This is a genomic window from Vibrio jasicida CAIM 1864 = LMG 25398, assembly GCF_000400365.1.
In the GTDB taxonomy this organism is placed as follows: domain Bacteria; phylum Pseudomonadota; class Gammaproteobacteria; order Enterobacterales; family Vibrionaceae; genus Vibrio; species Vibrio jasicida.
Genome location: NZ_BAOG01000044.1, coordinates 1 through 57,671, shown reverse-complemented (window position 1 = coordinate 57,671; position 57,671 = coordinate 1). Strand labels below are relative to the sequence as shown.

48 protein-coding genes are annotated in these 57,671 nt (G+C 42.8%); 37 read left to right on the top strand and 11 right to left on the bottom strand.

All coding sequences use genetic code 11. The features are described 5' to 3' along the window. Positions 1-60: 60 nt before the first annotated feature. On the bottom strand, positions 61-960 hold the full coding sequence (locus VJL_RS13040; RefSeq protein WP_038878501.1) for a DMT family transporter: 900 nt from the start codon (positions 958-960) through the stop codon (positions 61-63). 150 nt (positions 961-1,110) lie between these two features. Between VJL_RS13040 and VJL_RS13035 the strand changes: the two genes are divergently transcribed. From VJL_RS13035 to VJL_RS13020, 4 genes are all read left to right on the top strand, one after another. Continuing rightward, on the top strand, positions 1,111-1,563 hold the full coding sequence (locus tag VJL_RS13035; RefSeq protein WP_038878499.1) for an NUDIX hydrolase: 453 nt from the start codon (positions 1,111-1,113) through the stop codon (positions 1,561-1,563). A gap of 18 nt (positions 1,564-1,581) precedes the next feature. Then, the gene (locus tag VJL_RS13030; RefSeq protein WP_038878489.1) at positions 1,582-2,142 is read left to right on the top strand and encodes a GNAT family N-acetyltransferase; all 561 of its coding nucleotides are present in this window, start codon (positions 1,582-1,584) and stop codon (positions 2,140-2,142) included. A gap of 65 nt (positions 2,143-2,207) precedes the next feature. Further along, a complete protein-coding gene (locus tag VJL_RS13025) occupies positions 2,208-2,618 on the top strand; it encodes a GNAT family N-acetyltransferase (RefSeq protein ID WP_038867749.1) in 411 nt (136 codons plus the stop codon). A gap of 127 nt (positions 2,619-2,745) precedes the next feature. Further along, entirely contained in the window at positions 2,746-4,158 is a 1,413-nt protein-coding gene (locus VJL_RS13020) for a coniferyl aldehyde dehydrogenase (RefSeq protein WP_038878487.1), read from the top strand. Between the two features lie 138 nt (positions 4,159-4,296). Here VJL_RS13020 and VJL_RS13015 read toward each other — a convergent pair whose 3' ends face one another. Together VJL_RS13015 and VJL_RS13010 are read right to left on the bottom strand one after the other, a co-directional pair. Then, positions 4,297-7,014 carry an SO2930 family diheme c-type cytochrome gene (locus tag VJL_RS13015; RefSeq protein ID WP_038878485.1) on the bottom strand — a complete coding sequence of 906 codons (2,718 nt, stop codon included), beginning with the start codon at positions 7,012-7,014 and terminating at the stop codon, positions 4,297-4,299. Positions 7,015-7,059: 45 nt separating this feature from the next. Beyond that, positions 7,060-8,346: an outer membrane protein transport protein gene (locus tag VJL_RS13010; RefSeq protein WP_038878483.1), complete on the bottom strand. Its 1,287-nt coding sequence runs from the start codon at positions 8,344-8,346 to the stop codon at positions 7,060-7,062. Positions 8,347-9,106: 760 nt separating this feature from the next. On the opposite strand from VJL_RS13010, the gene VJL_RS13005 reads away from it, so the two are divergent. Further along, positions 9,107-9,559: an Xre family toxin-antitoxin system antitoxin gene (locus VJL_RS13005; protein ID WP_038867740.1), complete on the top strand. Its 453-nt coding sequence runs from the start codon at positions 9,107-9,109 to the stop codon at positions 9,557-9,559. 1 nt (position 9,560) lies between these two features. Continuing rightward, positions 9,561-10,031, top strand: a complete 471-nt coding sequence (locus tag VJL_RS13000; protein WP_038867737.1) for an RES family NAD+ phosphorylase — start codon at positions 9,561-9,563, stop codon at positions 10,029-10,031. 83 nt (positions 10,032-10,114) lie between these two features. On the opposite strand, the gene VJL_RS12995 is transcribed toward VJL_RS13000, so the two are convergent. Together VJL_RS12995 and VJL_RS12990 are read right to left on the bottom strand one after the other, a co-directional pair. Beyond that, positions 10,115-11,962, bottom strand: a complete 1,848-nt coding sequence (locus VJL_RS12995; protein ID WP_038878481.1) for an acyltransferase family protein — start codon at positions 11,960-11,962, stop codon at positions 10,115-10,117. A 60-nt stretch (positions 11,963-12,022) separates the two neighbouring features. Then, a complete protein-coding gene (locus VJL_RS12990; RefSeq protein WP_038878592.1) occupies positions 12,023-13,168 on the bottom strand; it encodes a glycosyltransferase family 4 protein in 1,146 nt (381 codons plus the stop codon). Between the two features lie 286 nt (positions 13,169-13,454). Here VJL_RS12990 and VJL_RS12985 point away from each other — a divergent pair, with 286 nt between their 5' ends. Continuing rightward, a complete protein-coding gene (locus VJL_RS12985) occupies positions 13,455-14,399 on the top strand; it encodes a glycosyltransferase family 2 protein (RefSeq protein WP_038878479.1) in 945 nt (314 codons plus the stop codon). A 119-nt stretch (positions 14,400-14,518) separates the two neighbouring features. Beyond that, positions 14,519-14,794 (top strand): hypothetical protein, encoded by a 276-nt coding sequence (locus tag VJL_RS12980; RefSeq protein ID WP_038878476.1) that lies wholly within the window; start codon positions 14,519-14,521, stop codon positions 14,792-14,794. Between the two features lie 103 nt (positions 14,795-14,897). Here the strand turns inward: VJL_RS12980 and VJL_RS12975 are convergent, their stop codons facing one another. Then, a complete protein-coding gene (locus VJL_RS12975; protein WP_038878474.1) occupies positions 14,898-15,998 on the bottom strand; it encodes an alkene reductase in 1,101 nt (366 codons plus the stop codon). 11 nt (positions 15,999-16,009) lie between these two features. Then, positions 16,010-16,396: a lactoylglutathione lyase gene (gene gloA / locus VJL_RS12970; RefSeq protein ID WP_038878471.1), complete on the bottom strand. Its 387-nt coding sequence runs from the start codon at positions 16,394-16,396 to the stop codon at positions 16,010-16,012. Positions 16,397-16,687: 291 nt separating this feature from the next. On the opposite strand from gloA, the gene VJL_RS12965 reads away from it, so the two are divergent. The 3 genes from VJL_RS12965 (at position 16,688) to VJL_RS12955 (ending at position 18,229) form a co-directional block, all read left to right on the top strand. Beyond that, on the top strand, positions 16,688-17,176 hold the full coding sequence (locus VJL_RS12965) for a hypothetical protein (protein WP_038878468.1): 489 nt from the start codon (positions 16,688-16,690) through the stop codon (positions 17,174-17,176). Positions 17,177-17,186: 10 nt separating this feature from the next. Continuing rightward, positions 17,187-17,576 carry a MazG nucleotide pyrophosphohydrolase domain-containing protein gene (locus VJL_RS12960; RefSeq protein WP_038878465.1) on the top strand — a complete coding sequence of 130 codons (390 nt, stop codon included), beginning with the start codon at positions 17,187-17,189 and terminating at the stop codon, positions 17,574-17,576. A 206-nt stretch (positions 17,577-17,782) separates the two neighbouring features. Continuing rightward, a complete protein-coding gene (locus VJL_RS12955) occupies positions 17,783-18,229 on the top strand; it encodes a GNAT family N-acetyltransferase (RefSeq protein ID WP_038867721.1) in 447 nt (148 codons plus the stop codon). Between the two features lie 144 nt (positions 18,230-18,373). Here the strand turns inward: VJL_RS12955 and VJL_RS12950 are convergent, their stop codons facing one another. From VJL_RS12950 to VJL_RS12935, 4 genes are all read right to left on the bottom strand, one after another. Then, positions 18,374-18,562 (bottom strand): hypothetical protein, encoded by a 189-nt coding sequence (locus tag VJL_RS12950; protein ID WP_038878462.1) that lies wholly within the window; start codon positions 18,560-18,562, stop codon positions 18,374-18,376. 44 nt (positions 18,563-18,606) lie between these two features. Further along, positions 18,607-18,942, bottom strand: coding sequence for an Hpt domain-containing protein (locus tag VJL_RS12945; protein ID WP_038867718.1), 336 nt, complete (start codon positions 18,940-18,942; stop codon positions 18,607-18,609). Between the two features lie 3 nt (positions 18,943-18,945). Further along, positions 18,946-20,490: a response regulator gene (locus VJL_RS12940; protein WP_038878459.1), complete on the bottom strand. Its 1,545-nt coding sequence runs from the start codon at positions 20,488-20,490 to the stop codon at positions 18,946-18,948. A gap of 122 nt (positions 20,491-20,612) precedes the next feature. Next, positions 20,613-22,757, bottom strand: a complete 2,145-nt coding sequence (locus VJL_RS12935; RefSeq protein ID WP_038878456.1) for a serine/threonine-protein kinase — start codon at positions 22,755-22,757, stop codon at positions 20,613-20,615. Positions 22,758-23,076: 319 nt separating this feature from the next. Between VJL_RS12935 and tagH the strand changes: the two genes are divergently transcribed. The 26 genes from tagH to VJL_RS12805 all read left to right on the top strand — a co-directional run bounded on the left by tagH (position 23,077) and on the right by VJL_RS12805 (position 57,560). Further along, positions 23,077-24,252 (top strand): type VI secretion system-associated FHA domain protein TagH, encoded by a 1,176-nt coding sequence (gene tagH / locus VJL_RS12930; protein WP_038878454.1) that lies wholly within the window; start codon positions 23,077-23,079, stop codon positions 24,250-24,252. Between the two features lie 9 nt (positions 24,253-24,261). After that, positions 24,262-24,717 (top strand): type VI secretion system lipoprotein TssJ, encoded by a 456-nt coding sequence (gene tssJ / locus VJL_RS12925; protein WP_038867710.1) that lies wholly within the window; start codon positions 24,262-24,264, stop codon positions 24,715-24,717. A 16-nt stretch (positions 24,718-24,733) separates the two neighbouring features. Next, complete coding sequence (gene tssK, locus VJL_RS12920) at positions 24,734-26,059, top strand: type VI secretion system baseplate subunit TssK (RefSeq protein ID WP_081634958.1); 1,326 nt, start codon at positions 24,734-24,736, stop codon at positions 26,057-26,059. Positions 26,060-26,073: 14 nt separating this feature from the next. Continuing rightward, on the top strand, positions 26,074-27,363 hold the full coding sequence (gene tssL, locus VJL_RS12915; protein WP_038867707.1) for a type VI secretion system protein TssL, long form: 1,290 nt from the start codon (positions 26,074-26,076) through the stop codon (positions 27,361-27,363). Between the two features lie 14 nt (positions 27,364-27,377). Next, positions 27,378-30,896 (top strand): type VI secretion system membrane subunit TssM, encoded by a 3,519-nt coding sequence (tssM, locus tag VJL_RS12910; protein WP_038878448.1) that lies wholly within the window; start codon positions 27,378-27,380, stop codon positions 30,894-30,896. Then, positions 30,878-31,573, top strand: coding sequence for a type VI secretion system-associated protein TagF (tagF, locus tag VJL_RS12905; protein WP_038867703.1), 696 nt, complete (start codon positions 30,878-30,880; stop codon positions 31,571-31,573). The genes tssM and tagF overlap by 19 nt, the downstream gene beginning before the upstream one ends. A gap of 8 nt (positions 31,574-31,581) precedes the next feature. Beyond that, a complete protein-coding gene (locus VJL_RS12900; protein WP_038878445.1) occupies positions 31,582-32,376 on the top strand; it encodes a PP2C family protein-serine/threonine phosphatase in 795 nt (264 codons plus the stop codon). Beyond that, positions 32,369-33,481: a type VI secretion system protein TssA gene (gene tssA, locus VJL_RS12895; RefSeq protein ID WP_038867699.1), complete on the top strand. Its 1,113-nt coding sequence runs from the start codon at positions 32,369-32,371 to the stop codon at positions 33,479-33,481. The genes VJL_RS12900 and tssA overlap by 8 nt, the downstream gene beginning before the upstream one ends. A gap of 15 nt (positions 33,482-33,496) precedes the next feature. Continuing rightward, the gene (gene tssB, locus VJL_RS12890) at positions 33,497-34,027 is read left to right on the top strand and encodes a type VI secretion system contractile sheath small subunit (RefSeq protein ID WP_038878444.1); all 531 of its coding nucleotides are present in this window, start codon (positions 33,497-33,499) and stop codon (positions 34,025-34,027) included. Then, on the top strand, positions 34,027-35,520 hold the full coding sequence (tssC, locus tag VJL_RS12885) for a type VI secretion system contractile sheath large subunit (protein ID WP_038867695.1): 1,494 nt from the start codon (positions 34,027-34,029) through the stop codon (positions 35,518-35,520). The genes tssB and tssC (VJL_RS12885) overlap by 1 nt, the downstream gene beginning before the upstream one ends. A gap of 54 nt (positions 35,521-35,574) precedes the next feature. Next, entirely contained in the window at positions 35,575-37,086 is a 1,512-nt protein-coding gene (gene tssC / locus VJL_RS12880) for a type VI secretion system contractile sheath large subunit (RefSeq protein ID WP_038878441.1), read from the top strand. 9 nt (positions 37,087-37,095) lie between these two features. After that, positions 37,096-37,893: a type VI secretion system accessory protein TagJ gene (locus VJL_RS12875; protein ID WP_038878436.1), complete on the top strand. Its 798-nt coding sequence runs from the start codon at positions 37,096-37,098 to the stop codon at positions 37,891-37,893. An 8-nt stretch (positions 37,894-37,901) separates the two neighbouring features. After that, complete coding sequence (gene tssE / locus VJL_RS12870; protein ID WP_038867691.1) at positions 37,902-38,366, top strand: type VI secretion system baseplate subunit TssE; 465 nt, start codon at positions 37,902-37,904, stop codon at positions 38,364-38,366. Beyond that, positions 38,363-40,186, top strand: coding sequence for a type VI secretion system baseplate subunit TssF (gene tssF / locus VJL_RS12865; RefSeq protein WP_038878433.1), 1,824 nt, complete (start codon positions 38,363-38,365; stop codon positions 40,184-40,186). Before tssE ends, tssF begins: the two co-directional genes overlap by 4 nt. Next, positions 40,183-41,148: a type VI secretion system baseplate subunit TssG gene (gene tssG / locus VJL_RS12860; RefSeq protein ID WP_038878430.1), complete on the top strand. Its 966-nt coding sequence runs from the start codon at positions 40,183-40,185 to the stop codon at positions 41,146-41,148. Before tssF ends, tssG begins: the two co-directional genes overlap by 4 nt. A gap of 10 nt (positions 41,149-41,158) precedes the next feature. Beyond that, positions 41,159-43,735: a type VI secretion system ATPase TssH gene (tssH, locus tag VJL_RS12855; protein ID WP_038867687.1), complete on the top strand. Its 2,577-nt coding sequence runs from the start codon at positions 41,159-41,161 to the stop codon at positions 43,733-43,735. Positions 43,736-43,943: 208 nt separating this feature from the next. Beyond that, positions 43,944-44,423, top strand: coding sequence for an Hcp family type VI secretion system effector (locus VJL_RS12850; RefSeq protein WP_038867685.1), 480 nt, complete (start codon positions 43,944-43,946; stop codon positions 44,421-44,423). Between the two features lie 45 nt (positions 44,424-44,468). Next, complete coding sequence (tssI, locus tag VJL_RS12845; protein ID WP_038878428.1) at positions 44,469-46,304, top strand: type VI secretion system tip protein TssI/VgrG; 1,836 nt, start codon at positions 44,469-44,471, stop codon at positions 46,302-46,304. 11 nt (positions 46,305-46,315) lie between these two features. Continuing rightward, entirely contained in the window at positions 46,316-46,606 is a 291-nt protein-coding gene (locus VJL_RS12840) for a PAAR domain-containing protein (RefSeq protein ID WP_038867681.1), read from the top strand. Next, positions 46,607-47,452 (top strand): hypothetical protein, encoded by an 846-nt coding sequence (locus VJL_RS12835; protein ID WP_038878425.1) that lies wholly within the window; start codon positions 46,607-46,609, stop codon positions 47,450-47,452. 9 nt (positions 47,453-47,461) lie between these two features. Next, the gene (locus VJL_RS12830) at positions 47,462-51,751 is read left to right on the top strand and encodes a polymorphic toxin type 15 domain-containing protein (protein ID WP_050568841.1); all 4,290 of its coding nucleotides are present in this window, start codon (positions 47,462-47,464) and stop codon (positions 51,749-51,751) included. A gap of 1 nt (position 51,752) precedes the next feature. Next, positions 51,753-52,424, top strand: a complete 672-nt coding sequence (locus VJL_RS12825) for a GAD-like domain-containing protein (RefSeq protein ID WP_038878423.1) — start codon at positions 51,753-51,755, stop codon at positions 52,422-52,424. A gap of 87 nt (positions 52,425-52,511) precedes the next feature. Then, positions 52,512-52,886: a UCP019853 family protein gene (locus tag VJL_RS12820; protein ID WP_038878421.1), complete on the top strand. Its 375-nt coding sequence runs from the start codon at positions 52,512-52,514 to the stop codon at positions 52,884-52,886. 82 nt (positions 52,887-52,968) lie between these two features. Then, positions 52,969-53,217 (top strand): hypothetical protein, encoded by a 249-nt coding sequence (locus VJL_RS12815; protein ID WP_038878419.1) that lies wholly within the window; start codon positions 52,969-52,971, stop codon positions 53,215-53,217. 137 nt (positions 53,218-53,354) lie between these two features. Then, positions 53,355-54,491, top strand: a complete 1,137-nt coding sequence (locus tag VJL_RS12810) for an exonuclease SbcCD subunit D (RefSeq protein WP_038878417.1) — start codon at positions 53,355-53,357, stop codon at positions 54,489-54,491. A gap of 12 nt (positions 54,492-54,503) precedes the next feature. Further along, the gene (locus tag VJL_RS12805) at positions 54,504-57,560 is read left to right on the top strand and encodes an AAA family ATPase (RefSeq protein ID WP_038878415.1); all 3,057 of its coding nucleotides are present in this window, start codon (positions 54,504-54,506) and stop codon (positions 57,558-57,560) included. Positions 57,561-57,671 lie beyond the last annotated feature (111 nt).

Here is a 57,671-nt window from a genome sequence, read left to right as displayed (position 1 = left end):
ATAAGTAAAAGCCAGAGTCAGACTCTGGCTTTTCGCATTTTAAAGCAGGTTCTTGCCTTGTTAGCGTTTCATAAATGGCAACTTTAAGTGTTGTCCAAATACGTTGATAAGCGCGCCCGTAACAATCAGTGCTCCTCCTAAGTAAGTCCAAGCGGACGGTAACTCACCAAAGAACACGATCCCCAGCAGTACTGAGAATATGATTTGGACATAAGAGTAGGCGGAGGCTTTACCGGCTTCCTGAGTTTGCATGGCTTTGGTTAAACCAAGTTGGCCAATTTGGGTAAATACACCAACGAGAACGAGCATCAAGGTCAAGTGCAAATCCGGCATCACGAACTGATCTCCGATGAGCAGGATAGATGCTGGAAGTGCAACCAATGGAAAATAGAAAATAATAACGGAGCTGTCTTCTGTCTGACTGAGTTTCCGAACAATCACGTACGCAATCGAACTACCAAATGCACCTAATATCGCGATCATAACACTAAACATCGGAAGGGCATGTTCAGCATTAGGGCCCGTTTCCGAACTGACCATGACATAGACACCCAATAAACACAGCACAATACAAATTAGAGTCGAAAACTGAATGCGCTCCTTAAGGAAGAAGACCGCGAGCAGTGCAGTAAATACAGGATGTATGTACTGAAAAATGGTCGCTTCTGCTAAGGGTAGCGTCGTAACGGAATAGTACACACACATGAGCGCCATCGTGCCAACCGCGCCTCGCGCAAACAACAAGGGTTTGTTATTGCCCCAAACTGATATGCCTTTGCGTTTTACATCTAGGTAACTGATCACGAGTGAAACTAAAGCCCTCGCTGCGACAATTTCAAATACAGGTATGCCATGTAAGCTGACATGCTTAACAGTGGCTGACATGAGAGCGAAACCAAAGGCAGAGAGCACCATAAAGCGCACACCAATGGGAATCATCGAATTGATTGAATTAGGCATCTTACGGCTCGTTTATTGAGGGAGATCGCACTTTAGCATACTAGACTGACAAAAAGATCAGCACCTTGTGATTAAGGCTCCGGATCTTATTGAAGCAAGGTAGACTGTCTCGTTCAGATATAGAAATAATAAATACATAAGGAGAAAGGGATGATTCCTATTCAAGCAACGCATGTATCTGGTGTTGTGATTTCCGAATTCGACGGCATAAAGAAAATGTTGTTATTAGAGCGAGTCAAAGGTGGTTATTGGTGTCATGTAGCTGGTGGGATCGAAGAAGAGGAAACTGGTTGGCAAACGATCGTTCGAGAGCTCAAGGAAGAAACACAAATTGAAGACGTCGAGCTTCACAGTGCGGATTTTCTTGAGCAGTTTTATGAAGCCCACAAGAACCGAATCATGGTCATCCCTTGCTTTGTTATGTTTTGTAAACCCAACCAAGAAGTGGTATTGAACCACGAACATACCGATTATCGTTGGTGTTCGTTAGAAGAGGCAAAGCAACTTGCTCCTTTTGCTAACCAGCATCAACTCTATGATCATGTGTGGCAAAATTATGTAGATAAAGCACCAACACCATTTACTCTTATTAAACAGAGCTAGATTCAAACAGGAAAAACGATGTACGAAGGGTATGAAACGAGCCAACCGCTGCAAATTTCTGAACGTATTACGATAGAGCCATTAATGACCAAGCACGCCAATACGTTACTTGAAGTTGTCAATAAAAGTCGCGACAGCCTGTCTCGTTATCTGCCATGGACAGAGTTCGTAAAGAATCGACGCGAAGCCGTGCGTTACATTTCTCAACGTATCAACAGTCGTGTAAGCGAAGCACACTGGTTTGCGCTTTTACTGGATAATCAATTTGTCGGCGTTCTCGGTATTAAAGGTGTGAACGAAGAGACACGCGTAACCGAGGTGGGGTATTGGCTTGCAGAAAGTGGGCGTGGTCATCGTGTCGTCAATCAAGTGCTCTCTGTCATCATTCCGTTAGTGAAGGGAAGAGGGCACGCGAGCTTGATTCAGTTTCACTGTATGGAAGATAACATCGCGAGTATTAAAGTAGCGGAACGAGCGGGAGCCTCTTTGAAAGAATACGTTGATCATGATTTTGAAACGTTGGATCCGTCTCAACGATTAGGCATTTATGAACTGAAACTAGCTGAAATTAATGCTTGATAAACATAGCCTAAAAGTAAATGTGGCGATATAAAAGAAAGAACAAATAGCAAAGGAATAGAGCGATGGAAATAAGCATTCGTCCCATTACTTGGCAAGAAGCAATGCCTATTCGCCATAAGGTATTGTGGCCCCAGAAGGCTATCGAGCATTGCATAGTAGAAGGTGATGAAGACGCTGAACACTTTGGGGCGTTTGTGAATGATGTTTTGGTTGGGATTGCCTCAATCTATCTTGATGACAACAAAGCAAGACTGCGCAAATTTGCGGTGTTACCGGAGTTTCAAAGATTAAGCATTGGCTCTTCCCTGATTCGATATATTTTAGCGAATTTACAGTTGTCACCCGTTGAATATTTTTGGTGTGATGCGAGGGAATCTGCGCTGGTTTTCTATGGAAAGTTTGGGATGCAAGTTGAGGGTGAACGCTTCTACAAATCTGAAATTCCTTACTACAAAATGAAGCTTGCGCTTTAAGCAAAATAATCTGAGTTTGAACTCTAACTTCCTTATTGCGTTAATAGTCAGAATGTTGCCCTTGTGTTAACGTTGAGCTGTACATAAGTGCGACATTGCCCGTTATCGGGTGCACAAGGAGATAAACATGAACGCGATCGTCGACGTCGAAGTGGGTCAATTACTACAGCAGAAGTTGGATAAAGTCAGAGCGGCGTATAACGCAGAACCATTCCCGAGCTTAGACGCCAGAAAGCAAAAGCTTAATCTTCTCAAGCAGACTATCTTGGATAACCAACAAGATTTAGTTGAAGCGTTGAGTGAAGATTTTGGCTACCGCTCTGAGTTTGATACGGCAATGACAGATGTACTACCGACCGTTGCTCAAATCAACTACACCCTAAAGCGCCTCAACAAATGGTGTAAACCAAGCCGTCGTCATGCTGGTTTATTGCTTGCTCCCTCAAAAGTTACGGTGGAGTACCAACCTGTTGGTGTTGTTGGCATTATTTCTCCTTGGAATTTCCCGGTCATTCTTAGCTTGTCCCCTTTGGTAACGGCTCTTGCAGCCGGAAACCGAGTCATGATTAAGCTGAGTGAATTTACGCCACTGACAAATAAAGTGATCACTGAGATATGTCGAGCATTGCCCGATGATGTCATTGTTGTCGAAGGGGAAGCAGAGGTTGCTCAAGCATTCAGCAAGTTACCGTTTGATCACTTGCTGTTTACTGGATCAACTAATGTTGGTCGTGCAGTGGCTCGTGCCGCCGCAGAGAACTTAACACCAATTACATTGGAGCTTGGCGGAAAGTCTCCGGTTATCGTGGCGGAAGACGCCAACTTAAATAAAGCGGTCGATGCTATTTTGTTCGGTAAGTGTATTAATGCGGGGCAAATTTGTGTTGCTCCAGATTATGCTTTTGTACCGGAGGGAAGAGTCAATGAGTTTGTTGCGCTCTTCTTGCAACGTTTTGATGCGCTTTACTTAAAAGGTCAAAACGACCAAGGCTTTACTCATATCATCAATCAACGCCAGTACGACCGTTTAAAGGCTGTGTTGGAAGATGCTAAAGCCAAGGGTGCAGAAGTACATACCGTGCCCGAGACGAGTTCAGAAGGCCGACGATTATACCCGCATCTGGTCACCAACGTTTCAGAAGAGATGACTATTATGCAGGAGGAGATTTTTGGTCCCCTTATGCCAATTAAGCCTTACCGTGATATGCAAGATGTCATCAGCTATATCAACCAGAATCAACGCCCACTTGCGCTCTACATCATGTCGGATGACAAACGCACGATTGAACATATTACCCGTAATACCCACAGTGGTGGTGTCGGGGTGAATGACACCATCTTGCACGTTGGCGCAGAAGACGCGCCATTTGGTGGTATTGGTGAATCTGGTATCGGTCACTACCATGGCGAGGAAGGCTTTAGAACTTTTAGTCATGCCAAAACGATCTTAACTACGCCAACTTGGCTTCCTCGTGTCGCTATGCTGATGGAGCGACGCGCTACGGCAATCAAAGCACTACAAAAGTTCTTTATGCGTTAACGTTGTTGATGTTTGAACGCTTAGGAATAAGAAAACCGCCTCGTGAGGCGGTTTTTGTTTGGGGCTAGAATATACGGTCGTGCAGCTTAAACTATGTAACTTAATGGCCACCTAAACATTCGGTAGCCTTTGATAGCTCTACTCTACACAGCTCCAGCCTGTGGTATCAATCGAGTTAATCCAATCGGCAATCAACTGAACTCCTTCATCATGGACAACGTGTCTACCTAGCTCTGGCATCATGTTTCCGTTGTCGACATTGATACGGTAGTGCAATACGGAGTTTTCTGGGTCGCCCGGCACAATTACATATGGCGATGGGCCTTTATGGAAGGTGATGCCGCGAGCACAAATGCCCATCTCACCAATACCTTCACGCCAGTATTCAAACTTGAATGGGTTGCTTGCAGCTTTACCTTCGGTACGGTGGCAGTGCGCACAGTTCACATCTAAGTATGCTTTGGCATAATCCAGTAGTTCTGTATTCGTCAGGTTACTTGCACCAGTCTCCGTATTAAAAACAGGGGTCTTAGGTAAGTTCTCAGGTGTATCTGGCAAGGCTTCTGTGAATAGTCCTAATGTCTCCCAATGTACTAACTGGTTAACTGGGGAGCTATCAGAAACGTCCTGTACGCTGTTGAGGTTACGAGCCTTCGGACCAATTGGAGAGAACCCCTTAGGTTGCGTATTGCCAGTGGGGTCGGACACGTCGGCTTCAACCTTGTGACACAGGGTACACTCGTTTCGGCTTGGCACTTCATAAGTGAAATTAAGCGTTTCACCGTTATGCTCCACACTTCGTTCAAACGGAACAGAGACTGCCGTCAGGTAAGCATCTGTTTTGTCTTCATTCCATACGTAAGGTAGGGCAATCCAACCACTGTCACGACGAATCAACAGGCGAGTCTCGATCATCTCCTCGTTTTCACCACGCGCATTATCGGTGCTTGAAGGAAGAGCAAAGGTTTTGATCAATACTGTGCCAACTGGGAAGTCGAATACCTCTTGCTCACGATAGCTTGCGGAGACTTCGTTTGGCATCACAACAAAACGGTATTTGCGTGCATAGTCGGTAAAGAGCTCAACGTTCATCTCATACAGCGTACCTTTGGCTGATGCAGCCAAGTTCAGGTTTTGCGTTGGATCTTTGGCATCTTCAAACAGATTGTATTGAGAAAGACTCACACAGTTTTCACCGTAGGTCGCGCTTTCTCGCGTAATGGCATCCCAGTTTATGCCAGACACATTTTCTACAGTACAACTCACGTTGCCTACGATACCGTTTGGTGTATCTGGATTATCAGGGTCAGTAGCCCCGTCTTCTGTTTGATTGTAACCATAAATAACACCATTAATCGTGACGGTATTGATGTCTAATGGCGTTTTAGAATCACAGCCAGCGGTTAGTAGCGTCGATTGCTCATTCTCGTACAAGAAATCGGCATTCGCTGGATCTTCGGCGTAGCGAGCAATGGCAGTAGGGTCCATATTATCAACCAATACACCTACGCTCGCTCCATTGTTGACTAAGCAATTACTTTCTGCGTCATTAAACTCCGTGAGGTAGTTCCAGTTTGTTGTTCCTGTCATGCCGTTTAAAGCATCGCGTAAAGGGGCAAACATTTGGGAGCGAATTAGTGATTCACCCGCGCCATCGTAGAACAACGCAGGGAAGGCTTGATGATTTAAGGTATAAGCTAAAATCATATCTTCAATGAGCGAGCCGTTAGGGTTTGCGCCTGTATTAGTAATGGTGTTGTCGTGGAAATACAGATTGGTCGGAACCGGATTCCAACCCTGCATTACCGCATTACCCTCGGATGTGCCATTCAGCGGACTGTAGGCATTAGGGTCACCATTGACCAATAGATAGCTGGTCATGGCCAGCGCCATCGAATCATGGTTGGAGATGGTATTATTATAAAACTCACTGTTACGGCCAGATAGGATCACAACGCCAGTACCTGGCGGGACAATACCAACTACGCCACATCCACCAAGTCCGCTTTGACAAGTGGTATCAACGTAGTTCTCTAGATTGTTGTCACGAATCACGTTATCGAAGATACGAACATCATCAATTAAACGACCGATCGTAGTTGCTCCCGGTAAGTCAAACAGCAAGACACCGCCCGTATTGCCTAAAGCGAGGTTGTCATAGACATCAACGTTCGAACTATTTTCAATTTCGATACCTGCGATGTTCTTTTCCGCTACGTTGTCACGTATTACTGCACCAATGGTTTGACCCACATAGATACCAGCATCGGCACTACCGTAACTCCAAGTGTCTTCAATCAATACGTTTTGGGATTTTACTGGGTAGATACCATAAGTACCACGTAGGTTACCATCTTCATCACGGGCACGTGGCACCTCGAGCCAGACCGCGGCAACATCGCGAATAATGATACCTTCAACACCATCGGCTTTTATGCCATTTTTTGACGCTTCTGATACTTGCAAATCAGAGACAGTGATATTAGAACCGCCACTGATTGCGATGCCGTCTTTACCATCAACATTACTAAAGTCGAGGTAAGTTTGATCAATACCTGCACCGCGTAAAATGAGGTTGTTTTTTGAATCGACCGTTAACTGGTTATTCATTTTAAAACAGCCAGCAGGTAAGGTCACAACACTGTTGTCCTCGGCCAGTTCAACAAGGTTTTCAATCGCAGTGACTTCTGCTGCGCTTGCCCATTCTTGTCCATTTCCACACAACTCAGGTGTGCCGTATTCAGACAGTTCATACCCGCTTGAGGATTGCGGTTCGTCATAATCATCACTGTTACAACCAATTAAAAGCGTGGAGCTTATTAGCGTAGCGACAACCGTTTTGTTTATTCCATGCATGATTTGCTTCCCTGTAATTAGTTTTATTGACTCAGTCAGGAATAATTAGAAAGAGTGGTTGTATTGGATGCCGTAGATGTAGGCATCGCCCTCTGAACGATAGGCAATATCAACACCCGGCAGAGCGTGTGGTTCAAGTGGCTCGGTAAACGTGACTTCTTCAGCATCGATAAAGGTAAAGCCAAAGTCGATTCGGCTGTTTTGATTGAAAGCGTAGGTTGCACCAAAGCTATAATTGATTCGGTCGGAATCTGGTAAGCTGATGCTCTTATCGTTCACGTTAGGTGTCTCGTCGTAGGCAATACCTGCGCGAAGAGTGAAAGAAGGGTTGAGCTGATAAGTTGCCCCTAACGCATACTTGAAGGCGTTTTCAAAGTTCTCATCTTTTTGCAGAACTTCTTGTCCATCGACGGTTGCGCGAATTTCCTCAAATACATTCCAACCCGTCATCATCACACTGTAGTGAATAGCAAGTGGCTCTGTAATCTGATGGAAACCAGAGAACTCAGTGATGCTTGGTAAATTTAAGGTTAAGTCACCAGTCACTGTTTGACCTGGCATCGAAATCGAGCTTGGAATATCTGAGTAATAATCACCTTCAAAATCTACATCAACTTTGGAGCGGTAACTTAAGCCAAAGCGATGTTTTTCGTTTATCTCCCACAGCGCGCCTAAATTAAAGCCATAACCCCAACCATCACCATCAAGTGATTTCGCGACGTCGCTGCGAGTAAAATTAGCGCCGGTATCGGCATTGATGGCATCAGCAAGGATTCCAAGGGTGCGAGTAAGCTTGGCTTTACCATAGACAAGGCTTGCTCCAGCACCAACACTGAATTCATCGTTGATGCGGTAGGCGATAGTTGGATTAAAATTGACGGTTTCTAAACTGGTTTCTCCGCCAATTGGGCCCGCTAGATAATCATCAGGATATTCAGTGGCAAGGCCAAAGTCGGTAAACATACCAAGTCCCCAAGACCATGAATCGTTGATAGGGGCGGCAATATAAAACGATGGAACGATCACATTATCAACAACGTCATTGTTGGTTAGCTGATTATTAAAAGCGTCTGACGCACCATTACCGGTGACTCGAACCTCTGGCATGATGTAAGCGGCGCCGATAGAAAGCTCGTATGAGTCAAACATCGTAATCGCAGCAGGGTTGTGGGCGACAACTGATGCGCCATCGGCAATGGCTGCCTCTCCTGCATTGGCTCGTCCTAGACCCGCAGCAGAATGCTCAGATAACTGAAACCCCGCAGCGTATAACTTAGGGGAGCTGAGCGCTATCGCTATAGCAAGCGCGAGTTTTGCATTCCTTGTATTCATATCACTCTGAAACTCCATGTGTTTTTAGGATGCGTTTTAAATAAAAGTGCTTATGTACCCATAAAGAGGGTGAGTAGGTTATTCACGAAACACTCATCTCAAGCATAAAAACAATTAACATAATTGTAACATTGAATTTCAAGATCTGTTATTTCCATCTCATATAACCAACGGGTTATGAATGTGCTTATAACTATCTGTAAATGTTATAGTTAAGTTCAATTTGTATCGTAGAGAAGCTTCACGAAAGCACTTGATTGCGTTTGATGTCCACGTTAAAAGTGTGGCTTAAGTATCAGCAAATAGCGGGTTGTAACAAATCATTTTTTAGTACGATCGTTTTAAACGGTTGTTTAATTGATATTTAAGGCTTAAAAGTTGAATTTGCGGAAATGATGCAATTTATCACTGAATCGGATGCTAAACTTTATGAACGATTAGAGCTTTTACTTAAGGAATAGAAAGCAATATGGTGCTGAATTGTTAGGAGCGTCTTCGGGTGTACCTACTAAATCACACTTTGTTTCTGCGATCTCTTTGCCGAAGAGAGGGAAAAAGGGTGGTTGCTTGTCGATGTATCAATCGAGCAAAGGGCGCACGATCTTGCCCACTGTAGAGTGGAACGGGATGGAAAAGTGATCGAGATACAGCGTAATTCAAATCTATACGAGTAAGCCTACTTTGAACGCATTTTATACGATTGCTAAGTTGGCTCATTTGGACCATAATAATAAGACCATTTGGTCTGTAGGAGTTCAAGATGGCAACAGCAACATTAAAAAGCTTTAAACCTAAGCTGCCATCTAAGGCAAATTTTTGGTTTATGCTGGGCATTGAAGATGCCGAAACCGGTCGTACAGATGCGGTTCATAAAGGTTTTGAGCCAAAGGTTTATCGTAATATCGTTGAGCGCGTAAAGCTCTCTCAAAGCGAATTTCAGCACGTGACGCTTATCCCTGTCAGCACAATCAAACGACGTTTAAAAAATGAAGAACGTTTTAATACGCAAGAGAGCGATGCAATCTACCGTTTAGCAATGCTGCTCAAACTTGCAACGGAGTTGTTTGATGATGAAGAGCGCGCTTTGGGCTGGATGCGAGAAAACGTCTATGGTTTAGGAGGAAAACGCCCACTCGACATGGTCTCTACCACGGTCGATTTCGAGATAGTTAAAGACTTGATAGGGCGATTAGAGCACGGGGTATTCTCGTAGTATGAAGCTCTATCGATTGACGCAAAAGAAGTTTTCCGAATCTCCATTTAGTCCGATTGGCGCAAAGCTTTACGGAGGGCGATGGAACTCAAAAGGAACCGAGGCCCTCTATTTTTCGGAGTCTGAGTCACTTTGTTCTTTAGAAGTATTTGTCCATGTTAATAACGATCCTGCTATTACGAGACTTTACGATTTGTATCGTATCGAGATGCCCGAATATCTGATTGCTGCTTTGGATGAAGAAGACTTGCCGGTAGCTTGGCGATCTATACCCGCCAGTGAATCCACTCAGTACATTGGTGACCAATTTCTAAATGATCCGCATCCAGAGTTCGCGGCATTACAAGTACCCTCAACCATTTCCCCCCGCGATAACAACTATGTTGTGAATCCAAACCATCCCAAGATGAAAGAGATCATCAGGAAAGCAGAAAAGCTCGAATTTGCTTTTGATCCACGAATATTTAAATAAGATGCTCAACGCTTAATAGGGTAAACGTTGAGCTTTCGTTTTTTATTGGTCTTTACCCCGAATTTGAGTGAGCGGCGTATGCGTTAGTTTTTGGCGGCCAGCTGTTGACTATCGCTCGTGTCGTTTTGGTAGCTGCTTAATACCACTTCAGCTCCTTTATAGGACAAATGACTTGCGTCGGTATACATCGCGTTATTCGCGTCGATCTTCATGACACAATTGCCTCTCTGGCATATGTAATCAGTTAGGTCGACAAACTCAACGTGTTCGAACTGCTCAAAGTACTGAGCAAGAATCGCAATATTCTTCGGATGGGTTTGTTTTGGGGCAAAGTCGCACTCTGTGCCTTTTTCACCGCCGAATAAGCGGATTTTCCATAAGCACTCGCCAATAGCAAAAGGCGCAGAAGGTGTTGGCCCAAATACCACTATCTCTTTGTCTTCTAATCCCTTCAATAATTGCGTTAGCGAAGCTTGATAGTTTTTACTGGAAAGCTCTTTTCCGAAGTTAGAGGAAATGACGACCTGTCGAATAGAAGGCGTGTTTTGAATGGTTTTGACTGCGTTGGTGAAGAAATCGTGACAAGATTGCCCGCTAACGCCAGGAATCACGTCGATATAGCCAATCGCACAAGAATCTTGAGTAAGTTGGACCACTCCTGCAGGCGTTTCACGTGCTAGTTGTTGAACAAATACCATACTATGACTATTTCCTAAAACCGCGACTGTCGGCTGCGATGAAGAAGAGCAGGCGTCGTTTACATTTGTATTACCGTTGCACGCTAATCCGTAGCCATTATTGACACGCATGGCCTCAAAAAATGCATTTCGGTCAGGGAAACCACCGCTTGTATGCCCAATAAAGCCAAATGTAAGCAGGGGTACCGTCATCAATACAAGTGAAGCGGTGAGTGTTTTCATGCCGATTTTTCTTCGGCTGCGAAATGGTTTCTCGACAAATCGCCAAGTTATGTACGACATTATTGATAGCATGCCGACATAAAGAAGGAAGCTGAATTCTTGTCCGGCCGTTAGTACATAACGATAAAATACCAACAGTGGGATATGCCATAGATATAGGCTGTAACTGATTAAACCGATAAAGACGATCCATTTTAAGCTAAGTACCTTACCGCACGTATTTTGGTTAGCTGAAAACAGAATGATCAGCGATGTACCAATGACAGGAATTATTAACATAAGGCCCGCACCATCTTTGGACTTATCGAATAACAAGGCTGAAGCCATGACTAAAACCACACCGATGACTGCGAGCGTATTGTTTGGTGTTACGTTGGTTTTTCTCATGATGAGGGCAATCATTGATCCTGCGGCCAGTTCCCATGCTCGCGAAAAAATCATATAGAACGCGAAATCGGGATCGCCACTCGCATACCAAATCGTCATTAAACTCAATAAAAAGACACCAATAAAGAAGGCAAGGTATGACATGATTTTATTTCGGGCGAGCAACATCAGTAGTAATGGAATGACGATGTAATATTGCTCTTCAACGCCTAGACTCCAAGTGTGGAAGAGTGGGTTGGCCTGCTCCTCTAAACCAAAGTAATTGTGACCCTTCAAATAAAGTAAAACATTAGAAGCGGACAAAATGGATGAAACAGAAAATTCACTGATTTCTTTGTGCGCTTGAGGGAGAAATAACCACCAAGACAATACATAACTCACTGCGATAACCAGTAACAACAGCGGTAAGATACGGCGGATACGTCGCTCATAAAAATCGGCAAGGCTGAATTGATTTTTGTCTAAATCATTGATGACTATGGTAGTAATGAGATAACCACTGATCACGAAAAAAACATCAACACCAACAAAACCACCAGCAAAAGCTTCGATGTCTGCGTGGAATAAGATAACGAGTATGACCGCTAGTGCTCTCAATCCATCTATTTCTGCTCGGTAAGTCATGATCTTCTCCATTTATGTAGCCAACGTTTGTTGTTCATCCTTGGGTGGGATGACTTGATCTTAATTAGGTTGTTCTATCCATTGGGATAGCCTTTGAGCTTGTCGATAAGCATTAAAGTATTTGAGGACTCGTTGTCGTCCGCGTTTGCCCATTTCTTTACGCTTCTCCAGAGATAGCTCCGCAAACTCATTAATGCACTGAGTGATGTCGTCAACACTGTGTTGTTTTACAAAAAATCCAGTCTCATCGGTGACGATTTCTTTGCATCCCATGACGTTTGAGGTGATCACTGGTGTGCCAACTGCCATTGCCTCTTTGAGTACAAGAGGCCCGGTATCGACGCAGCCAGTACGCGAGTAGCAAAAAGGAGCCACGAGACAATCGTATTTTGGTAAATTGTCCTTTACCCAGCTGTGTGGTTTTGCGCCCAAAAAGGAGACGCAATGAGTCAAACCAAGTTCACTAGTCATCGAAACGAACTCTTTTTTCATAGGGCCAGTGCCTATGACATCAAGATGGACATTGAGCTTATTGGCGATAGGGACCAACGCCTCAAGTAAATATTGCAGACCTTTTTGCTCAACGAATCGCCCTAAAAAAACCAATCGTAATTGTTCTGAGTCTGTCTTTTTTTCGGGGGTGAATTGCTCAGGTTTTACACCACAGTGGAGCAATTTTACGTTTCCGTTGGTCATATTTTGAAAGTCGTTATACATGTCATCGCAAACAGCGACTGCGAAGTCGCTGGCGTTGATCTTCTCTTTTACATCAAACGGAGACTCATAAACGTCATGCCCGTGAGCAACAAAAGAACAAGAAATATTGAGCAGTTTAGCGGCGACAATGGCATGTGCTGCTGTGTGCTGACAAAAGTGAGCATGAACGTGACCAATGCCTTGCTCAGCGAGTTGGAATGCTAATTTAAGCCCTGTACCCATTAACGACTTCTTCGGAATACCAGATTGTTTGAATGCAAAGTGACATGCTTTGAACAGCCCCTGAACGCGAAGGTGCTGTAGGCCCTCTGTCTTAATATTCTTACCAATTTCGATAACATCGTAAGTAAAAAAAGATTCGCAAGGTTCGATTTCAAACGTAAAAACTGTCACGTCGTGGCCACATGCCTGAATGGCGTCCACTTCAGTTTGAATGAAGGTTTCACTCAAAACTGGGTAGCTAGGTGTAATAAACGCGATTTTTTTCATTTTATGGCTCGCTTCTTTTCGTTCACGGTCGAGAAGGGAATTGCAAAAAACAAACCAAACAATCATCGACATAAAATCAATAAATTAGGGATAAATTTCTATTTTGAGAATAAAAATGACGGTGAAGTTTAAGGCGTTCTCAATTTGAAGTCTTTAATTGAGAAAAACCGTTCATGCTTGGGTATAACCGTTCTTTTATGAGGATTTAATCCGAAGTTAGAATGGTCTAGATATTGCTACTTTTAATCGGTCAGAATTGTTCTGACAGGTGAAGAGGCATCATGGCATGGATAAAGTCAGCGTGATTATTCCAACCTATCAATGTTTGGAATATCTCCCCAAAGCGCTTGGAAGCGTGTTCAATCAAACGCACCGTAATTTTGAGGTTATCGTGATTAATGATGGCGGTGATCTTCGAACTCAGCGTTATCTTGAGTCGCTGCTTGATCACAGGCTTAGGTTCCTTAACACCGATGGGGTTGGCGTGGCTGAGGCGAGAAACTTGGGAGTAAAAGAAGCATCGGGTGAGTACATTGCCTTTCTCGACGCTGATGATTTTTGGCTACCTAACAAGTTAGAAATGCAGGTCGCCTTACATCAAAGCAATCCTGAATTAGCTCTGAGTTTTAGTAACTATGTTCATGTCTCGGAGCGTTATGAACCCTTTAGTGATTGTTTTGGGTTTTGGAACCAGCTCCAAGACGAGACTGATGACGTACTACTGCTTAGCAAACCATTGGATATGATCATTGCCAATAATATTATCGGTACGTCCACCGTTATGCTGGATGCAAAGATGGTGGAGGCATTTCCTCTGTTCAAAGCAGAATTGCCTTACGCCGAGGACTGGGAGTTGTGGCTAAGAATTTGTGAAAAATACCAAGTGGGAGTGGTGAATTCAATTCAAGCTGGCTATCTGGTTCGCCAAGGTTCCATCACGAATACCAAAAATCGTAAATTACAGCAACTGGCTTGTGTGAATGGCATTCTAGAAACGTATCGAGAAAGTGCGTCATTCTATGATATTTCTCCTTTAGCCTTTAAAAAAGCGAACGCTAGAATCTTAGAAGGATATGCCGATTATTATCGAGAAGCTAAGTCTTACTCTAAGGCGATAGCACTTAATGTGCGCTCCTTGATTCAAGACCCTCAGTCTCGACGTTTGCGACGCATAATGGCGGATGGGCGAGAATTGGTACTATCAAATGTAAAGTCTACCTCTCAGCAATAATACAGCCTATTAAGCAGCAGAGATAAGGGTAGACATTGTATGAAATCAAAGATTGAAATTGAAAAGCGCACTACACTCAGTGTTCAGTTATTAGCAAAAGATTTAGAATTAATAAGTCAATGAGTGAAAGCGATATTCAGACAAAAATTGCTAGCTTTACCTGTATAGAAGAAGCGCTAGAGTACTTTGATATTGGTTTTGATAGTCGCTTCATAGACAAACACCGTATCGAACTTGTAAAGCGGTCTAATGGTTATTTAATTATGAGCAAGCCGGACGATTGGTTTTCTGCCCGTCGTGCGTTTAAAAATGCTTACTGCAAAGTACAGCGCAGTGTATTAGATAAAACGACACGCTCAGCATGTCGTGGTTGTACGACATGCCAAAGAAGATAAACAATGTGGCAGTCTTAGCTTCTTTTTCGACGTCACGCTGATCCGACTTACAAAAGAACCCCGTCTAAAGAGCGGGGTTCTTTTATTTTTATGAACGGAAACGCTAACTTGCTTGATATTCTGGGTAGTCAAGTAAGCCTTTCTCGGCTCCACCAAACAAGGTTGCAGGATCGTGTGCAGCTAACGGGTAGTCGCATTTAATTCGGTTCGGTAAGTCAGGGTTTGCGATGAATGGACGGCCGAACCCCACCATATCTGCAAGACCACTTTTTAGTGCTGCTGCCGCTTTTTCAGTGTTGTAACGACCAGCGTAAATAATGGTGCCTTTGTAAGCTTCACGAACTGCAGTTTTAAATTCAGCAGGTGTATCTGGCGCGTCGTCCCAGTCTACTTCTGCAATGTGGATGTACACAACGTTAAGCGCATTAAGTAAGGCAGCGGCAGCGGTGTACGTTTGTACAGGGGTTTTATCTACCGTACCGTTGAGTGAAGTAAATGGAGCAAGTCGAACGCCCACACGTTCAGCGCCGATAGCTTGTATCATCGCTTCGACAACGTCACCAAGGAAACGAAGACGATTTTCAATGGAACCACCATATTCGTCTGTGCGGTTATTGGCTTCTGAATCGATGAACTGGTTAACAAGGTAACCATTAGCAGCGTGCAGTTCTATGCCATCAAAACCTGCTTCAATCGCATTAAGCGCAGCTTGACGATATTCTTCTACAACGGCTTTGATATCTGCTTTGGTCATTTCACGTGGCTCGACAACATCTACAAAACCTGGTTCGTCGCTACCATTGTCGATGAATACTTTCACATTTTCTGCTTTCAATGCGGAAGAAGAAATTGGTTGTTCACCACCGATGTTGTCAGGGTGGGTTACGCGACCAACGTGCCAAAGTTGGGCAAAGATAGCGCCGCCTTTTGCGTGAACGGCATTCGTTACTTTTTTCCAACCAGCAATTTGTTCTTGGCTATAAATACCAGGAGTCCAAGCGTAACCTTGACCCATTGGTGAGATTTGAGTGCCCTCCGCGACAATCAAACCAGCAGATGCGCGCTGAGCGTAATACTCTGCCATGATCTCATTTGCAGCATTACCCGGTTGACTAGCACGTGAACGCGTCATTGGCGGCATAACGATGCGGTTTTGAAGGGTTAGAGCACCAAGTTGAAGAGGTTGGAACAGTACATCTTTCATAATAAGCCTCGTTATTTGCTCGTTTGAATCAATTCGATTTGGTAACCATCTGGATCTTTGATGAAAGCGATATGCGTTTCGCCGCCTTTCATCGGACCTGGCTCACGTGTGATATTGCCGCCAAGTGCTTTGATTTTGTCGCATGCCGAATAGATATCTTCACAACCTAAAGCCATATGACCAAACGCGTTTCCGAGATCATAGCTGTCTGTATCCCAGTTGTAAGTCAGTTCGATCGTTGCACCGTCTGGTTGGTTTGCGTTACCCACAAAAACTAATGTGTAACGGTATTCAGTGTTCTCGAAGCGGTTCAGTTCAGCCATACCAAGCACTTTGGTATAGAACTCAATGGATTTATCAAGATCAGCAACACGGATCATAGTGTGAAGAAATTTCATATATAGCCTTCTTTTGTTTTCGCTTGGCGCTTAACTTTTCTGTTATTGCTAAGTACCTAATGGCGACGTTATGAGCCTAAATATATAAGGTTGCCTTTGAAACATAAAATTATCATTGATTATTGTTTTTATAATTTATTTTTATTGAACTGCTTTTTAACGTAAATGATTTATTGATTGCATTTTATCTATGTATTTAACTGATAGGTTTGGCTTTTCTTTTCAAATCAGATTACTTAGAGTGCTAATAGCTTCGTACAGACGTATTGGGAATAGATTTTAGGAGGGAAAATGAATCAATCCGTGTTAAAGGCCATGACGTGGCTAAAAGGGATATTAGATTCTAACCAGATTACTTATCAAATCGTCGGCGGTTTTGCTGCCCATTTGCACGGTGGATCACGACCTATTGCGGATATCGATCTGTACATCCAGAAACAAGATTTTGAAAAATTGCTTCCCCATATTGCGCCTTATATCAGTAAGCCACTTAAGCACTATCAGGAAGAAGGCTGGGATCTTGAGTACTTACAGCTTATTTATGGCCAACAAAAAATTGAAATCGGCCTTAGCCCAGGAACGCGAATATTTAGCTCAAAAAACAAAGAGTGGGCGACGCTGGAAATTGACTACGCAGCAAATGTTATTTGTGATTTTAATGGAATGAAGCTTTCAGTGATCGATATTACAAGGTTAATCGATTACAAGCGTGTTCTCTCAAGAGAAGTGGATCTCATCGACATTCGAGAGCTTGAACGAATTCAACAGCAAACTCAATAGGGGAGAGATAATGGACAAATTTACCGCCTTGTTTGAGATTGCTCAGCGTAAGTCAAACTACGATGAAAACAATACTTGGTATCAGGGCTCCGTCACTTACTTCGAAGCGATATACTCGGAGTTGGAAGAAGTGAGAGATGAGGAAGTCAAAGGGAGAACATGCTTTTTAGAGGACGAACTGGGAGACGTGTTGTGGAATTATCTTAATCTTCTGATGGCCTTAGAAAAAGAACAGGGCATTGACGCTCGGTCTGTGATTGAACGCGCCGTTGAAAAATACCAAGCACGTGTGACTGCCATTGAAAATGGGAAGAGTTGGGCAGAAGTAAAGGCTGAACAAAAGTCAAAATTGAAGAATGAATTCGACTCGAAACGAGGCAACAACAATGAAACTGACTAAATACTTATTTTACTGCTAAAAGCGCTTAGTCAAGAATTCAAAAGTACAAAAACTATGGTGTCCCTTTTGAACAACTGGATGATCTTTACATCAAATCATAAAAGGTGAACCACCGGGAATGGGTTATTTGGATTGGTTAGGCTACATGTAAGAAATATCCAAATTGCTCAAATGTCGCACTAGTAAAGGATCAGGGAAGGTGTTTGATGGAGGTATCTCTACGCGAGATAACAAAGGAAAACTATGAGTCCGTCAGTGAACTCGATGTTACTAAAGAGCAAGAGTCTTATGTCGCTTGTAACATGTGGTCGCTGGTGGAATCATTCTATAATGATACGCACGTAACTCGTGCCATTTACCAAGATGAACAAGTTGTCGGCTTTTTTATGTGGGTTCGGGAAACAAAAGAAAAAATCTCTATTTGGCGTTTTATGATTGATGCCAAATATCAAGCGAAAGGCATAGGGCGTATAGCTCTTCATAAGGCGCTAGAGGAAATCAAACAGACTGAAAGCCTCCGTCAGATTGAAATTTGTTACAACCCAAACAACCCCATAGCAAAAACGTTTTACTCTCAGTTTGGTTTTATGGAAGTTGGTATGGACGAAGATGGCGAAGATATGCTCGCTATTATCAGCCTTGAACCAATATGACAAGGCATGTGAAAAGGGCAAGCATCGTAGTTGGTGCTTGCCCTTTAGCGTTTTACTCTGTCGATAGTTTAGCGATGAAAATCAGACTCTCATTCATTGGTCTGTTGATGTGCAAATCTTACTATCTCACTAACTTAATCGCATTTATTTAGTATTTGTCGTTGGCATAGGAGCAAGTAGCGCTTCCAGTTCCTCAGGAGTGAGTAGATCTTTCTTTTGTAAAATATCACTCTGTTCCAAAGATAACCGTGCCTTACTTATCAAGTATTTTTTTTGAGTTGGTGTGAGATCCTTTAAGGAGTCAATCAAATCTTTGAAGTGGTTTGTGTTCATAGCCTAGCTTTTCCCCGTTGACGTTTTATAATTTTCTAATGGTCTTAGTCCATATTGACTAAATAATCGTTAATTTGTTTATTAATGGTGACAAGCTCTTTATTAATTATAGCGATATCTGCGTTATCGGGAGCGATATTGTCACGTGTGTGTTCTTCAACTTTACCAAGAGCGGAGACTGCCGCTTCTTCTCCAAAGCTTGAAAGTATGCCTTTCAAACTATGAGAAAGAAGGAATAGTTCCGACCAGTTTTGTTCTGCATTGAGTTTATTAATTCTGTCTAAACCATCTTCGTAGTCTTCCATGTAGGTTGAGAAAACAGCAAAGATAATATCGACATCGTTATCCATGTAGGTGTTAAGTACTTCGAAGTTAATCATCTCTCATCTCCACTGTGGTATGTGTAAGTTAAAAGGCAAAGGTAATTGAGTTGAGTAGGAGCCGGAAAGGTAATCCTTCAACCAGTTCGACCAGTTTGGGGGGAGTGGTCGTTGCGATAGAAATTCGATACTTTCATCCAAGATGATATTAGGTGCTGATATGTTGTTGTCGGAAAGGTCTTTTAGTCTCAGCTCAGCTGAAAAGGGATACTTTTGTCGAAACTTTGGTTCTTTCGAATTGTGCTGGGGGTGGCCTTTTAAAGGAATGCCAGACTTAGCCGCCACCAAGGTAAGTAAGCTCTGCTTTATTGCAAATTCACCAAAAAAGTCCATCAATGGTATCGCTTGCTTTAACAGCAATAAGGGGGTTTTACTTGGCACAGAGTAGTAATAGCTCAGAGATTGCATCAATTTTTTGTGCGCGTGTTCTGGTCGTGATTCCAGCAAAAGTAACTTACATTGCATCATTTGTTTGAATGCGGCGAGATCAATCTGCTGGTTTCGATTCAATTGCTTTTCGGCCAGCAAGCAAAAATCATTAAGTTTCAAAAGAACACGTTTCTTCTCATTCGGCGAGCGGAGTGTTTTAAAGTGCTCGCTGATGATGTCGACATAGGCGTTCATCGCTGATAGCCATTGTGAATCTGTAGAAGAAACATTTGAAGCGTACATATAACCTACATCGTACAGCCGATCAATTTGGCCTAGTTTGGCAAGGATTCTCGATACGGTTACTAATCTGATACTACTACTTGGTGTGAGCTCAAAAGCGCGATTAGCCAATATAGACGCATTATTTTGTTGGCCGAGACTTTCATAAAGGCCCACGAGGTTATCTATGGCACGCAAGCAAAGTGGGTTTCGTGTGACATAATCAGCAAGGATAGTGACTGCTTCACGAATATTTCCTTTCTTATGCTGTACGAAAGCTTCTGCACAGATACGACTTGCGTGTTCCTTTTCTGTACAAAAAGGTAGAAAGTTTTCGAGTACATCAAATTGCTTCGTTTCTATGAGTGTATCGATAAGTAAAGACTCCACGCACACGCTTTGTGTATGCTTTTTATGCAGTAGAGCGATATCTGCGAGGGTAGGTCTTTCAATCTTACTTAGTTGATTTCCCACGTCTGCCAGTTGATGTTGTTCTTGCAGCGCTGCTAGCATTTTGTTCTTTAACGCTTTGGTTTGCAGTGGCTTGGTGAGTAAGTGACGAACTCGGCCAGACAAAGCCGTCAAAACAGTCTCTTGAGTAGCGTCGCCAGATATCATCAATACCGCTGTCGTCTCTGAAATGAGTTTTGCGCGGCTCATTAAATTGATCAGATCTAAGCCAGTCAGTTTCGTCGATAGGTGGTAATCCATCACAATGAAAGAATAGAAGCGAGTTTTGACCGCGGCGAGTGCTTCTTGTGCGCTGTTTACACAAGTGATGTTGGCGATTTTTGCGCCAAGCGCAACAAGTTGATGTCTGATCAACGTCGATGAGGTTGAGCAGTCATCTATCACCAAAATACCAATGTTCTCGACTTCAATCTTCCCTGCGGTCAAACTTCTTCCTATTTTACAGATTAGTACACTCTAAAATAAAATTAGTCATCGGATTGCATAAAGGCAAGCTGTTTCTAAGATTAAAAAAGGGGCAACATGCCCCCCATCAACATTTGCGTGAATTAACTCTGCACAGAGTCCGTTTCTATTCTTCTTAGCAGCTCGTTCGCTTTTTTCATCGCTCTTCTTGCACTTGTCGACTTCCGTTTGTTCAAGAGGATGTCTGAGAATTGCAGGTACTTATCCGCTGTTTGAAATCTTAAGTCGTTAATATCTTGAAATCCCGTCGGAAAGTTTTCAGAAAATAGGTCAATATCTTTAACCAATTTGTCGAGATTGACGGTTGTTCTCGCTTGCTTCAAACGGTAGTAGAGCCCTTCAAATTCTTCTTGATAGAGTAAGCGAGCAGCATCGGCCGGGAATGGCAATGGATTTTGACTGTCTTTTGCTGTCTCAAAGAGTTTCATTTCTAAAACTGCATCTTTCATCGCATTACTGATTGCGATGTTTTGTCGGTGCTCATCAGAATCGGCAAAAAAGGTATTTCCAACTTTGATTAAAGTAACAAGTGCGGCTGCATCTCTTAGCTGTAACGCTTCATTTAAGTGCTGGCCAAAGACCTCGCTTGCAAGTGAACTTGGTACAAACGGGTACTCTTGATGAATTTGATGTAATTCTTGTTTGAGGTCATAAATTGACTTGGAGCCTTCAATTTGGGTGTAGCTTGATTTCTCTAACTGGCTGTTAATTTGCCTCGCGATAGAAAGTAACGTTGAATGCTTACTCGATTGAATATCCAGTGCAAGCACTTCAATTTTATGGGAGTCAGGATAGTAGACTTTAGCTTGTTGAAGAATTTCCTCAATCTGGTCGTAATTGGGATAAGTACTAACATCAGAGTTAAGTACATCATCAATCTTTGATTCGTAAGCACCAAGTAGGTAGGGCTTATACAGCCTTAAAAAGCCCGCTTTGATCACCGGATGCAGATCATGTTGTGAATCGATAAGAGATTTCGTGTTTTCTGGCGCGGTATCGAGTAGTGCTTGTGCTGAACTAATATGCTTTGTTTGCTGGTTTAATGCAGCCTCAAGTTGAGTGAGCTGGTCTTGTTGATCTTGATATACCAACCCTAAAAGCGTTGCGACGACAAGCGATGCTGCGACACTTGTATAAACTGGCCATCTCGTTTTGTTTATGTGCTGTTTAAGGAGTTCTGCACTAAGGTCCGCTGGTGCGAGTCCTTTATTTAGCACTTTCGAGAATAAAGACCATTTCGTGAATGGGAAATGAGCGGGCTTAGTGACGCGAACATTTTTCTTTAGTGCTTCGTCAACCGGTGTGCGTGCGTAAGGGTGTTTACAACTCAATAATTCATAGGTAATGCAACAAAGAGCAAAAATATCATCTCTAAACTGAGGATCGTTTCCTGAGAGAATATCAAGTGAAGCGTAGTTTGGCGTAAACCCCAGAGTATCACTTTCTTGGGTTTTACGTTTAGCGGCATATTGGTCGTGCTTTAACTGTTGAGTTTTGGATACACCAAAGTCTAGAAGTTTAACTTTTCCTTCTGAGGTAAGAATGATGTTCGCAGGCTTAAGATCGGCATGAACCACGCCTAGAGAGTGGGCATACGCGAGAGCATCCAGAGTCTCATTTAAAATAGACAGCGCGGCCTTAAATTTAAGACCATCAGGGCGAGAGCGCTGAATCAGAGTTTCTAAAGTTTCACCATCCACATACTCCATGACGAGAAAATACACGTCGCCATCAACGCCAAAGTCGTAAACACGAATTATGTTAGGATGGCTGAGTTTTTGAGTTTGCTGTGCTTCTCGAATCAACATTCGTGCGGTTTCAGGTTGGGAAGAGAACTCCTCCTGAAGAATTTTTAATGCGACGTAAGGTTTATCAGTCCCTGATGACTCAAGGATTTTATCTTTTGCCAAGTAAACATCGCACAACCCGCCGTGCCCAATAAGCGATTCAATTTCATAGCGACTCTTGATGGTTTCACCAACTAAAGACTGCGATGTTGAAGGTTCTCTTTGATTGCATGAAGTATTGTCTATTTTATTATCTAGAGAATAAGTGTTTTGATTTTGAGACATTTTTGTATTTGTCTCATTATTTAATTGGGCGGAGCCTTCATAATTTGAGTCAACAATCTTATCAACTGTATTTTCTCTTTTTTGAGTCTTTACAATTTTTGTTTTATCACCGCTCGTATCTTTATTTATAGAATTGTTTTTACTTTGGTCTTCCATCACAGAGGCTCCGTATAAATGATGGTGAAAATATATAGTCTAATAACTCATGAAAAATGATGACTTTTTGATTTCTCGGTCAAGCTAACATCGGTTTTTTGACGCGTGTAAATTGAAGTGTCAAAAATTTGAACCTCGTTGTATATTTTGTTCTGAGTAAAAATACCTGATTGCTTTGCTAGAAAATTAATTCATTATTCCGTTCTTGAAATATAAATATTATTTTATGGGTCGATAATAACTTAATTGTTAATAAATAAACGATCTAAACATAAAGAATGAAACACAAATATTAAGCAGTCCCTTTGGCGAGGTTTACATGACGTTGGTTTTAACCATAACGAGTTTTCATAAGTTCACTCCTGAGATAGAAGGCGAGTTCATCTTTGACGCAAGCGGCGAACACGAAAAAATTTCCTTTGGCCGCTCTGAACAATGTGACTGGACACTTCCCGATCCAGAAAGAGTCATTTCAGGTAAGCATGGTGAAATTATCAAGTTTGGTGACAAGTATTTGATCAAAGACTTATCGACCAACGGTACATTCGTGAACAACTCAGTCAGTCCAATCGGACAGGGCAATGAAATCGCTCTAGCTCATGATGATGTGGTGACCCTCGGCGATTATCAAATTCAGGTTAGCGTTCAGGAGAAGTGTTTAGAACAGGTGCCAGTTCAAAGTGTTGAATCAAATGAATCCTTTAACGAAGGCGCTAGCAGTAATTTCAATCATAGTGACTTTGGCATAAGCGCTTCTGAACTCTTAGAGGACAGTGTTTCCAATGAGTATCAGTTAGATATTGGCTTAATGGATGACTTTATTGAGCCCTCGATTCCTCCTCAGCAAGAACAAGATATATCACGTCTCGTCACAGAAGAACCGAACAAAACTCCCCAAAAACTGAGTGCCAGTAATGAGGCTGACGCGTTCATTCGCGGATTGGGTATTAGTCCGAATATGGTACCTGACGAGCAGAGAGAGATGTGGTTTCAGCAGCTAGGAGAGTCTTTTTCTTTAATGCTTACAGGATTAATGGAGACTTTACACAATCGAGCTGAATTCAAACAGACTAATCGCTTAAATCATACCGCATTTAGAAAATCTGAGAATAATCCACTCAAATTCTCGGCCAATTTAGAAGACGCTATGCATAATCTTTATAACCGGAAAACAGCGAGTTTTATGCCGCCTGATTCGGCAATAAAAGAGGCATTTAAGGATATTGAAAACCATGAACAAGCATTAATGCAAGGTGTGAATGGTACGGTAATAAGTGTTATGTCATTAGTTGATCCATCTTTAATATATTCTGAGTCACTTTCTAGTGATAGTTTGTTTAATAAAGTGATTCCGACAAGAAAGTATTATAAAAGTTGGAAAAGGTTCGAGGTCATTTATAACCAACTAACCAACGACGTTGTTAATAAAGAGAACCTTTTTTATTTAGATGACTTTGCCAAGCATTATGAAAACGCTCTAAGACGTGATAGTTAAGGTCTAATTATGAAATTAGTTAAAAGAATAGTATTACTGATATTAACAGTGACTCTCATTGGGTGTTCAGCGGCAAACTTAGTGGTTGACCCTTATGCGGATTTAGAAATAACGGCGAGCCATAATATCAATCCAGATTCTAATGGGAGGCCGTCACCAGTTGTTATATATATTTTCGAACTTACATCACCAACGGTATTTGAAAGTCAGGACTTTTTCTCAATATACGAAAGCTATGACAAAGTTCTGGGCCCCGATTTAGTCAACAAATTTGAGATATCCCTAACGCCAGGTCAAAAGGAGGTTTACCAAGCCAGTATGTCTCCCCAGACAGAGTATCTCGGCTTAGTGGCTGCGTTTCGAGACATCGAAAACTCGAATTGGAGGCAAGTGATCGAAGTTGAAAAGACAGGTTACAACACCTATCAAATCCACTTAGAAGACCTGTCTTTGTTCGTGAAATAATCTTGGTGACTATTCAATGACACACTTTTCCCATACCGCTTGGTGTGAGGGGATGTTTTTGCGTCCTCAACATTTCCAGCAAAGTGAACGAGCAACTGCTCACGAATACAAAGGGCTAGTTCACTTACAGCACGCATACAATTGGGGCGTATCATCGAGCCTAATCAATTCTACCGCTTTAAAAGAAGGGGTTATTGAGATAGAAAAGATCGATGCGATCCTGCCAGACATGACTCTCGTTCAATGGAAAAAAGGTGATGCGAGCATAACGCCGTTATTCGTAAAAAAAGGCACCCATCAAACGTTGGTCAAAATCGTTGTTCCGGCGTTTAGCTTAAAACAACGATTGGTCTCTGATAAAAGTGAGGAATTGGTTTCACGTTATCTTCTAAAAGATTTGGATGTTGTCGATGTTTTAACTGGGGAAGATGAAGAGTGCATTCAAGTAACCGCGATTAATCTAGAGCTAGCAGCAAGTAATGAGCAGCAGTCTGGCTTTATTGAATTGCCGATTTTCAAAATCAAAGAAGTATCCGATGAAGGGGCAGTCATTCTTGATGAAGAATACATCCCACCACACATAAATATTCTGAATAGTGCTGTTATAACCACATGTTTACGTAACGTACTTGCAATGACAAAGATCCGTGCAGACGTTGTGTCTCAGCGTTTGGTTCAGGGTAAGGCGGCTTCCGCTTCTGCGGTCGATTTTATTATGCTGCAGATGTTGAACCGCTATGAAGTGACTTTACGTCACTTTTCCGAACTAGAACAGGTACACCCTTTAGATTTAGTAGCACTACTGCATGGTTATATCGGTGAGTTATCGACGTTTTCGAGTAAGAACAAACGTGTTCCGGAACTAAGAAAATACGATCACTTCGATCTTTCCAGTGTGTTTCATGAGATTAATCAGATACTCAGCCAGTACTTAAGTGTCGTTTTAGACCAAACGGCGAATAAGTTACCACTTGAAATACGTCAATATGGCATCCAAGTGACACCTCTGCCAGATAAACGCTTACTGGAGTCTTGCCAGTTTGTACTCGCGGTTAAGGCTGATACAACCACCGATGAAATACGACGCTTAGTGCCTGCTCAGCTTAAGTTAGGGCCTGCAGAGCAAATACGCGATCTCATTAACAATCAAATCAACGGTATCAGTGTTGCGCCTTTGAGTGTTGTTCCAAGACAAATACCTTATCAAACGGGCTATGTGTACTTCGAGGTTGTGAAAAAGGGACCGTTCTGGATGAGGCTGCGAGAAAGTGGCGGCATCGCGCTACAACTTTCTGGTCACTTCCCGAATGCTGACATTGAACTTTGGAGCATTAGCCAATAACAGGCTTCGTCATTATGGAACAAACGATAATCAAACCCACACCGGGTGGGCGACCAAATTTAAAACAACCAGACGTAAAGCCAGTAGATAGCACGGTTGTGATCTCTAAAAGCCCTGAGATCGTTAATAACGACTCAGTCGTTGCTTTTGGACTCAACCCAATTTTGGCTGAAGCCAACGGTATCTTATCAATGGTAGGGCAAATTCGATCAACGGCCTCACATTCGGATGTGTTGTTTCTCAAGGAAACACTCGCACAGAAACTGAGAGACTACGAAAACCGACTGCGCCAACATAACGTTGAATTAGAAACCATTGATACAGCACGGTACTGTTTATGTTGCTCAATTGATGAGGCGGTATTGAATACCCATTGGGGAAGCCAATCTACATGGAGTCATGATTCTTTATTGAGTTCATTTTATTCGAGCAGTCAGGGTGGAGAAGCCTTTTTCAAACATCTTGATAATGCACTGTCTCAGCCAGAGTCGCAGCTCGATTTGTTAGAGTTGATGTATGTTTGCTTGTCGCTTGGTTTTGTCGGGCAATACCGTTTAGAGAAAAATGGCTTAGAAAATCATCGACGTCTTAGAAAGCAAATCATGAGCATTCTTAAGTCCTATGGGCGTGGTACTGCAAAAGAAATGAGTGCCAATATTGATAAGCGCACGCTTACAGGTTCCCAAATGTCAGAACGAGCACCATTGTGGGTTGTATGCTCGGTTACCTCGGCAATTTTGGTGTGCGTTTTTATGTACCTTAGCTATGACTTGAATAGTGCTTCCAATCGAACGTTTTCGAATTTGGTTAATTTGATCCAGCCGGATAGGCAAGTCTCGTCAGCGGAGCTTGAGTCGAAGGTTCAACCTGTGGCGGATCGTATCTCTATGTATCTTGCGACGGAAATGAATAAAGGATTGGTTACGGTAGAAGCGTTACCCGACCGCGTAAGAATATCGTTGAAAGCGCAAGACTTATTTGAGTCAGGAAGTGCAGATGTTGTTGCTTACATACAACCCGTTGTTTCCAAAATAGCACGTACTCTTGAAGCGACAGAAGGCAAAATTCTTGTTACCGGCCATACGGATGATAACCCTATCTTCACCAGTAAATATCCTTCTAATTGGCATCTATCTTTGGCAAGAGCCACTGCCATGTCAGACCAGTTGATTGCAAATAGTGGGCTGGAAGGAAGAGTGCTACCTGAAGGGTTAGGTGATGCGAGACCTTTGGTGGAAAACACCAGTTCTGACAATAGAGCGTTGAACCGTCGTATCGAAATTGACTTGATTGTCGCAAACTAGGAAAAGTGAGAGATATGAGTATCCGAGAAGTAGGCAGAGTCTTCACTCAGCGCTGGTTTATCGGCCTTATTGGCGTTGCGGCGTGTTCCATTTTTATTTGGGCGGTCGGTCCTTTAATTATTGTCGCTGGCTATGAGCCACTAAAGACAGATTTCCAACGCTTAGTCACAATTCTTATCTTGGTGTTTGTTTGGGGAGTATTCAACCTGACCAAGCAGCATAAACAGAAAGTGAAAGAGGATGAAAGTATCCAGACTTTGCTTGAACTTGATAGTCAATCAGACAAAGAAGCTGCCACCGAAGTTGATTTAATGCGTGATCGTATAGAGCAAGCGATCAAGATTGTCACTAAAACCCATAAAGGTAAACGTAGCCTATATGACTTACCGTGGTATGTACTAATCGGTCCTCCGGGTACTGGAAAAACCACGATTTTGAAGCAGTCTGGGCTGGAATTCCCGTTAGCTAACTCTACAGGGTCAGATTCGGTCGCGGGTGTGGGGGGAACACGACATTGTGATTGGTGGTTTGCGAACAAAGCCGTATTGATTGATACCGCTGGTCGTTACACTACTCAAGATAGCCAAGAGAAAGTGGACTCAAAAGCATGGCATGGCTTTCTGGGGTTATTGAAAAAATACCGTACACAAAGACCAATCAACGGCGCAATTGTCACGGTCAGTTTAGCAAGTGTCATGTCTCAAACTCGTACTGAACGAAGTCTTCATGCCAGAGCCATTAAATCTCGTTTACAAGAGCTTAAAAACCAACTTGGTATGCAATTCCCAATTTATGTCTTGTTGACGAAAATGGATCTCGTTGCTGGCTTTAATGAGTATTTCTCGGATTTGAGTAAAGAAGAACGTGACGATTTGTTTGGTTTTATGTTCCCTCAAGAATGCGATGATGAACGCGGAGTGATTTCTCTGTTTAACCGAGAGTTCCATCATATGTTGGAACGTCTAGATGCACGGATGTTACGCATTCTCGAAACAGAAGACGATCTCGATAAGCGAGCGCTAATATTTGAGTTTCCGAAACAGTTACGAGTATTACAGGCCAACTTAGACGAATTTCTAGCCGAGATCTTTTCACAAAACAGCTTTGAGGAACCTGCCTTAATTCGAGGTGTTTTCATGGTTAGCTCGGTTCAAGAGGGGGCGCCTATGAATCGATTGATGAGTGAATCTACAAATGGGCTGGGATTGGGCAATTTGCCATTAACCTCACACAGTACCGGCTCACATAGTTTTTTTGTTAAGAGTCTATTTGACCGTGTGATTTTCAAAGAACAATTGTTAGGGACGGTGAATCGTCATTACCAAAGAAAGTCCGGTTGGCTCCATAAAGGGGTATACATCGGCTGTACGATTACGCTCGTGGGAGCCACTGTTGCTTGGGCCACAAGTTATCAATGGAATAAAGAACTTATTAGAGAGACTAATCGTCAGACTGGCCATGTTAACGCCATGATTGGTGCCGACAGTCTGGATTTCGAATCAGATATTATCAGTGCTGTGGAAACGCTAGATCGTATTATGACATTACCTCTTGGAAAGCAGAGCCAGTACGGAGAGAGCGACACCATTAAAAAATTTGGTCTTTATCAGGGGGACAAAGTTTCTCAAGCCGCGAATAGCGCTTACATTGCAGCCTTGGCCCAACATTTTTCCCCAATGGTGACTCGCAGCTTAGTCAATGAGATGGAGAGCAACCAGGCACATCGACAATATCTCTATGAAACTCTAAAAACTTACCTAATGCTGTTTAACCCTGATAAATATCAGCAAGAAGAAGTGCTAGCGTGGTTTCGTTTTTATTTTGAACACCAATATCCAGGAGTGCTTAATGAGGCGTTAAGAGGGCGCCTTATGGTTCATACACAACATCTGCTGGAGAGTAATGAACGCGGTCTTGTTTTTCAAGATGATGTTGTTGCTAGTGCAAGGGACATATTAACTGAGATGTCATTGCCAGAACGTGCATACCAAAGAATGAAAATTCAGTTTTCAAAGAGCCATGTACCGTCATTTCGTTTAACTGATGTCCTCGGTCCGAAGGGACTGGAGCAATTCGAGCGTATCAGCGGAAAACCTTTGTCTCAGGGTATTTCAGGCTTTTATACCTACAACGGCTTTCATAGTATTTTTCAAATTCAAATCAACCGAACGGTGAAAGGGTTGATGGAAGAAAATTGGGTCTATGGTGATGACTTACAAGCTCACGAGATAGATCATGCGAGCGCTATTGAAGGTGTACAAAACAGGTATTACCAAGATTATGTCAATGAATGGAAGGATTTGATTCAAGACATTCAATTAAAGCAAGCGCCCAACTTAGAGTTTGCCTCTGAACAAGCAAGAGTCTTAGCTGGCGTAGAAAGGCCTATTGAATCTTTATTGCGTGCGATTCAGAAGGAAGTTGGACTGACGAAGGTTGTATTGTCTGACAATCAAAAAGCCGCTTCTGAGGTCGCTGGTAAAGTAGCAAAAGTTAAGTTCTCTAATACCGCAGATAAGCTAGATATGTATTTACCTGAAGAAAACACCTTTAATGTCGCTTTACCGGGTAAACAAGTAGAACAGCATTTTACAGCTGTGCTCCGTTTGGGTGAGCAGGATTATGCTGATATTCAGCAGGCCATGATTAATTTAAGGTCGTACTTGTCAGATTTATCGAGCTCTGGAAACAATCAAAAAATAGCGTACAAGAGCATTTTGGATGGCACAGTAACACAGGATGTGGCGTCGTCATTTGAACGAGCACAAGAGTTATTGCCTAAACCGTTTAATCAATGGCTAGGAGAATTGTCTCAGGAATCGGTTAAGTTTGCAGAAAGCGGATCTAAGGATCACCTTAATCAATTGTGGTTAACGCAAGTCATTAAACCTTATCGTAGTTCAATCGCTGGTCGTTATCCATTTGTTCCAAATGCGGCAAAAGAAGTGAGGTTAAAAGACTTTAAGCGTTTCTTTGGGTATGGCGGGACACTGGACTCATTCTTCAACGAGTATTTAGAACCTTTCGTTGATACTTCCTCAAGACGTTGGACATTTGAGAAAGAGATTGGCGTTCGACAGGAAACATTGGTGGTATTTCAACGGGCTAAGCGAATCAGGCAAACGTTTTTTGAATCCGATAATTCATTACGTGTCGATTTTGGAATGAAGCCAGTCTATCTCGACCAGCATATTACGCGTTTTGTGCTGGAGTTAGGAACTCAAGATCTCGTCTATAAACACGGGCCAGCAAGAGCGAAAGCGCTAAGTTGGCCAGCAGGTCAAGATCAAACTCGAATCGTGTTTACACCTCCTGAATCCAATCGCGAAATTGCGCATACCTATGAAGGTGAATGGGGAATCTTTAAGCTTTTAGATCAGTCGCTTAAAGCAAGGCCTGAATCAAGAAAAGACAATATCGTGATGATTGACCTAAAAGGGAACAAGGTACAGTTAGAGCTTATCCCGACAAGTGCTATTAATCCGTTTTGGTCGAATGAGATGGAGAGATTCCGATGTCCGCAAACCTTATAAGTCCAAGCTGGGGTTATGTTGGCAAAATGCCAGTGAAAGGTGATTTTGTTAAGCATGGATTGCCACAATCTTTTACCAATCGTTGGCATGATTGGCAGCAAGCGATTATTGCGGTCAGTCGAGAGCAGCTTGGTGAACAGTGGGACGAGTGTTTTCTTACGTCACCAGTGTGGAACTTTGCTCTAGATGTCAGCTATATGGAAGAGGCGACTTACATCGGTAGCATGATACCAAGTGTTGATGCTTCTGGACGCTACTTCTTTTTTACTGTTGCTCGCGCGGTAAAAGGAGATGCGACACAGTATTGGTCGAACAATGGTTGGGGGAGAGATAGTCAAGATCTAGCACTCGCTGTTCTTGACGACGCTTTCGTTTTTGATGCATGGACACAAAATTTGAATCAGCCTAGCGACACGCTTTCTAAAATTGACATTGAAGTCTCACCGATATCCGAAATGTATCGAAGTGAGCTCTCAACGGTGTTTTCCCAAAACGAAGCTTTGACATCAACTGCATTGCTTAGTGCGTTAATAAAACAGCAAAACAAAGCGCCTTGCTTTTGGTGGACAGAGGGATCGTCCAAGGTTGAACCGTGTATGTTTGTAAGTTCAGGGCTCCCTTCTATAGGGCAGTTCTCGGCAATGTTAGACGGCCAATGGCACAAGTGGAATTGGTAGGAATAATAATGGATTGGAACTATTTTACCTTTGCCAAAACACATCCTGGAAAGGTGAGGCCGCACAACGAAGACGCTTTGCTTGATATGTCTGATCATGGTGTTTGGGTCGTCGCTGACGGGATGGGGGGGCACAGTGCTGGCGATATCGCAAGTCAGATGCTGGTCGATCGTATCGCGCGTTATGTAAAAGATTCAGACTCGTTTGGAATCGATGAACTAAGATATGTGGTCCAGCAAGCAAACCGAGAAATTTACCATTATGCACAAGCCCAGTTAGAAGGGAAAACAATGGGAACCACACTCGTTTTGCTGTTAGTGCAAGACGGTTATTACCATTGTTTATGGGTTGGTGATAGTCGTATTTATCAATTAAGAGCGAGTACTTTCTCACAAAGAACACGTGATCACAGCCAAGTGATGGATTTGGTTGAGCAGGGGCTACTCGCATTTGAAGACGCAGAGTCTCATCCGCTTGCAAATGTGATAACTCGTGCGGTGGGAGTAGATGAAGAAGTGACCATAGATCAAATCTCTGGACAGCTCGCGGACGGTGACCAGTTCCTGCTATGTAGTGATGGCTTATCTAAAGAACTGACCAACGAAGAAATGCACAAAACCTTGTATGCAGATTCTGTCAATCAAGCTGGATTAGCCCTCATGCATTCAGCCTTAGTGCGTGGCGCGAGTGACAATGTCACGTGTGCGTTGGTGAAAGTGTGTAAAGCAGAGAATGAAATTGAATTGCCACGACACGAAGACGCGACGATTCCAGTCTTCTTAAGAGGAAGGTCGCATGAGTGATATGTTTGATTGGTACGATGTAGCTCTTGAGCCTATCTCTGAGGAAAATCCAACTGGAATCGATCCTCGCGAAGATGTCTCCCCCCAGTCGGCTTACTATCGTTTAAAAGATCATAGAATGGCGGCACGTAATGCAGAGCGAAATGCCATCATCGAAGAGGAAAGCATCCTTACTCATACCAACTTATGGCGTGTATTTGTTGATGAGGTTCCTGACATTCTCGCTTCACAATCTAAAGACTTGGAATTCGTAGCTTGGCTTATTGAAGCATTAACTCGAATTCATGGCTTTCGTGGATTAGGCCTTGGATACCAATTGGCAACGACTTACATCGAAAAGTACTGGGATCAATTGTACCCAATGCCGGATGAAGATGGCATGGAAACCCGAACTTCCTCGATCATCGGACTAAATGGCATTGATAATGAAGGTACATTGATTTTTCCAATTGCCTCGGTGCCGCTAACAGATGTGGGTATAGAACAAGCATATGCATTCTGGGAGTACCAGCAAGCTGTTGAGCTAGAACGGTTAGATGAAGACAAGCGTCGTTCAAAAGTTGACCAAGGTGCAGTGGAGATGTCGAAAATTGCAGAAACCGTAAAAGCCACGTCGGATGAATTTTACCAGCAACTGATTGGTGATTTGGAATTTGCAATGATTGCTTTCAGTCAGTTCAGCGAAAAACTTGATGAAGCGGTTGGTGACGTCACCCCAAGTTCTTACATATCAAAAAAATTAGATTCAATACACTCGGCGCTTAAGCATTTGTTAGGTAGCCGATTTAAGACGCCTAAAGTAGTTGCAGAACTAAATGAATATGACGGTGAAATCGAAGTGCAAGAACAGTCTTCACCTCTCCAACCACAAGCACTACTAACAACTAATATGCAGTCTCGTGAGCAAGCCATTGAACAATTGCAACAGGTTGCTGACTTCTTTAGAGAGAGTGAGCCACATTCACCAGTTTCTTACTCCATCGAACAGATTATTCGTTGGTGTGGAATGCCTCTGCCTGAATTATTGGCGGAATTGATATCCGACGGGGATGCAAAGAAAAGTTATTTCCGTTTAGTTGGCATAGCAGAACAAAATGAAAATTAAGAAAGGGAGAACGGTATGACGAGTATCCACTCGAAACTGTCACGAGTGAGGAAGCCTCGTGTTCACATTACTTATGATGTTGAAACCGAAGGGACAACGCTAAAAAAAGAGCTTCCTTTTGTTGTCGGTGTAATGGGTGATTTTGCAGGCCAAAATACAGAAGCTTTGAAACCACTTAAAGACCGTCGTTTTATTCAGATCGATCGTGACAACTTTGATGATGTGCTTAAAAAGATGAGCCCATCAGTAAAGTTTAAAGTCGCGAACAAATTAGCAAACGATGATTCTCAATTCGAGGTCGATTTAAGTTTCAAATCGATGCAAGATTTTGAACCTGCGGCGATTGTGAATCAAGTGGATCCGTTGCGTCAGTTAATGGAAACGCGTAACAAACTCCGTGATTTAATGACGAAAGTCGACCGTTCTGAGGAGCTAGAAAACATTCTAGAGGATGTTCTGAACAACACTGAGAACCTTACTAAACTAGCGGGTGAGCTCAAACTTAGTGAGCCTGTTCCTTCAGATAATCCAGAAGGAGCTCAGTAATGACTACACAAGTTGAAAAGCAACTAGATCCAACAGTTAGCCAGCAAGCGTCTTCATTTTTGGAACAAGCGATCGGAGCGACGAAGCAGACAGAATCCTCTCGAGCGCAAGAGCTGATAAAAACGCTGGCAGAAGAAGCGATGAAAGGCACTGTAACTTGGAATAAGAACTTAACAGTGACATTCCGTGAAGCCATTAATTTGCTAGACCAGCAAATCTCAGAGCAATTGTCTGAAGTTATGCATCACCCTGAGTTACAAAAACTAGAGGGCTCTTGGCGTGGTCTCAATTACTTAGTGATGAACTCTGATACGAGCTCTACCTTAAAGGTTCGTATGATCAGTATTACTAAGAAAGAGCTTCATAAAGACTTGAGTAAAGCTGTAGAGTTCGACCAAAGCCAAATCTTTAAGAAGGTCTATGAGTCTGAGTTCGGTAGTGCCGGCGGTGAACCATACGGCGCTTTGATTGGTGACTATGAATTTACTAACCATCCAGAAGACATTGAATCACTTCGTTTAATGTCGAATGTGGCCGCTTCAGGTTTCTCTCCATTCTTGTCCGCCGCTTCACCAGCTTTGTTTGGTTTTGATGAGTGGACAGAGCTTTCGAAGCCACGTGATTTAGATAAAGTTTTTGAATCTCTTGAATACGCACAATGGCGTTCATTCCGAGAGAGTGCGGACTCACGCTTTGTAAGCTTAACCATGCCCAAAGTATTAGCTCGTTTACCTTATGGTCAAGCGACTTCTCCGGTGGAAGAGTTTGGTTTCGAGGAGTTTGAAGTCGACTCAGTTTCAGGTATCGCGACTAATGCTGAGCATAATGATTACTGTTGGATGAACTCTTCTTACGTGTTGGGGGCAAAGCTTACAGACGCGTTTTCTAAATATGGTTTCTGTACTGCCATTCGTGGTGCTGAAGGGGGAGGTCGAGTGGATAACTTACCGACACACTTCTTCATGAGTGATGATGGCGATCCTGATATGAAATGCCCAACTGAAATTGGCATTACAGACCGACGTGAAGCGGAACTAGGTAAACTTGGTTTCCTACCATTGTGTCACTACAAAAACACCAATTATGCGGTGTTCTTCGGTGCTCAAACTTGCCAAAAAGCAGCCAACCATGATTCGCCGGATGCCACTGCTAATGCGGCTATTTCTGCTCGCCTACCTTATATGATGGCAACTTCCCGTTTCGCGCATTATTTGAAAGTCATGGCCCGTGACAAAATTGGCAGCTTCATGGAGGCTGAGGACGTGGAATCGTGGCTAAACCGCTGGATCCTAAGTTACGTCAATGCTTCTGAGGGTGGTGGTCAAGAGATCAGAGCAAAATATCCGTTGGCAGATGCTCGTGTTCAAGTCAAAGAGATTCCTGGTGCACCAGGTTCATACAATGCTGTGGCTTGGTTGAAACCTTGGTTACAAATGGAAGAGCTCACCACATCACTTCGTTTGGTGGCAAAAATCCCGCAATCGGGTGGTTAAGCACGTTGTGGTTGGCTGTCTTGGCCAACCACACTTTCTAGCGGAATAGGCTACATGCGCAAACATACGTCATTAAATTTCTTAGACCCAAGTGAATTGAAGCACGAATTTAGTCCCCTTGGGTGTGCGGAACTTGATAGCCATTGGATGAATAAATTTATCGATTCAATGGATTCACTACATTCGGCAAAAGTATGGTTGGAAGGTACTAAAAGTTCAAACATGGAGAGTTTTCGACATAGCCTGATGAGTGCTATAGATGAGATCGATGAGCTACTCGAAAAACAACTCAATGAGATAATCCATCATTGTGCTTTCCAGAAGCTAGAGCGCAGTTGGATCGGCCTTCGCTATTTATGTGCTCAGGTCGATGGGCAATCATCAGAAGAAGTTAAGGTGAAGCTCCTTTCAGTAACATGGGACGAAATCAGTAAAGACGCATTAAAAGCGATCGAATTTGATCAGTCTGCATTGTTTAAACTTCTGTATCAAAACGAATATGGAACACCTGGTGGAGAGCCTTTTGGGTTAGTCATTGGTGATTACGAGCTTCGTCACGACCCTGTTACTAACCATTTTGATCGTGATTTATCTGTATTGAGTAAGGTATCTCAATCAGCGGCTGCAGCATTTAGCCCTTTTATATTGTCAGCGACACCGGGTGTTTTTGGGGTGAATCGTTTTTCTGAGCTTTCAGCGATTGGTGATATTTCGACTCAATTTGAACAAGTGGAATATGGGAAGTGGCGAAGGCTACGAGAATCAGAAGAGTCGAAATTTATCGGCATCACTGCACCAAATGTCTTGTTTCGCCAGCCGCATGGCAGCGATGGAACACGAGCGGAAAGTTTTCAGTTTGAAGAGAGAATTGACGACTCAGAAACACAACTTTTATGGGGAAGCGCAGCATATAGCTTCGGTGCCATTGCAATAAGAACGTATCAGGAACACGGTTGGTTTACTCACATGAGAGGAATAAAAAAAGGCGACTATACTCAAGGCCTTGTCCTCGCTCCAACGCGTAGTCAGATTCAGTTTAATGTGAAAAATTCACGTGATAGAAGCCCTTTAAACGTAAAGCTTTCTGAGTCACGAGAGCAGGTTTTAGCAGATAACGGTTTCATGTCACTTACCCCTGTACCGGAAACAGACATGATTGGGATGACATCGAATGTTTCTCTACATGAACCACAGCGCTACCAAGAAGCGCACATCAGCGTAAACGCGAAATTATCATCGATGTTGCAGTATACCCTCTGTGTATCTCGAATTGCTCATTACATCAAAGTGATGGGACGGGACAAGATTGGTAGTTACCAAGATTCGTCTGCAATACAACGAGATTTTCAGCATTGGTTACACCAATACACGACTGCTTCTGATGAAGCGTCCGATGAGCTTAGGGCTAAGTACCCCCTGAACGAGGCAAGTATCGCGGTGAAAGAAAAGCGTGATGCGCCGGGGCATTATTATTCGGTGATTCATTTACGTCCTCATTTTCAACTCGATCAAATGGTATCGGCGATCAAATTAATAACGGAGTTATCACCAGAAAAGGTGGTGTAAGGAATCAAAATGACAAAATGGAAAAGCGCGTTAGCAGAAGGCAAGTTAACAGAAGCACTAGAAGTACTCATCGAGAATATAAAAGCTTCTCCTAAAGATGCAACTCTTCGTAGTTCTTTCATCGAGCTTCTTTGTATTGACGGTAATTTTGAACGGGCGGACGAACAGTTGATGCAAGCGATTAAACTGTTCCCAGAATATCTTTCTGGAGCCAGTCAACTACGTCACCTCGTTAAAGCAGCTCAAGCCCGTAAGGATTTTTTTCATGGAGCAGCAACGGCTCAGTTTGTCAGTGACCATGAAGGGCTGAATAGGTTATTGATTGAATTCAACTTAGCACTAAAAAATAATGACCAACGTAATGCCTACAACTTAGCGTCTGAGATAGAGCAACAACGCGTCAAAAAATCATTTAGTCAGGGCGGTAATATTTATGATGACGTTCGAGACATAGATGATCAATTGGGTGGATACATAGAGCTCTTTTCGACTGCAGGCAATTACTTCCTTGTGCCTATCGCCAATGTGAAACAGCTTGAACTAAAAACACCATCTTCACTATTAGAGACGATTTGGCGTCCCGTTGAATTCGATATAGAAGGTCTAGGTGAAGGCGAGGGTCATACGCCTTTGACTTACATTGGTTCTCAAACCGATGCCCAAAAACTAGGTAGAGAAACGGATTGGCAACAAGTTGCAGAGCAAGAGTTATTCGTTGGGTTGGGTCAAAAGTGCTGGTTAGTGGGTGAAACTGCACTTCCTCTCTTTGATTTGAAATTACTTGAAGAAACCGTATTAAAAGCTTAGAGGTCGCGATGGCTTTAGAGGCGTCATTACTGGACAAACTAATCGACTCAGATCCGAATGTTCGTGAAGAGAAAGACTTTCCAGCAAGTTCTCAGTCCTTACTTAATAACTTATTAAGGGATGTTGAAGCCATGCTGAATAGTCGAATTGGTTGGCGTGAACTTCCTGATGATCTTTTAGAAGTTCGAGACTCCATTTTAAACTACGGTCTGCCAGACTTTTCTTCAATGCCATACAGCAGCCAAGAAGGGCAAAATCAGCTTTGTGAAATTGTCTGCGATGCAATAAAGGAGTTTGAACCGCGTCTAGAGTCTCCTTTGGTGAGTATTTTAGGTGAGAAAAGCGCCACAGATCGAACGCTGAGGTTAAAAATCACCGCAACCTGCCTAATTGGAAGCAATACCCACGAAGTCACATTTAACTCAGAAGTTGAACCGGTGAGCCTTGGTATGAAATTGAGTAGAACAAAATGAGTGAAGAGTTTCTAAAGTACTACAATCGCGAGTTGGCTTACTTACGCCATAAAGGACAGGAGTTCGGTGAGCAGTACCCTAAGATCGCGTCTCGTTTGAGAATAAGTGAAGAACAAGTCGAGGATCCTCATGTAGAGCGACTTCTTGAGGGGTGCGCATTTTTAACTGCGAGAATTCGCCAAAGTTTAGACAACAGCTACCCTCAATTCACAGAATCACTGCTGGGGCAACTCTACCCAGATTTTCACGCGCCAATTCCTTCCATGTCGATTGTGAAAATGACGTGCTCGGAATCCACCAATGCCTATTTTGATGTTGTCTCTGGTGAACGTGTTGTCATCGGCGCTCCAAGATTTAAAGAATGTGAATTTAGAACATGCTATGAAACGCGAATGTACCCATTACGCGTAAATGATTGCTCATTTGAAAATGCGCCTGTGAAACCTATGGGGTCTCGATGGGAGCAAGTGGCAAACTCGATGCTTAACGTTCAACTTCATGCCAATGATAGTGAAAGTGCAATTAACCTAATGGGCATCGACACCTTGAGGTTTTACCTCAATGGCCAACCTCAACTTACACAGAAGTTGTATCAAATGTTATTCCAAAATCTTGTTGGATTGTCGGTATCCGTTCAAGGGAAAGAAGTCGCATCGTATACGAAAAGGCATCTGAAATCTGTGGGGTTCTCGGATTCGGATAAAGTTGTGCCCTATGGCAAAAGAAGCTTCTCAGCGTCAAGAATGTTGGTTGAATACTTACACTTCCCAGAAAAATTTATGTTCTTTGACCTGATTGATTTAGAACTCAATAAACTTGATTTAGGCGAATCGATAAGCCTCTGTTTTTTCTTTGACTCCACAGACGACTGGTTACCGAAACAAGTCGACAACGAAAGCCTAATGCTCGGCTGTACTCCAGTCATTAACCTCTTTCAAAGTACCATGGAACCTAAACGTTTACTGCCATCTGAGTACGATTACCATTTGTCGCCTCAATACCAAGAAGCAGAGAGTAATGAAGTTGTTTCGATTACCAATGTGACGTTGAGAAACTGGAATAAGACTTATGAAAATTTGCCTTGCTATTATGCCGGTGAACATACGCACTACATGGGTAATAGTGACATTTATTGGTTAATGAGGCGAGAGGACAAAAACTGGGCTGGTGGATACGACGAACCCGGGCGAGAAACGTATCTGTCTTTTGTGGATAAAAAACATCAACTCTTTACTCCAGAGAGCCGTGAAAATTGGCTTATGTACGTACAAGCGGAGTGTTGCAATCGGAACCTGCCGCAAAAACTTCCGTTTGGTGGTGGTTTACCAGAAGTATCATTACCTGACGTTAACGATAACTTTGAGTCAGTACGTTGTTTGGTGTCTTTATCTGAAACAGTGAGGCCTGAAATGGATGAAAGTACGCGGTGGCAACTGACCAAGCTACTCACACTGAATCATTTCACACAAGACGATGGACTGGCAGTGCTCAAACAGACCCTGAACCTATATGCTTTTTCTGGTACGGCAGAAACAAAGGCTCTGATTGATGCGCTTGTGAAACTCGAGTTTGAAAAAGTGGCCGGGAGAGTGAGCGAGCAAGGGAAAATGGGGTTTGCCCATGGTGTTAAATTGATTCTTACTGTATCAGACCAAATCCTCCTTAAAGAGCAAATATTCTTTTTAGGCTGTGTGTTATCAGTCTATCTCTCTCAGTACGCTGAAGTGAATATTTTTACTCAACTAGAAGTTAAGTTGAAGTCGACAGGTAAACGCTTTTATCAATGGCCATCGCTTACCGGCGATAAGGTTCTGCTATGAAGACTGAAGACTTTTATCGTCAATTGAAACAGCGTTCGTTGTTTGAAGCGTTACACTTGATTGAACAAGAAGTACTTCGAGTTGAGGCACAGTTAGGTTCCGATGCGCTACCTAGAGACGAAAAGATATCGATTAAGGTCAATCCTGCGTTAGGTTATGAGAATTCTCAGTTGTGTGCTGTGAAAGCGCTCAGCCAGAGCAAATTAAGGTTAGAGACAAACTTAATCGGATTAACGGGTGAGCAAGGTGTTTTGCCACAGCATTACAGCGAACTTGCATTGAATCGTCAAAAAGAAGGAGACAACGCAATGGTCGATTTCTATGACATTTTTAATCATCGGTTACTGTCTCTTTACTACCGTAGTTGGCAACTGACTCAACTTACTTCACAGGTTACTGCTCATTCGGTAGGACGACGATCGCCTCTTTGTAGCATGTTAGAGTCGGTGACAGGGCAAACCCAGCATCTTGCTAATCATTTTGCAGGGGTGTTTGCTTCATCGAATCGTAGTAAAAGTGCACTTAAAGGAATGCTCGAAAGCCTCTCAGGATGTGATGTCCGCTTACATGAATTTCAGGGGCAATGGTTGCACCTCACGGGAGAAGACCAAACTCGACTGGTTTCTCAAAGCATGCCGGAAGGTCAATTCGCTCAATTAGGCAGTGGTGCTTCAGTAGGATCTAAAGCTTGGAACATCAATGCGGGCGTGACAATTGAATTCTTCCCAAACACGACGAAACAAGTGAAGCAACTCTTACCTAATACACCTTGTGTGCATACGATGAAATCTATAACACACGATTTTCTTGGTAAGCATAAGCGCGTTAAATGGAAGTTAACGACTCAACATAAATACCTTCCTCAGGTTTGTATCTCAAAACAAGTCGGTCAATTGGGCATTGGTTCTGTATTGACGAAGCATAAGCGTACAAAAGACCGCAGAATAACAATTACCATTTAAAGGATTCACAATGGCTTTATTATCACTATCAGCGTTGGTTGAGAGGCTATCTCCGCATGCAAGAGAAACGTTAGAGCATGCTGCCGCAATGGCCAGCTCTCGTACTCATCATAGTATTGAAATGACGCACTGGTTAATTAGTATTATCCAACATCCGTCTGGGATATACGCGGACGCCTTTCGTAGCCAAAATATCGATGCTAGCCGAGTGGAGTCACAGTTGCTCGAACAGTTAGAAAAGTATCGAACAGGCTGCGATTCGGTCCCTGGGTTGTCTGAACATACCGTTACCATCATGCAAAATGCAATGATGATTACGACGATTGAATTTAATCAAGAGCAATTGAGTTGTATCCATTTATTAAGAGCTTACTTAACGGATGATACTTTGGTTGCAATGTTGAATCAGCCTAGCTCAGAATTAATGAAAATTGATGTAAACACATTGTTGGATGTTAATGAATCTGAATCAAAGCATCTCGCCTCTAACGAAGGGATTAGTAAGAGCAAAAACGCTGCACTTCACCAATTTACTGTTGACCTTACAGAGCAAGCAAAATTAGGGAAAATCGATCCCGTTGTCGGTCGAGATGACGAAATCCGTTTAATGATCGATATTTTGCTACGCCGCAGACAAAATAATCCAATCTTGACAGGTGAAGCTGGCGTCGGAAAAACTGCCGTTGTCGAAGGATTGGCGCAAAAAATTATCGATGGTGATGTTCCCTCTGCATTAATGAACGTTTCAATAAAATCGTTAGATATGGCACTACTGCAAGCAGGCGCGGGCATGAAAGGTGAATTTGAAAACCGATTAAAGAATGTGATTAAAGAAGTTAATCAATCGGAAACACCTATCATACTTTTCATTGATGAAGCCCATGGTTTGATTGGTGGTGGAGCGCAAGCAGGTCAAGGCGACGCGGCAAATATTTTGAAACCGGCGTTGGCCCGTGGCGAGCTTAGGACAATAGCGGCGACAACATGGGCGGAATATAAAAAGTATTTCGAGAAAGATGCAGCACTAACTCGACGTTTTCAAGTCGTTAAGATCGATGAACCTATGCCAGAAATTGCAATTGCAATGTTGCGAGGGTTGTTGGACGTGATGTCGAAACACCATGACGTGTATATCACAAATAAAGCTTTGGAAGCTGCTGTTCAACTTTCTGCACGATACATAAATGGTCGTCAATTGCCTGACAAGGCAGTTTCTGTTCTTGATACCGCATGCTCTCGTGTTGCTCTAAGCCAATCATCCACGCCAGGAACATTGGATAGTAAACGAAAAGATCTTCAAATAAGAGAGTTGGAACTTGACCAACTGTACAAAGAGTCTCAATTCGGTTCGGCGAATGACCATAAAATTTCTGATATTAAAGAAAAAATTAATGTTCTACATGGTGAGATTCTTGAATTAGAAGAAATTTGGCAAAAAGAAAAACAATGGGTCGATGAAGCAAAACTAATACGGCATAAGATTCAACTTCAGGAAGGTGAAGCTAATGAAGAAGACAAGAATCGTTTAGTAAGTATTGAGAAAGACTTAAGCTCAAACTCTCAACCTCTTGTCTTTTCACACGTTAGCGAAGCCTTAATTGCCGAGGTGATCTCAGATTGGACTGGTATCCCTTTAGGAAAACTGCAAGATGATGACATCAAAGCGGTTCTTACACTAAAAGAGACACTAAGTCATAGAGTGGTAGGGCAAGATCACGCACTCGAAGTCATGTCAGAGGTTATCAAAACTGCGAGCGCGCAACTCACTGATGAATCGAAACCTAATGGCGTTTTTCTGCTTACAGGCCCAAGTGGAGTCGGTAAGACAGAATCTGCGCTGGCGATAGCGGAAAAAGTGTATGGTAGCGAAGATAATGTTACGACAATCAATATGTCTGAGTTTAAAGAAGAACATAAAGTCTCTCTATTGTTAGGTTCACCTCCTGGTTATGTCGGTTATGGTGAGGGCGGGGTTCTCACAGAAGCGGTAAGACGTAGACCTTATAGTGTTATTTTATTGGATGAGATGGAAAAAGCGCACGCGGGTGTGCAAGACATTTTCTATCAGGTTTTCGATAAGGGCATGATCAAAGATGGTGAAGGAAGAGATATCGATTTTAAAAACACCATTATCATTATGACTGCCAATACAGGAACGGAGACGACAATGTCTCTATTTGAAGACCCTGAGTTAGCCCCAGAACCAACAGCTTTAAAAGAGGCGCTACGGGAGGATCTTCTGGGTGATTTTAAACCTGCGTTTTTAGGGCGAGTCAACGTACTTCCATATCTGCCGTTAAATAAAGAAGTATTAAGTAATATTGCTTCTTTAAAATTACAGAAAATATCCGACAGAATTCAAAGAAACTACAATGCCAAATTAACGTTTAGTGATTCATTAATAAATGATATAGTTAATAATAGCAATGAGTCAGGGAGTGGTGCTAGGGTAATACAAACTACGATTGAAAATACGCTGTTACCAAAAATTTCCCATGAGATATTGAGTTCTATTCTTAATGGTAAGACATTTGAGGAAATTAACGTTAATGGAGAAATTAAATCACTTAACGTCTCACTTATTTAACAGCGGTTTCAATGTAAAAATAAATTGAGACTCGCTTCATATTAACTTTATTTTTTGGAAAATAGTGCTTAATTAAATTCAAATTAAACGATATAAAAGAGCGTATTTAAAATAAAGTTTTTGATACATAAGTCATTAATTATCAATACCGATTTGATGATTAAATAACTACGCAATATGTCAATTATTAATGCTATAGGAGATTAGCATGCAGTCTAACACGTATCTTAAATATGCAGATATTAAAGGTGAAGCAACTGCTGAGCAGTACAAGGATCTAATTACACTACTATCTGTAGATTGGAGTGTTGGTCGTGAAATTTCATCATTCACAGGTACCGCAATGGACCGTGAAGCTAGCGCGACTCGCTTGTACGATTTAACTATCACCAAATTGCAAGATCGTTCATCACCAGATCTATTTAAAGAAGCAACGATTGGTAAAGGTAAACCTGCGGTATTCCATATTACTAAGCAGGGTGAAAAAGTAGAAGAAATCATGAAAATCGAACTTACTGATGCAATGATTTCTAATTACTCTGTTTCAATTCAAGATGATCGCCCGATTGAAACAATCACTATTTCATACACTGAAATGATGATGACAGTGACACCTACTGATGATAAGAACAATACATCAGCACCATTAGTATACGGTTACAGCGGTGTTAAAGGTCAACAAATGTAATTAATTTGCGGGGATCCTTTCCCCGCATTTTTTAAGAAGTGTACAATGAAAAAAGCAACTCAAGACAATAACTTCATTAGAATTTTTACACCATTTGGTGAGGATGCAATAATTCTGAATTCCTTCGAGTATAAAGAGGCTGCTTCAGAGCTTTTTTCATTGCATGCTTACGCTTATTTTAATGGGCAACAAGCTGAGTTAAATCAGATTATAGGCAAAGAAGTGACGATCAGTATGGATAATCATTCATTGGTATCGTTACAACCTAGATATTTTCATGGCGTAGTTTCTAGGGCTAAACTGTCTGGGACTCGAGTTTCGACTGTTGATAGGGGTGAGCAATATAAAAATATAGAGTTGATAATCGAACCAAAGTTATGCTTCTCAAATTATCGGACAAATTGCAGAATATTTCAGTATAGAGATGTGAAAGAGATCGTATCAGAAATTCTTGCTGAGCATGAAATTACCTTCAGTTTTAGGCTTACTAAAGCTTACACCAAATACACATATAAAGTGCAATACGAAGAATCTGATTTGGCCTTTGTAAGGCGAATTTTGGCGGAGGAAGGTATCGCGTTCTGTTTTTTACATTCCGATTCAGATCATGTCATAGAATTTTTTGACGATATCAGTTACTACACCCCTTCGGCAGAATTTATTGTAGAGCACTCAACTGGTAGCGCAGCATCTAGCCATATCTTCTCATGGAATGAAACTCAGTCCCTCACGACAAAAAGCAGTCATTTGTCCGGTTTCAATATGTTGAAGCCAAGCTCTTATCCGAAGCACTCTGCTAACGGGTCAACCAACTTCTTCACCGTTCCAGTCAGTGAGCATTACGAGTATTTGGCGGAGACTGAAACCAATGACCAATTCGCATTAAGAAACATGCATAACATCGAGTCATTGCAACAAAATGTTTATCAATGCATGGGGGAAACGAGTTGTCGATCATTTGCGGTTGGAACGTGTTTTAAGTTCAAAAAACATGAAGATAAAAGTCGAATTGGTAAAGAGTATGTGCTGTCTTCTGTCTCCGTTTCAGCTTCGGTATTCAATCAGACAGGTCAGGGTGGTACCGCCAACCAAGGCGTGAGAGTTGCTTTTTATTGTGTTGATTCAAAAACGATATTGCGTCCATTAGCTAGGCTTGGAAAACCACAAGTTCGAGGCCTTCAAACGGCCATAGTGACAGGAAACAAAGAAGGTGAAATCTACATAGATAAGCATGGGCGAATCAAAGTTCAGTTCCACTGGGATCGTCAAGGAGAGTATGACGCAAACAGTTCATGTTGGATACGTGTTGCTCAGACAGTAGCAGGAAATGGTTGGGGGAGTGCTTTTCATCCTAGAGTAGGACAAGAGGTTATTGTTGACTTCGTTAACGGTGATCCAGACCAACCTATCGTCACGGGTTCTTTGTATAACGGTAACCAAGGAACACCGTTTAGCTTGCCGGATCAAGCATCCCAAAGTGGTTACAAATCTCGATCAGTGCAGAAAGGTGGCAGCAATTTTAACGAATTACGTTTTGACGACAAACCTGGTGAAGAGCACGTCTATTTACACGCCGAAAAATTATTTCAAATGTTGGTAGAAGATTGCGCGGAAATTACCGTTGAAAATAACAAAACGGAAACCGTGACCAACAATGTAACGCAGGACATCGGCCAAAACTCGACGCTTAACGTTGGAAAAAATCATAAAACTGACGTTGGTGAGGCCTTGTCGGTTTGCGCTGGGAAGAGTATCGAAATTAAAGTTGGCGGAGCGTCGATACAAATGTCTAGCTCTGGGGACATCAATATTAAAGGAAATAAGATCTCGATCAACGGCTCCACTATCGGTCTGAAAGCTGGCCAAATATCTTTGAACTAGGGAGAAAGCAAATGGGAAAACCCGCTGCTGTCTTAGGAAGTCATCACGTCTGTCCAGCTAAAACCGGAAAAGTACCTCATCAGGGCGGCCCTGTAGCGATAGGTTCTGCAAACGTAAAAATTTCAGGTATTCCAGCTGCGAGGCAAGGCGATAAGCTAGTATGCGTTGGACCTCCTGATAGTGTTTCTTCGGGCTCCTCCAGCGTTAAGATCAATGGAAAACCGGCAGCCAGACTAGGAGACTCTACCGCCCATGGTGGAAAAATTGTCGCTGGCGTCACTACGGTTTTAATTGGGGGATAAATGCCGATCATATTTGACCCTGTTTTTTGTGTTCTAAACGGAAGAGAATTCTCTATTGAACAATATGCTAACAACACACTTAACGTGTCTGATGATGCTATACGTGTAAAGAGTCATGCCAATAATTTGGAAGATAGGGTTCAATCGTTACTCGAGAATCTTAGTCATCACATTCATGGTTTTGACATTCAAGCGCCGGTGTGTGTGTTACTTCCTCGGGTATCATGCAAGTCAGTGCTGAAGCGTATTTCCTCCGTTATTTTGTCGTTGTTTAATCTTGAAGCTAATCCACTTATTCGTTTCTATCCGTATGGTGAAGCGTCGCTCTTAATGGCATTGAGTCAATTGGAAGAGCTTAGTCATCAAAACACAGTTCCATGGATTATTGCGATCAACCTTGCACAGGGTTCAAGCAGCAAGTTTGATGTATATGATTCATTAGTTGTGGCGCGTTGCATTGCGGTTAAAGAGGGGCTTAACGTTCGGACTCAATCAATAGATCTCGAACTTACGCCATTAAATACGGCGACAGATAATATCGTTCGGCAGTTAGGCAACGCTTCTGAACAAAGCTTTGATGAACTCTTATTGTCTATAGGAATTGAAGAAGAGCCACAATGGCTCAACTCGATTCACTTTTTGTCTTCATGGATTAGTGCGGAGACTCGATACATCTTTTCCGATTCCCGAACAGGCCCTTTAGGGGCGTGTGGTGGTCTTCTAAAAGCACTCTCTCTCTGTCATCGACAACGCGTTAAACATGTCGAGAACTTTCAAGTCTTACAAGTGGATATAGAGACTCAAGGCTATGCCATTGGCACGATTTTCAATTGGTGTAGTGAGTAAAGATTTAAAATGAACGCACAAAGGATTGTTAAGCTCACAACGCTGGACGGCGAAGCCTATTTGTTTTCTTCGCATCAACCCCCATTTGGTAAACAGGAACGATTCACGTCTGTCAGAGCGGCTGAAATCTTTGTCGAACGTTTTTATTACTCTGCGTTTGATGAACTCAGAGAAATTGCGTCTTGGTCTACTGCGACCACGTATTTCTCCGCAGAGATGAAAGAGCTCACTGACGAGGACCTTTATAAGCGTATTGCTGAGAGTTTATTTGAGCAATCGTTGTTCGCCTTTCAGACACCTCAACAAGCGCCTAGTACCTATTACCCCCCAACAGAGATACCTACTGATCTAATTGCCAAGACGAACGATAAAAAAGCAAAGTCGACAGATGACAGTCCTCATAAAAGCGAGAGTAAAAGTAGTGATACTCCCCAAAATGAGAGCAGTAAAAAACATGCAAAAGCAGGTGATCCTGTCTCTTTGGTAACGGGCGAAGAAAACTTAACACTAACTGATGTGCGACTACCTTTCGGCTTAGTGTGGCAGCGGACTTACCGATCTTCGCTTTCTGATAAAAATACAGGACTTGGTTTTGGTTGGCGACATATCTTCCAGTATGAACTGAAGGATGTACTGGATGAGAAAGAACAGATTATTGGCTGGCTCTTTGTAGATGAAATGGGAGACTCCATCTTATTTCCCCCTGTTTCTAAAGGAGGGGTGAGTTACCAAACTTATACCGATTCGACTTGCCAATATCATCCAAATGGTTATCGATTGGTTACGATAAATGGCAGTGTACAAGTCAAGTTTGTTCAAGTAGAGGAGCTCTGGTTAGCTAGTGAGATTCGACTTGGGCTCATGAAAACGGTAAATCTAGAATATTCACGTAATCACCGTATCACCCAAGTAAACGTCAATCGACAAGCAAAACTTGAATTACAATATAACAAGCAAGGATTACTTGTTGAAATACGCCATCCTACAACCCTAGCTACTCTAGCTGAGTATCAATATGACCGTACCTTTTGTTTAACCAGGGCCACGGATGAACATCGGCAAGCAGAATCTTATCAATATAGTGATACCTGTTTACTAACTAGACGAACACGTGCAACAGGATTTTCGCATTATTTTGACTGGATAGGTCGAGGCGTGAGTGCTAAGTGCGTAAGTAATTGGGCGGATGATGGCGCGTATCGATATACTTTTGAGTTCCAACCGACTCAATCGACTGTTGTCGATCCGAGAGGTCATGCATGGCGATACAAACACAATGAACAAGGAAAGTTGCTTGAGCGTGAAAGCCCTGAATCAAGACGCTGGGTATATGAATATGATTCGAAAGGGCACTTGGTAAATGAAGTATCACCGGATGGCTGCTACGTCACTTACGCCTATAATCAATTTGGGCAACTAAAAAACAAACGGCATTCTTCAGGTGCAACGGAACATTTTGACTATGATGAATTCGGTTGTAGTACGAGACATCAGTTGCCTGACGGTGAAACCATTGAAAACCAATTTAACGCGCTCGGCCAACTGGTTTGGCAACAAAGTAAAGAAGGTAAACAAGAGCGATACCGATACGATAAACATGGCCGCTTAGTTGAAAAGGTTATTGACGCTGGCGCATGTGTTCAATGGTGGTGGGATGATGAGCATCAACTTAGAGCGAAGAAAACCAATAAAAGTCTCTTTCGCTACAGTTATGATGAACATGACCTTGTAAATGGAATCGCTTATCCGGAAGGTCTTGTCTCCGGCTTTGAGCGCAATCAAAATCGTCTACTTACCCGTCTGTATTTTCAGAATTCGAAAGATGAAATTTTACGCGAACATCGATACGAATATGACGACTACGGCCGTGTCAAACTTATCAGTACACCGAGAGGGGAAGTAGAGATCAATTGGAGCAGCCTTGCTCAACCTGTAGAGGTTTTTAAACAAAATAAAAGCGTCATGTCGTTCTCTTATGACGAAGAAAGGAACCTTAAAACTATCGAGCGTTCCGATGGTTGTAAGTACGAATTTGCATATACACCTGATGGACAAATTCAGTCGACGATAAACTTCGACCAAATACATACAAGTTATACCTACGATAAGGCTGAGCGACTAAGCAAGATTAGGCGCCGGACTAACCAAGTTAGCTTTCGTTATGATGACCTTGGGCGAGTCGTCAATATTCGAGCAATTGGAAGCGGAAAGGGAGTAGAAAACCATTTCCAATATAGCTTAGGCGGTAAACTAATCCACGTGCATAATCGCTTCTCGATGTCTTCTTATACCTATAAAGATACAAAATTGGTAAGTGAACAGCAGGGACGCTATTCCTTCCACAACAGATATCTTAATAACGGTTTACTCCAGTCCCAATGTTATAGTGACGGTACTGAAATCTCCTACCAATACGACGAGTACGGTGTGGTGTGTTCCATTTCTATTCAAGGGGGGGCGCACACCACAATACAGTTTAAATACGATGACTTACAGCGAATAACTCGTATTAAGTATGGCACTAAAGGGGAAACAAAAGAGTTTGATGGATTAGGAAGACTAAAGCGTCAAATATGGGAGAGTTTGGAGCGAAAGTATCATTACAACGCACAGCATCTTTTATCTCTTATCGTCGACAGTGAGAAGGGGCCCCAACATTATCAATATGATGACCTCGGCCATTTAGAAAGGGTAAAGACGCAAACCTCTGAGGAGTCATACATCTATGACAGTTTTGGCAACTTTAATGATGAAGGTGCACAGCTAGAATATGACCGCCTTGTTGAATACCATGGCGTCAGGTACGACTACGACGAACTAGGTAACAGAACCAGTAGTCAAGGTAATGGATTAGAGCAGCGCTGTACTTACGATGCTAAAGGCCAGCTAATTTTTGTCGAGAGCGAAGGGCGTTTATGTCAATTCGAATACGACGCACTAGGCCGAAGAATCAAGAAAATCAGTGAAAATGGCACCACTGAATTTATTTGGCAAGGAAGTCATTTAGTCGGCGAGTATTCTCGTTCGGGTTATCGGTGGTATCTATATCAACCAAACAGTTTTGTTCCGCTTGCTCTTATTGAAAACGGTGAGTGTTATTTTTACCAATGTAATCAAATCGGAACCCCAGAACGTTTGGTGGACTCGAAAGGGCAGGTAGTTTGGCAAGCAGCATACGATACCTTTGGATTTGCTCACGTTGCAATCGAGACGGTTAAAAACAACCTTCGCTTACAGGGGCAGTACTTCGATATTGAGACTGGTCTGCACTACAACTTAGCACGCTACTACGACCCTCAAATAGGTCGATTTATCCAACCCGACCCCCTAGGGCTGCTTGGTGGAACCAACCACTATCAATTCGCACCAAACCCTGTCTCGTGGGTTGATCCTCTGGGTTTATGTGCAAAAGAGGATGCGCATACAGTTCTAGCAGGGCATAACGATAATGCTCCGGAGAGGATGGTCTACGAAAAAGCAGCGGTTAATATTTCTGGGCCAACGATTGAGGAACTTATCGCAGATCCGACTTTACAGGGTATTAACGCTGTAAATATCGATCCAATATCGATGATGGTCGAAGGGATTGAAGATATGATAAATGCAGGGAACGCATTTATCGATAATCCTTCATTCTCTACTGCAACGAGTATGGCTATCACCGCAATACCAGGCAGATATGCGGAAAAAGTTGTCGATGAACTGCCGCTGAAAAAACTCGATAACGCCATGGTGAAGTCTTTGAGCACCATGAAGCGATTTAAAGTGCCTTGTTTTGAACCTGGGGCAACGATTAAAGGTAAGTTCAAAGGCAAAGAGCGTGAATTGGAAAGTCATTTTGCTCGCCAACTAAGGCATCAAGAAGCGGGTCTTAATGACTTGACCGTGGGGGAATACATCGAAAATCGCAATCGTTACAAAGAAATGAAACGAGCGGGAACGGGTATGGCTCAGGAGGATTTCAGAAAGCAGTTTTCTCGTCAATTGAATAGTTCGCTAGCTGAAAGCTTTAAGTTGAAAATGAGCCCTATGGACGCCAAAAAAGCGGCGAAACAAAGAACATCTGAGATTATGGATAACCTTGCGGCTTTGCATGATCCAGATATGATTGCAGGCGGGGCTGACAAGGTGAATAGGATGGGGAATAAAGGGGTTAACTCCTCAATTGGCTCTCAGTGGCGCACAAAGTCGCGCTTAACTCAGATGGATGAGCAAGCACAACGTGCATTTGAAAACCTAGGACCAGATGCCAAAATGAATGTTTCGCTGGAGCGCTGCCCATTACGTGGAATTAAATAAGATGAATGACGAATATTTTGAAATGTTTATAGAAGAGTTTGGCGAGCCGACCGAACATATTCAGGCAACTGACCAACAAGTTGAAGCATATCGAGGCATACTTCCAGATCAGCTACTTAAATACTGGCAAATGGTCGGTTTCTCTGGCTTTAACGATGGTCTATTCTGGATCACCAATCCCGCAGAATTTGAAGATGTGCTTGAATCTTTTCTTGACGATACAGAGTTCGCACACTTTGACAATTACCATGTGATCGCTCGAAGCGCCTATGGTCAACTCTATTTGTGGGGAGAGCGAACAGGTGCGTCACTCGATATAGCGACACACTTAAATTGGATAATGACAAATCAAGGACACGCAAAAGACATTTCTAAAGGCGATGCTAATATTGCAATTCAAAGCTTTTTCGGTTTTCAAGATAAAGAATATATAGACGTAGAAGTTAGTTCAAAACCTCTCTTTCCGTCTGCGATTAAAAAACATGGTCCAGTGGGTAAAGAAGAAGTGATGGTGTTTACCCCTTACCTATTTATGGGGGGCAAGAAGTCCGCAGATGCTATGACCAAAGAAGATCTACATGTATTTTTACAGGTTATGGCGGATTTAGGGGGAGCCGAAATTATCGATATGGCGTCAATGGTCGGCAATGTCCTTAAAAGTCACAGAGAGTAACCCGTCCTGCATAGCAAAACTCAAGCTCACGCTTTGTGGGCTCTTTTGTTAGATAGATATCTTTTAAACAATCAGTTTGGCTGAATAGTGATCACACACAAGGCAAGAGTTCTTAGCTTAAACTCAGATATTGAAGAAGAAGTTACGCTTGAAGTTAATGGTGTCGAATTAACCTGTTTTGCCGGGGTGTGCCCCTATGAATTGTATATTGGGCAAGAATATCCCGTTACATTTGAAATGTTGGATTTTGGATTAACAGAGCAGGAAAGTGCAGACGAAACTAGTATGACAAGGGTCGATAGTACCTATGCTTATAAGCTATTAGGTAGACTAAACGGTGGGACCATAGACGCTGGACTTAAGATTTGTGATGATTTTTTAGAGTCTGATTATGCATATTTGGATGGTCAGTTTATTTGTCTCTGTGTCGAGCGGTTGGACGTAGAATTTTTAGATAGGTAAACCGAGTGCTTAGGGCATGTTCTTTGCTCCCAAATAATGATCGGGTTTGTGCAAATAAATTAGGCAAAGGATATAAACGCAAATGAATAATGAAAACTCTACACTAGTTCGCTTTGTTATGAATGTTGATAAATTGAAAAAAGTACCTCATCAATCCTATAGCCTAGATGGACTGAAAAATGGTGAGTGTTTGTGTGTGGTCAATCAAGATGATTCTTGGCAAGTTGTATACAACAGTCAAGGAAGAATTACGTCTGTAACTGAATGTCAAAATGAAGAAGATGCGTATGAGGAACTATATCGCCAAATCTCAGATGCTTATAGTTGGTAGATTTTAAGTGCGCACAATTAGCTCGTTTTTACTTTAACTCCAGCATACGCCACAAACCACATGAAAAGCTTACGAACTCACGATATCCTAGGGGGATAATAAGATAGCGCCATGTAGATGGCAGAAAGTGAATTCGAATGAAGTTTATCCATACCTCAGATTGGCACCTTGGCCGACAGTTTCATAACGTCTCTTTGCTTGACGATCAGCAAGCAGTTCTTGACCAGTTAATCCAATACATTGAAAACAACCCTGTTGATGCGGTGGTTGTTGCCGGTGATATTTATGACCGTTCTGTCCCACCAACTATCGCGATTGAACTACTTAACAAAGTGGTGAAGCGAATCTGTGGTGAGCTAAACACGCCGATGATTTTGATTTCTGGCAACCATGATGGTGCAGAGCGCTTGGGTTTTGGTTCTGAGCAGATGAAAAATGCGGGTCTTCACATTATCAGTAACTTCGAAGACATGCTTACCCCTGTTGTTATTGAAACCGAAAGCGCAGGGCAAGTGGCTTTTTATGGCATGCCTTATAACGATCCTGAGCAAGTCCGTTTTGCCTACCAAGAACCCGTTTCGACCCACGATCAAGCGCACAAGCTACTTGCCGAGAAAATCACTGAGCAGTTCCAACCAGAGCAACGCAACGTGTTAGTCAGCCACTGCTTTGTCGATGGTGCCATTGAGTCTGAATCTGAGCGTCCACTTTCGATTGGTGGTTCTGACCGCGTCAGTCACGAACATTTCCTCAACTTTGACTATGTAGCGTTGGGGCATTTGCATCAGCCACAGAAAAAAGGCGAAGAATACATTCGTTATTCTGGTTCACTGATGAAATACAGCTTTGGTGAACAAAACCAGAAGAAAGGTTTCACGCTGGTGGAAATCGACCAAAACGGGTTTGTCTCGGCCGAGCATCTTGACCTTGCTGCACCTCATGAGATGCGAATCGTTGAAGGTGAGCTTGAACAAGTGATAGAGCAGGGCAAAACCGATCCGAAAAACGAAGACTACTTGTTGGTACGTTTGATGGATAAGCACGCAATCTTAAACCCAATGGAAAAGCTACGTACTGTTTACCCAAATGTTTTGCACCTAGAAAAACCGGGAATGTTAATTGGTGTCGAGCAGGAAATGGCGCAAGCAAAGTTGGCGAGAAGTGAGATAGACATGTTCCGAGACTTCTTTTCGGAAGCGCAAGACAGCCAACTATCGCAAGAACAAGATCAAGCGATAAGTGACATCATCAAACAACTTTCTCAGCAGGCTTAGTAAGGACCAAACATGAAACCCATTAAACTGACAATGCAGGCTTTTGGTCCGTTTGCTCAAACAGAAACGATTGAGTTCGACAAACTGGGAACTAACCCTTTGTTTCTCATCAACGGTCCTACTGGTTCGGGTAAAACCTCGATTCTCGATGCGATTTGTTTTGCACTTTATGGTGAAACGACGGGTAACGAGCGCCAAGGTATTCAAATGCGTTGCGATATGGCAGCGCCAACGTTATTGACCGAAGTGACGTTAGAATTCTCTTTACACGGCAAGTCTTATCGAGTGATTCGCTCACCAGAACAAGAAGCACCAAAGGCGCGTGGTGAGGGTATGACGGTGCGTAAGCATACCGCAGCTTTGTATGAGATTACGGACGAAGAAAAGCTCATCACTAGCAAAACAACGCAAGTAAAGACAGAAGTGACCAACATTATTGGCTTGAACGAAACTCAGTTCCGCCAAGTTATGGTGTTGCCACAAGGTAAGTTTCGAGAGTTGTTACTTGCGACGTCCAAAGAGCGGGAAGAGATCTTTGGTCAGCTATTCCAAACGGATATCTACAAGAAGATTGAATACGCACTGAAAGACAAAGCGAGTGCCATTAGCAAAGCCAAAGACGAGTTTGATAACCAAATTCGAGGTGCACTGCAGGTAGCTGGTGTTTCTTCCGAAGCGGAGTTAACAGAGCAGCGTGAAGCCTTATCTGCTCAATTGGAAACCGTGCAAAAGCAAGAGCAAGAATCTCTGGCGCAATTAAATGCGGTAAAAACGGAACTGCAAAAAGCAGAAGCGCTGAGCAATGAGTTTAAAAAGCGTGAGCAAGCCGAAATTGCATTGAAGCAACATTTGGAACAGAGCGATGCTGTCTCATCACGTCAATTGCAGTTAGACAATGCGAAGAAGGCAAGCAAGGTTGAGTTGCCTTATGTCACGTTACAAAATGCCTCAAAGCAAACGCAAGAACTTGAGCAAAAGGTGGCTAAGCTTTCTCAAGATCTTACTGTGGCAAATGACGCTGTAAAATCCAAAGAAGGCGCATTGCAAACCGCGAAAGAACAAGCGGCACAATTGCCAAGACTGACAGAGCAACAATACCAACTTGAAAGCATGAAAGGAAAGCTGGTTGAAAAGTCAGAGCTAGAGAAAGCCATTAACGCAGGTTTGACGCAAAAGTCGGAGTTTGAGGTAACGCTTAAGAAATATATCGCTCTGAAAGAGAAGTTAACGCTAGAGGCGCAACAAGGTCAGAAGTCACTGGATCAAGCTCGAGTCGATGTTGCAAGTATTGGCAGTGTAGAGGCTGAGATAAAACAGCAACAACGTTTGATGCAAGACCTACAGAAGCTAACTGGCTTAAACCAAGAGCTGGCGAAATTGGATGCATTGACGCCTAGCAAACAAGCTTCGGTTGACCAAGCAAAAGCGCGATACGTAGAACTTCAACGCTCAGCAGATACACTTGAATTGAGCTGGCACAATGCTCAAGCTGCTGTATTGGCTCAGCGCTTACAAGCCGGTGAAATGTGTCCGGTGTGCGGTAGTGTAGAACACCCTCAACCCGCTCAATTTGTTGGTGAAGAGGTAACAAAAGAGCAAGTTCAGTGTGCTCGAAACACGGAGCGAGAAGGGCAAGTTGTACTTAACCAATTGAGCAATCAGTTGGAGCAGCACAATATCGCAGTCGGACAATACAAGCAGCAGATTGAGCAACTATCCGTTGAACTTGGCCAAAACGCATCAATGGATTTAAGCGCGTTACAAGCGTCCATGCAGCAGCTCAATGAACGTTTACAGCAATTGTCATCGATTAACTTGGTTCAGCTGGAACAAAGCGTCAATGAGTTAAATCAGCGTTGTGTTACTGGGGAAGGTAAGATCAATGATCTACAAAACCAGATGGCAGCGAATGAATCGACGATAAAAGTGAACCAAGAGCAACTGGCTAAACTGTCTGCTTCGTTAGATGCCAAGTACTCATCTCTTGAAGTTCTTGAGCAAGACATTGTTGCGATTCAAAAACAGATTAAGGAGTTAAACACCGCATTCGAGACTGCACAAAATCATTTGCAACAAGCGGTGCTCGCTAAGACCAATATTGAAAGCCAACTGACAACCAATCAACAGTGGTTGAATGAGGCACTAGAGCGTTTGAACACAGCCAAAACTGATTGGGCGCAAGCGTTGCAGGCGAGCGCATTCGAGGATGAAGCGCAATTCCTAACAAGTAAAGTTGATGAAGCCGCGATGCAGATTTGGCAGCAAGAAATTGATGCGTTCAAACAGACTCAAATCAAGCTAGAACAAACATTGGCAGATTTGAGTTCAACATTGAAAGACTTGGCATTGCCTGATTTAGATGACCTTAACGTTAAGTTAAACAGTATTCAGCAAAGTTACGTTGAAGCGCGTAATCAGCTTGATAGCACGCGCTCTCTGTTTGAACGTCTAGAGAAAGTCCGTAATGACATCGCGACGTTACATGACAAGAACACTAAGTTAGAAGACGAATACAAAGTGTTTGGCACCTTGTATGACGTTGCAAGCGGTAAAACGGGTAGCCGTATCAGTCTGCACCGATTTGTCCTTGGTGTGTTATTAGACGATGTATTGATTCAAGCCTCACAGCGTTTAAGTCTGATGAGTAAAGGTCGTTATATCTTGGCTCGTAAAACTGAAGGCTTTAAAGGTGCTGCAGGACGAGGCTTGGATTTGGTGGTTGAGGATAGCTACACAGGTAAAACGCGCGATGTCGCGACGTTATCAGGTGGTGAATCTTTCATGGCAGCGTTGGCATTAGCGCTCGGTCTATCTGATGTTGTGCAGTCTTACAGTGGCGGTATTCGCTTGGATACGCTGTTTATTGATGAAGGTTTTGGCAGCTTAGATCCGGAATCTTTAGATCTTGCGATTCAAACCTTGGTCGACTTACAACAAACGGGTCGCATGATTGGCGTGATTTCTCATGTATCCGAGCTGAAAGAGCAAATGGCGCAGCGCATTGATGTTGAACCGTCGCGACTTGGTTCTACAGTTTCTGTGAAATCTCAGATGGTATTTGATTCTTAATCAATACCTGCAAACGTACATAAACAAAATGTATGGTCCGCCCCGTTATTGCAACTACAATTAAGTAATAACGGAGTTGGTTTGCGCTAATGTATTCGGAGTCCACGTTGG

Excerpts from the sequence above, each read along its gene's own strand:
- VJL_RS13040 (WP_038878501.1), bottom strand. The coding sequence starts at position 960 with ATGCCTAATTCAATCAATTCGATGATTCCCATTGGTGTGCGCTTTATG.
- VJL_RS13035 (WP_038878499.1), top strand. The coding sequence starts at position 1,111 with ATGATTCCTATTCAAGCAACGCATGTATCTGGTGTTGTGATTTCCGAA.
- VJL_RS13030 (WP_038878489.1), top strand. The coding sequence starts at position 1,582 with ATGTACGAAGGGTATGAAACGAGCCAACCGCTGCAAATTTCTGAACGT.
- VJL_RS13025 (WP_038867749.1), top strand. The coding sequence starts at position 2,208 with ATGGAAATAAGCATTCGTCCCATTACTTGGCAAGAAGCAATGCCTATT.
- VJL_RS13020 (WP_038878487.1), top strand. The coding sequence starts at position 2,746 with ATGAACGCGATCGTCGACGTCGAAGTGGGTCAATTACTACAGCAGAAG.
- VJL_RS13015 (WP_038878485.1), bottom strand. The coding sequence starts at position 7,014 with ATGCATGGAATAAACAAAACGGTTGTCGCTACGCTAATAAGCTCCACG.
- VJL_RS13010 (WP_038878483.1), bottom strand. The coding sequence starts at position 8,346 with ATGAATACAAGGAATGCAAAACTCGCGCTTGCTATAGCGATAGCGCTC.
- VJL_RS13005 (WP_038867740.1), top strand. The coding sequence starts at position 9,107 with ATGGCAACAGCAACATTAAAAAGCTTTAAACCTAAGCTGCCATCTAAG.
- VJL_RS13000 (WP_038867737.1), top strand. The coding sequence starts at position 9,561 with ATGAAGCTCTATCGATTGACGCAAAAGAAGTTTTCCGAATCTCCATTT.
- VJL_RS12995 (WP_038878481.1), bottom strand. The coding sequence starts at position 11,962 with ATGACTTACCGAGCAGAAATAGATGGATTGAGAGCACTAGCGGTCATA.
- VJL_RS12990 (WP_038878592.1), bottom strand. The coding sequence starts at position 13,168 with ATGAAAAAAATCGCGTTTATTACACCTAGCTACCCAGTTTTGAGTGAA.
- VJL_RS12985 (WP_038878479.1), top strand. The coding sequence starts at position 13,455 with ATGGATAAAGTCAGCGTGATTATTCCAACCTATCAATGTTTGGAATAT.
- VJL_RS12980 (WP_038878476.1), top strand. The coding sequence starts at position 14,519 with ATGAGTGAAAGCGATATTCAGACAAAAATTGCTAGCTTTACCTGTATA.
- VJL_RS12975 (WP_038878474.1), bottom strand. The coding sequence starts at position 15,998 with ATGAAAGATGTACTGTTCCAACCTCTTCAACTTGGTGCTCTAACCCTT.
- gloA (WP_038878471.1), bottom strand. The coding sequence starts at position 16,396 with ATGAAATTTCTTCACACTATGATCCGTGTTGCTGATCTTGATAAATCC.
- VJL_RS12965 (WP_038878468.1), top strand. The coding sequence starts at position 16,688 with ATGAATCAATCCGTGTTAAAGGCCATGACGTGGCTAAAAGGGATATTA.
- VJL_RS12960 (WP_038878465.1), top strand. The coding sequence starts at position 17,187 with ATGGACAAATTTACCGCCTTGTTTGAGATTGCTCAGCGTAAGTCAAAC.
- VJL_RS12955 (WP_038867721.1), top strand. The coding sequence starts at position 17,783 with ATGGAGGTATCTCTACGCGAGATAACAAAGGAAAACTATGAGTCCGTC.
- VJL_RS12950 (WP_038878462.1), bottom strand. The coding sequence starts at position 18,562 with ATGAACACAAACCACTTCAAAGATTTGATTGACTCCTTAAAGGATCTC.
- VJL_RS12945 (WP_038867718.1), bottom strand. The coding sequence starts at position 18,942 with ATGATTAACTTCGAAGTACTTAACACCTACATGGATAACGATGTCGAT.
- VJL_RS12935 (WP_038878456.1), bottom strand. The coding sequence starts at position 22,757 with ATGGAAGACCAAAGTAAAAACAATTCTATAAATAAAGATACGAGCGGT.
- tagH (WP_038878454.1), top strand. The coding sequence starts at position 23,077 with ATGACGTTGGTTTTAACCATAACGAGTTTTCATAAGTTCACTCCTGAG.
- tssJ (WP_038867710.1), top strand. The coding sequence starts at position 24,262 with ATGAAATTAGTTAAAAGAATAGTATTACTGATATTAACAGTGACTCTC.
- tssK (WP_081634958.1), top strand. The coding sequence starts at position 24,734 with ATGACACACTTTTCCCATACCGCTTGGTGTGAGGGGATGTTTTTGCGT.
- tssL (WP_038867707.1), top strand. The coding sequence starts at position 26,074 with ATGGAACAAACGATAATCAAACCCACACCGGGTGGGCGACCAAATTTA.
- tssM (WP_038878448.1), top strand. The coding sequence starts at position 27,378 with ATGAGTATCCGAGAAGTAGGCAGAGTCTTCACTCAGCGCTGGTTTATC.
- tagF (WP_038867703.1), top strand. The coding sequence starts at position 30,878 with ATGTCCGCAAACCTTATAAGTCCAAGCTGGGGTTATGTTGGCAAAATG.
- VJL_RS12900 (WP_038878445.1), top strand. The coding sequence starts at position 31,582 with ATGGATTGGAACTATTTTACCTTTGCCAAAACACATCCTGGAAAGGTG.
- tssA (WP_038867699.1), top strand. The coding sequence starts at position 32,369 with ATGAGTGATATGTTTGATTGGTACGATGTAGCTCTTGAGCCTATCTCT.
- tssB (WP_038878444.1), top strand. The coding sequence starts at position 33,497 with ATGACGAGTATCCACTCGAAACTGTCACGAGTGAGGAAGCCTCGTGTT.
- tssC (WP_038867695.1), top strand. The coding sequence starts at position 34,027 with ATGACTACACAAGTTGAAAAGCAACTAGATCCAACAGTTAGCCAGCAA.
- tssC (WP_038878441.1), top strand. The coding sequence starts at position 35,575 with ATGCGCAAACATACGTCATTAAATTTCTTAGACCCAAGTGAATTGAAG.
- VJL_RS12875 (WP_038878436.1), top strand. The coding sequence starts at position 37,096 with ATGACAAAATGGAAAAGCGCGTTAGCAGAAGGCAAGTTAACAGAAGCA.
- tssE (WP_038867691.1), top strand. The coding sequence starts at position 37,902 with ATGGCTTTAGAGGCGTCATTACTGGACAAACTAATCGACTCAGATCCG.
- tssF (WP_038878433.1), top strand. The coding sequence starts at position 38,363 with ATGAGTGAAGAGTTTCTAAAGTACTACAATCGCGAGTTGGCTTACTTA.
- tssG (WP_038878430.1), top strand. The coding sequence starts at position 40,183 with ATGAAGACTGAAGACTTTTATCGTCAATTGAAACAGCGTTCGTTGTTT.
- tssH (WP_038867687.1), top strand. The coding sequence starts at position 41,159 with ATGGCTTTATTATCACTATCAGCGTTGGTTGAGAGGCTATCTCCGCAT.
- VJL_RS12850 (WP_038867685.1), top strand. The coding sequence starts at position 43,944 with ATGCAGTCTAACACGTATCTTAAATATGCAGATATTAAAGGTGAAGCA.
- tssI (WP_038878428.1), top strand. The coding sequence starts at position 44,469 with ATGAAAAAAGCAACTCAAGACAATAACTTCATTAGAATTTTTACACCA.
- VJL_RS12840 (WP_038867681.1), top strand. The coding sequence starts at position 46,316 with ATGGGAAAACCCGCTGCTGTCTTAGGAAGTCATCACGTCTGTCCAGCT.
- VJL_RS12835 (WP_038878425.1), top strand. The coding sequence starts at position 46,607 with ATGCCGATCATATTTGACCCTGTTTTTTGTGTTCTAAACGGAAGAGAA.
- VJL_RS12830 (WP_050568841.1), top strand. The coding sequence starts at position 47,462 with ATGAACGCACAAAGGATTGTTAAGCTCACAACGCTGGACGGCGAAGCC.
- VJL_RS12825 (WP_038878423.1), top strand. The coding sequence starts at position 51,753 with ATGAATGACGAATATTTTGAAATGTTTATAGAAGAGTTTGGCGAGCCG.
- VJL_RS12815 (WP_038878419.1), top strand. The coding sequence starts at position 52,969 with ATGAATAATGAAAACTCTACACTAGTTCGCTTTGTTATGAATGTTGAT.
- VJL_RS12810 (WP_038878417.1), top strand. The coding sequence starts at position 53,355 with ATGAAGTTTATCCATACCTCAGATTGGCACCTTGGCCGACAGTTTCAT.
- VJL_RS12805 (WP_038878415.1), top strand. The coding sequence starts at position 54,504 with ATGAAACCCATTAAACTGACAATGCAGGCTTTTGGTCCGTTTGCTCAA.